This window comes from Corynebacterium sp. c8Ua_99 (genome assembly GCF_039907185.1).
GTDB classification, from domain to species: Bacteria; Actinomycetota; Actinomycetes; order Mycobacteriales; family Mycobacteriaceae; genus Corynebacterium; species Corynebacterium jeikeium_D.
The window spans coordinates 1-44,680 of record NZ_JASBOG010000019.1 but is presented as its reverse complement, the minus strand read 5'-3'; the positions used below and the strand labels follow the sequence as shown (position 1 = coordinate 44,680).

General features: G+C 58.2%; 57 protein-coding genes and 1 tRNA gene. 49 read left to right on the top strand and 9 right to left on the bottom strand.

The genetic code is table 11. The features are described from left to right. The 5 genes from QKE19_RS10195 to QKE19_RS10175 all read right to left on the bottom strand — a co-directional run. A partial coding sequence (locus QKE19_RS10195; RefSeq protein ID WP_347890955.1) for a site-specific integrase occupies positions 1 to 1,127 on the bottom strand: 1,127 nt, incomplete at its 3' end. 110 nt (positions 1,128 to 1,237) lie between these two features. Continuing rightward, positions 1,238 to 1,651 (bottom strand): hypothetical protein, encoded by a 414-nt coding sequence (locus QKE19_RS10190; protein ID WP_070546468.1) that lies wholly within the window; start codon positions 1,649 to 1,651, stop codon positions 1,238 to 1,240. A 207-nt stretch (positions 1,652 to 1,858) separates the two neighbouring features. Further along, complete coding sequence (locus tag QKE19_RS10185) at positions 1,859 to 2,944, bottom strand: type I restriction enzyme HsdR N-terminal domain-containing protein (RefSeq protein ID WP_347890954.1); 1,086 nt, start codon at positions 2,942 to 2,944, stop codon at positions 1,859 to 1,861. After that, positions 2,941 to 3,324 carry an ImmA/IrrE family metallo-endopeptidase gene (locus tag QKE19_RS10180; protein ID WP_347890953.1) on the bottom strand — a complete coding sequence of 128 codons (384 nt, stop codon included), beginning with the start codon at positions 3,322 to 3,324 and terminating at the stop codon, positions 2,941 to 2,943. Before QKE19_RS10180 ends, QKE19_RS10185 begins: the two co-directional genes overlap by 4 nt. Continuing rightward, positions 3,305 to 3,790 (bottom strand): hypothetical protein, encoded by a 486-nt coding sequence (locus QKE19_RS10175; RefSeq protein WP_347890952.1) that lies wholly within the window; start codon positions 3,788 to 3,790, stop codon positions 3,305 to 3,307. Before QKE19_RS10175 ends, QKE19_RS10180 begins: the two co-directional genes overlap by 20 nt. 435 nt (positions 3,791 to 4,225) lie before the next feature. On the opposite strand from QKE19_RS10175, the gene QKE19_RS10170 reads away from it, so the two are divergent. From QKE19_RS10170 to QKE19_RS10075, 20 genes are all read left to right on the top strand, one after another. Further along, positions 4,226 to 5,134 carry a ParB N-terminal domain-containing protein gene (locus tag QKE19_RS10170; protein WP_347890951.1) on the top strand — a complete coding sequence of 303 codons (909 nt, stop codon included), beginning with the start codon at positions 4,226 to 4,228 and terminating at the stop codon, positions 5,132 to 5,134. Next, positions 5,134 to 5,667 carry a hypothetical protein gene (locus tag QKE19_RS10165; protein WP_347890950.1) on the top strand — a complete coding sequence of 178 codons (534 nt, stop codon included), beginning with the start codon at positions 5,134 to 5,136 and terminating at the stop codon, positions 5,665 to 5,667. Before QKE19_RS10170 ends, QKE19_RS10165 begins: the two co-directional genes overlap by 1 nt. Before the next feature lie 250 nt (positions 5,668 to 5,917). Then, positions 5,918 to 5,998, top strand: a tRNA-OTHER gene (locus QKE19_RS10160). Between the two features lie 237 nt (positions 5,999 to 6,235). Continuing rightward, positions 6,236 to 6,427 carry a helix-turn-helix domain-containing protein gene (locus QKE19_RS10155; RefSeq protein WP_347890949.1) on the top strand — a complete coding sequence of 64 codons (192 nt, stop codon included), beginning with the start codon at positions 6,236 to 6,238 and terminating at the stop codon, positions 6,425 to 6,427. Continuing rightward, positions 6,424 to 6,642, top strand: coding sequence for a hypothetical protein (locus QKE19_RS10150; protein WP_347890948.1), 219 nt, complete (start codon positions 6,424 to 6,426; stop codon positions 6,640 to 6,642). The genes QKE19_RS10155 and QKE19_RS10150 overlap by 4 nt, the downstream gene beginning before the upstream one ends. Positions 6,643 to 7,096: 454 nt before the next feature. After that, on the top strand, positions 7,097 to 7,291 hold the full coding sequence (locus QKE19_RS10145; RefSeq protein WP_347890947.1) for a hypothetical protein: 195 nt from the start codon (positions 7,097 to 7,099) through the stop codon (positions 7,289 to 7,291). Then, entirely contained in the window at positions 7,288 to 7,521 is a 234-nt protein-coding gene (locus QKE19_RS10140) for a hypothetical protein (RefSeq protein ID WP_347890946.1), read from the top strand. Before QKE19_RS10145 ends, QKE19_RS10140 begins: the two co-directional genes overlap by 4 nt. Then, entirely contained in the window at positions 7,508 to 7,654 is a 147-nt protein-coding gene (locus QKE19_RS10135) for a hypothetical protein (RefSeq protein WP_347890945.1), read from the top strand. Before QKE19_RS10140 ends, QKE19_RS10135 begins: the two co-directional genes overlap by 14 nt. Positions 7,655 to 7,664: 10 nt before the next feature. Further along, entirely contained in the window at positions 7,665 to 7,877 is a 213-nt protein-coding gene (locus tag QKE19_RS10130; protein WP_347890944.1) for a hypothetical protein, read from the top strand. Then, positions 7,874 to 8,809, top strand: coding sequence for a YqaJ viral recombinase family protein (locus QKE19_RS10125; RefSeq protein ID WP_347890943.1), 936 nt, complete (start codon positions 7,874 to 7,876; stop codon positions 8,807 to 8,809). Before QKE19_RS10130 ends, QKE19_RS10125 begins: the two co-directional genes overlap by 4 nt. Beyond that, the gene (locus QKE19_RS10120; RefSeq protein WP_347890942.1) at positions 8,810 to 9,772 is read left to right on the top strand and encodes a hypothetical protein; all 963 of its coding nucleotides are present in this window, start codon (positions 8,810 to 8,812) and stop codon (positions 9,770 to 9,772) included. It begins immediately after the preceding gene. Continuing rightward, entirely contained in the window at positions 9,765 to 10,175 is a 411-nt protein-coding gene (locus tag QKE19_RS10115; RefSeq protein ID WP_347890941.1) for a single-stranded DNA-binding protein, read from the top strand. The genes QKE19_RS10120 and QKE19_RS10115 overlap by 8 nt, the downstream gene beginning before the upstream one ends. Positions 10,176 to 10,190: 15 nt before the next feature. Continuing rightward, complete coding sequence (locus QKE19_RS10110) at positions 10,191 to 10,481, top strand: helix-turn-helix domain-containing protein (protein ID WP_053411674.1); 291 nt, start codon at positions 10,191 to 10,193, stop codon at positions 10,479 to 10,481. 334 nt (positions 10,482 to 10,815) lie between these two features. Then, entirely contained in the window at positions 10,816 to 11,190 is a 375-nt protein-coding gene (locus QKE19_RS10105) for a hypothetical protein (protein ID WP_347890940.1), read from the top strand. A 212-nt stretch (positions 11,191 to 11,402) separates the two neighbouring features. After that, the gene (locus QKE19_RS10100) at positions 11,403 to 12,323 is read left to right on the top strand and encodes an N-6 DNA methylase (RefSeq protein ID WP_347890939.1); all 921 of its coding nucleotides are present in this window, start codon (positions 11,403 to 11,405) and stop codon (positions 12,321 to 12,323) included. Beyond that, positions 12,320 to 12,940 carry a hypothetical protein gene (locus tag QKE19_RS10095; RefSeq protein ID WP_347890937.1) on the top strand — a complete coding sequence of 207 codons (621 nt, stop codon included), beginning with the start codon at positions 12,320 to 12,322 and terminating at the stop codon, positions 12,938 to 12,940. Before QKE19_RS10100 ends, QKE19_RS10095 begins: the two co-directional genes overlap by 4 nt. 8 nt (positions 12,941 to 12,948) lie before the next feature. Next, positions 12,949 to 13,494 (top strand): hypothetical protein, encoded by a 546-nt coding sequence (locus QKE19_RS10090; RefSeq protein WP_347890935.1) that lies wholly within the window; start codon positions 12,949 to 12,951, stop codon positions 13,492 to 13,494. A gap of 10 nt (positions 13,495 to 13,504) precedes the next feature. Next, positions 13,505 to 13,936 (top strand): hypothetical protein, encoded by a 432-nt coding sequence (locus tag QKE19_RS10085; protein WP_347890934.1) that lies wholly within the window; start codon positions 13,505 to 13,507, stop codon positions 13,934 to 13,936. Then, a complete protein-coding gene (locus QKE19_RS10080) occupies positions 13,933 to 14,208 on the top strand; it encodes a hypothetical protein (protein ID WP_347890933.1) in 276 nt (91 codons plus the stop codon). The genes QKE19_RS10085 and QKE19_RS10080 overlap by 4 nt, the downstream gene beginning before the upstream one ends. 576 nt (positions 14,209 to 14,784) lie before the next feature. Then, positions 14,785 to 15,279, top strand: a complete 495-nt coding sequence (locus QKE19_RS10075; RefSeq protein WP_347890932.1) for a cell division protein ZapB — start codon at positions 14,785 to 14,787, stop codon at positions 15,277 to 15,279. Positions 15,280 to 15,435: 156 nt separating this feature from the next. On the opposite strand, the gene QKE19_RS10070 is transcribed toward QKE19_RS10075, so the two are convergent. Beyond that, positions 15,436 to 16,107 carry a hypothetical protein gene (locus tag QKE19_RS10070; protein ID WP_347890931.1) on the bottom strand — a complete coding sequence of 224 codons (672 nt, stop codon included), beginning with the start codon at positions 16,105 to 16,107 and terminating at the stop codon, positions 15,436 to 15,438. 315 nt (positions 16,108 to 16,422) lie between these two features. On the opposite strand from QKE19_RS10070, the gene QKE19_RS10065 reads away from it, so the two are divergent. After that, entirely contained in the window at positions 16,423 to 16,962 is a 540-nt protein-coding gene (locus QKE19_RS10065) for a hypothetical protein (protein ID WP_347890930.1), read from the top strand. Between the two features lie 215 nt (positions 16,963 to 17,177). Here QKE19_RS10065 and QKE19_RS10060 read toward each other — a convergent pair whose 3' ends face one another. After that, complete coding sequence (locus QKE19_RS10060) at positions 17,178 to 17,303, bottom strand: hypothetical protein (protein ID WP_347890928.1); 126 nt, start codon at positions 17,301 to 17,303, stop codon at positions 17,178 to 17,180. Here QKE19_RS10060 and QKE19_RS10055 point away from each other — a divergent pair. From QKE19_RS10055 to QKE19_RS09920, 28 genes are all read left to right on the top strand, one after another. Continuing rightward, positions 17,302 to 17,529, top strand: coding sequence for an HNH endonuclease signature motif containing protein (locus tag QKE19_RS10055; protein WP_347890927.1), 228 nt, complete (start codon positions 17,302 to 17,304; stop codon positions 17,527 to 17,529). The two genes, QKE19_RS10060 and QKE19_RS10055, sit on opposite strands and share 2 nt — an antisense overlap. 257 nt (positions 17,530 to 17,786) lie before the next feature. Further along, the gene (locus QKE19_RS10050; RefSeq protein ID WP_347890925.1) at positions 17,787 to 18,374 is read left to right on the top strand and encodes a hypothetical protein; all 588 of its coding nucleotides are present in this window, start codon (positions 17,787 to 17,789) and stop codon (positions 18,372 to 18,374) included. 12 nt (positions 18,375 to 18,386) lie between these two features. Next, positions 18,387 to 18,821, top strand: coding sequence for a hypothetical protein (locus QKE19_RS10045; protein ID WP_284837343.1), 435 nt, complete (start codon positions 18,387 to 18,389; stop codon positions 18,819 to 18,821). Between the two features lie 22 nt (positions 18,822 to 18,843). Beyond that, the gene (locus QKE19_RS10040; RefSeq protein WP_347890923.1) at positions 18,844 to 20,466 is read left to right on the top strand and encodes a terminase; all 1,623 of its coding nucleotides are present in this window, start codon (positions 18,844 to 18,846) and stop codon (positions 20,464 to 20,466) included. An 11-nt stretch (positions 20,467 to 20,477) separates the two neighbouring features. Next, the gene (locus tag QKE19_RS10035; protein WP_347890922.1) at positions 20,478 to 21,875 is read left to right on the top strand and encodes a phage portal protein; all 1,398 of its coding nucleotides are present in this window, start codon (positions 20,478 to 20,480) and stop codon (positions 21,873 to 21,875) included. 40 nt (positions 21,876 to 21,915) lie between these two features. Then, positions 21,916 to 23,133, top strand: coding sequence for a hypothetical protein (locus QKE19_RS10030; protein ID WP_347890920.1), 1,218 nt, complete (start codon positions 21,916 to 21,918; stop codon positions 23,131 to 23,133). Further along, the gene (locus QKE19_RS10025) at positions 23,126 to 23,494 is read left to right on the top strand and encodes a hypothetical protein (RefSeq protein WP_141739559.1); all 369 of its coding nucleotides are present in this window, start codon (positions 23,126 to 23,128) and stop codon (positions 23,492 to 23,494) included. The genes QKE19_RS10030 and QKE19_RS10025 overlap by 8 nt, the downstream gene beginning before the upstream one ends. Before the next feature lie 175 nt (positions 23,495 to 23,669). Further along, entirely contained in the window at positions 23,670 to 24,182 is a 513-nt protein-coding gene (locus tag QKE19_RS10020; protein ID WP_070767180.1) for a hypothetical protein, read from the top strand. Between the two features lie 43 nt (positions 24,183 to 24,225). Beyond that, positions 24,226 to 24,588, top strand: a complete 363-nt coding sequence (locus QKE19_RS10015) for a DUF2190 family protein (RefSeq protein WP_083317204.1) — start codon at positions 24,226 to 24,228, stop codon at positions 24,586 to 24,588. A gap of 12 nt (positions 24,589 to 24,600) precedes the next feature. Further along, entirely contained in the window at positions 24,601 to 25,512 is a 912-nt protein-coding gene (locus QKE19_RS10010; RefSeq protein ID WP_347890918.1) for a major capsid protein, read from the top strand. 3 nt (positions 25,513 to 25,515) lie between these two features. Further along, entirely contained in the window at positions 25,516 to 25,899 is a 384-nt protein-coding gene (locus QKE19_RS10005) for a Gp19/Gp15/Gp42 family protein (RefSeq protein ID WP_070437695.1), read from the top strand. Then, positions 25,893 to 26,237 (top strand): hypothetical protein, encoded by a 345-nt coding sequence (locus QKE19_RS10000; RefSeq protein WP_070437692.1) that lies wholly within the window; start codon positions 25,893 to 25,895, stop codon positions 26,235 to 26,237. Before QKE19_RS10005 ends, QKE19_RS10000 begins: the two co-directional genes overlap by 7 nt. Next, positions 26,238 to 26,474, top strand: a complete 237-nt coding sequence (locus QKE19_RS09995) for a hypothetical protein (protein WP_053412714.1) — start codon at positions 26,238 to 26,240, stop codon at positions 26,472 to 26,474. Then, positions 26,461 to 26,859, top strand: coding sequence for a DUF3168 domain-containing protein (locus QKE19_RS09990; RefSeq protein ID WP_070827818.1), 399 nt, complete (start codon positions 26,461 to 26,463; stop codon positions 26,857 to 26,859). The genes QKE19_RS09995 and QKE19_RS09990 overlap by 14 nt, the downstream gene beginning before the upstream one ends. 56 nt (positions 26,860 to 26,915) lie before the next feature. Next, positions 26,916 to 27,746: an Ig domain-containing protein gene (locus tag QKE19_RS09985; protein ID WP_070827820.1), complete on the top strand. Its 831-nt coding sequence runs from the start codon at positions 26,916 to 26,918 to the stop codon at positions 27,744 to 27,746. A gap of 138 nt (positions 27,747 to 27,884) precedes the next feature. Continuing rightward, positions 27,885 to 28,220 (top strand): hypothetical protein, encoded by a 336-nt coding sequence (locus QKE19_RS09980; RefSeq protein WP_053412711.1) that lies wholly within the window; start codon positions 27,885 to 27,887, stop codon positions 28,218 to 28,220. 113 nt (positions 28,221 to 28,333) lie between these two features. After that, positions 28,334 to 28,639 carry a hypothetical protein gene (locus QKE19_RS09975; protein ID WP_347890915.1) on the top strand — a complete coding sequence of 102 codons (306 nt, stop codon included), beginning with the start codon at positions 28,334 to 28,336 and terminating at the stop codon, positions 28,637 to 28,639. Positions 28,640 to 28,648: 9 nt separating this feature from the next. Continuing rightward, a complete protein-coding gene (locus tag QKE19_RS09970) occupies positions 28,649 to 34,861 on the top strand; it encodes a tape measure protein (protein WP_070827824.1) in 6,213 nt (2,070 codons plus the stop codon). Next, positions 34,861 to 35,976 (top strand): hypothetical protein, encoded by a 1,116-nt coding sequence (locus QKE19_RS09965; protein WP_347890914.1) that lies wholly within the window; start codon positions 34,861 to 34,863, stop codon positions 35,974 to 35,976. Before QKE19_RS09970 ends, QKE19_RS09965 begins: the two co-directional genes overlap by 1 nt. Continuing rightward, a complete protein-coding gene (locus QKE19_RS09960; RefSeq protein ID WP_347890913.1) occupies positions 35,967 to 37,640 on the top strand; it encodes a phage tail protein in 1,674 nt (557 codons plus the stop codon). The genes QKE19_RS09965 and QKE19_RS09960 overlap by 10 nt, the downstream gene beginning before the upstream one ends. Then, complete coding sequence (locus QKE19_RS09955; protein ID WP_053412706.1) at positions 37,641 to 38,015, top strand: DUF2744 domain-containing protein; 375 nt, start codon at positions 37,641 to 37,643, stop codon at positions 38,013 to 38,015. It abuts the gene before it with no gap. After that, positions 38,012 to 38,851, top strand: a complete 840-nt coding sequence (locus QKE19_RS09950; protein ID WP_347890911.1) for a hypothetical protein — start codon at positions 38,012 to 38,014, stop codon at positions 38,849 to 38,851. Before QKE19_RS09955 ends, QKE19_RS09950 begins: the two co-directional genes overlap by 4 nt. Further along, positions 38,848 to 40,356, top strand: coding sequence for a hypothetical protein (locus QKE19_RS09945; protein WP_347890910.1), 1,509 nt, complete (start codon positions 38,848 to 38,850; stop codon positions 40,354 to 40,356). Before QKE19_RS09950 ends, QKE19_RS09945 begins: the two co-directional genes overlap by 4 nt. Before the next feature lie 3 nt (positions 40,357 to 40,359). Beyond that, on the top strand, positions 40,360 to 40,725 hold the full coding sequence (locus QKE19_RS09940) for a hypothetical protein (protein WP_347890909.1): 366 nt from the start codon (positions 40,360 to 40,362) through the stop codon (positions 40,723 to 40,725). A gap of 47 nt (positions 40,726 to 40,772) precedes the next feature. Beyond that, positions 40,773 to 42,014, top strand: coding sequence for a peptidoglycan DD-metalloendopeptidase family protein (locus QKE19_RS09935; protein WP_154844014.1), 1,242 nt, complete (start codon positions 40,773 to 40,775; stop codon positions 42,012 to 42,014). 76 nt (positions 42,015 to 42,090) lie between these two features. Further along, positions 42,091 to 42,468: a hypothetical protein gene (locus tag QKE19_RS09930; protein WP_347890908.1), complete on the top strand. Its 378-nt coding sequence runs from the start codon at positions 42,091 to 42,093 to the stop codon at positions 42,466 to 42,468. Then, positions 42,452 to 42,853, top strand: coding sequence for a hypothetical protein (locus tag QKE19_RS09925; protein WP_347890907.1), 402 nt, complete (start codon positions 42,452 to 42,454; stop codon positions 42,851 to 42,853). Before QKE19_RS09930 ends, QKE19_RS09925 begins: the two co-directional genes overlap by 17 nt. A gap of 6 nt (positions 42,854 to 42,859) precedes the next feature. After that, entirely contained in the window at positions 42,860 to 43,213 is a 354-nt protein-coding gene (locus tag QKE19_RS09920) for a hypothetical protein (RefSeq protein WP_347890906.1), read from the top strand. A gap of 153 nt (positions 43,214 to 43,366) precedes the next feature. Here QKE19_RS09920 and QKE19_RS09915 read toward each other — a convergent pair whose 3' ends face one another. Then, on the bottom strand, positions 43,367 to 43,774 hold the full coding sequence (locus QKE19_RS09915; RefSeq protein WP_347890905.1) for a hypothetical protein: 408 nt from the start codon (positions 43,772 to 43,774) through the stop codon (positions 43,367 to 43,369). 58 nt (positions 43,775 to 43,832) lie between these two features. Beyond that, entirely contained in the window at positions 43,833 to 44,294 is a 462-nt protein-coding gene (locus tag QKE19_RS09910; RefSeq protein WP_347890904.1) for a hypothetical protein, read from the bottom strand. Between the last annotated feature and the right edge of the window lie 386 nt (positions 44,295 to 44,680).

The following is a 44,680-nucleotide window of genomic DNA, read 5'->3' as shown; positions in this document are numbered from 1 at the left end:
CCAGATTTTTTGCCCGTCCCGCATCCGTCCCGCACCACACCATCCACCAGCTCGCCAGCAGCAGCACGCACCAGCTCTACATCGTCCGGCCAAAAGTGCGTGTACACGCTCAGCGTCACATCCGCGCTCGCATGTCCCAGCATTGTCTGCACCGCCTTCACGTTCTGCCCAGACCGAATAAGCGCCGTGGCATACAGGTGGCGTAGCGCATGAAAGTTAAAACCGCACAGCACCTTCATCGAGTGACTGATGGACTGTGAGGTGACCATCAGCCCGGTTGGGGTACGGAACACCGGCTCATCATCACCATCAGGATGCGCTAGCAGGTGAGCGGCCATGCGGCGGGCAACAGTAGCGGAAAACGGTATCGTCCGCCTCGATGATTCCGTTTTCAACGGCGCGAAATGTGGTGCCATCACCCCGCCAGAACGCGGACGTGTCTGCTGCACCACGTGCAGCAGCTTGTTGCCCATGTCGATGTTGGCACGAGTCAGGCCACCAACCTCACCGGCACGCATACCTGTACCGAGCGCGAGGATCATCATCGTCGCCAGGGTTTCCCGGCCGGTCTTATCTGCCAGTTTGATAGCAGCGCGCACATCATCCACCGAGGGCAGGTCGGCCACGGTCACAACAACTTTCCGGGGTGGCTTTTTCACCTTTGATACGGGGTTATTGCGGATGAGTCCGTCTTCAACAGCCATTGTGAAGCACCCGGACAGCTGCGCAGCCCACGACGAAACAGTGTTCTGGGACAGTGCCTTGTTTTCCAGCCAGGGTCTGCCGTTGGTGAGGTGCCCCAGCCACGTTCTGACGTGCGCGGGGCGGATGGAGTCGATGGGCATGTCGGCCATGTCGCCGAGGTTGGCGTGAATGGTTTTTCGAACTTCTCTGGTGCCAGGGGATTGAGCGGTGGTCTTGTACGTTTTCCAGTATTCGGTCAGTGGTATTTGGCCGTCGGTGGGGTTTATCCAGTCGCCTGCGCGTAGTTCGCGTTCGCGGTCGTTGAGCCAGGCTTTGGCTTCGCGGTGGAGGTCGAACGTTTTTGAGTGCTCTTTGCCTGCGGGGTCACGGTAGCGTGCCACCCAACGTGTTTTCCCGTTGCGGACGCGTTTTTGAACAGCCATTGATATAATCCTTTTGTCGCTGGTTGGTTGAGCCACCCCCCGGTTCCCACGGCGGCACTTGCGGGGGCGCTCCCTAATGTGGTGTTGGGTCGAGCGCCCCCTCTTGTTTGTTAGTCAGTGTCGCTGGTAGACAGGCTTGTTACCGTCGCCGGTAACGTCGTCGCGTCAAAATCACAGCGGAACTTCTGTGGCCACGGAATTAGCCGACCTGTCACGACTTCGATTTCGAACTCCATGTACCCGGTTGTTTCGCCCTGCTCGATGTAAGCGCTGTGCCTGCCCTCCCAGCCAACCGCGCGGTTCATGGACTCGTTGTTCCGTTCCAAGAGCTCGGTGTAACAGGCTTGTTTCCCGGCTTCGAAAAGCTGCTCTCGGGTCGGTTCGTCGTTGGTTCCCGGAATCGCGAAGATGATGCCGATGAATGCGGCAATGGCGACTATGGCGGTTACTGGGATGACGAACCAAAGGCGCTTATAGAACGGCTTCTTGGTGGTCGGCTGTGTAGTGCGGTCTTCGAATGTCATGTTCTTTGTCTTTCGTACATGTCCCGCCAGACGGCGAGTAGGTGAGTGGTGGTACGGTGGGGCTGAATCCGGTGACAAGTCCTCCAGGGGAGGACTTCCTGCCCCGATAGGCGGGATAGCCGGTTTCGTCATGTCTATGGCATGCCGGGACGCTCCCTAATGTCGAGCGCCCCCTTATTTCTGTCACCTGCGCCATTGGCGCTACTACTAATCGCGGAGAGCTATACAGCGCTCACGGAGAAGCTGCGCATGCTCGTAAATCTCATCAACCGCATTGAGGTCAAATACTTGTTCAGTGCGCGACGCATCGAAGATGCCGATACGTGGAACACGCCGGTCGAAGTACAAACGGGCAATCGGATTCCGGTTGTTATCGCGGTACAAAATTGCACAATAGGATTTCGCGTCACGCATGGTTACATCAGAAACAGGGATTTCGCTGCAGCAAATTGCGCGGATAATTCCAAATGCCTGCAACTCTTCTTCCGTTGTCACGATTCCGGAATCATCAGTTTCCTCCGGTTCGATAGGGGAGGTAGTAGTGGCCGACGGTGCTGGCGTCGCACCTGGGGCTTCATCAAAATCCTGGGCCGAACGCAACCGACGATTCGCCTCATCTTTAAGGAATTGAGATTGAGCTGTGGAGACAAGTTTGGTGAAAATCTCAAGGTTTTGCGCTGTCATGCGGCGCGATGTCACTCGAGATGCGATGAGCCTAACCCAATCAGCATCTGGTTCCTTGAACTGTGATGCCAGAACCTTGCGAATCTCAGAAATGTATTTGAGTTGCTCCGCGCTTGCCGCAATCGTTTCAGAATCGAAGCGAGTCTTTGTGCACATCTCTAGGTGCGGAAAGACACGCGCATCGATGTTAGCGAGGTCGATTGTCATGAATGGCTTTTCGTCCATTCGATTCGCTGCGTCTAGCTGTGCATAGAATTCGTACACTTCACCGTTGGTAAGAATCGCAAACTCGGTATCTGTGACATTGAAGTATCGGATGAGCTGATTCGCGTGATCTAGTCGGAGCGGTTCTCCGATTTTCTTGCATTCGATGAGGAATCGGAAGTCATCACCTGATTTGATGGCGAAGTCTACTTTTTCTCCCTTTTTTACGCCGACATCGGCAGTGTATTCGGGGATTACTTCTCGTGGGTCTGTGACGTCGTAGCCGAGGACTGTGCTTATGAAGGGGATGATGAAGGCCGTTTTTGTGGCTTCTTCCGTTTCGATAATTGGCTTTAGTTCTCGAACCTTGGCGGCGAGAGTCTGGACTGCTTGGTCAATGCTCATGCTTGTTGCCTTTCGTAAATCTTTCGCCAGGTGGCGAGGATGTGTGTGGTGACATTTAGTTCTGCGGCTATCTGCTGTGGGTAGTGGCCGTAGACGGACTCGATATTGGCGTAGTCTGTTTCGGTTATAAGTAGTCGAGCAGCGAAATCATCTGCTCTGCGCTCTTGCCTGTCGCTCGCCGGGGCTGGGTGACCTAGCCACATGTGAGCGAGTTCGTGAGCCATGGTGCAGCGCGTGGAGGCATCATCCATGCCGTGACGCAGACTAATTCGGCGTTTGTGGGGCAGCCATGCGCCTTTGGGCCCGCCTTTGTGCCATGTGACATGTACGCCTGCGGCTTCGGCGATGGAGATGAGTTCGTTAGTCGATGGGGTCTTCACCTCGTTTGATTCGCTCCTCGTTTTCGTCTGGGCTGCTATCGGCGGAGATTGGTTCGGCTTCGTCCCATTCCGTGACGGTGTCGTCATGTGTATCAGGCCGGGCGGATTGGAAATCAACAACGTTCGAACGTGATTCGATTTCATCCAACGTTGCGGCCATTGTTGCCGGGTTTAATCTCCTAGCCAGTTCAAGGGAGAGTTGTCCGTTGGTTGCGGTGTCGACCATGAGTCGCCCGTTATCTAAGAAGCTGTAAACCTCATCTTCTGTTAGGTGCCCAAGGTCTACGAGTGCCTGGATTGGGTTTACCTGCGTTTTCCGACACAGAGTGATGATGTCGCTGGCATCAAGCCCGTCAAGCAGTTTCCTCGTTGCGGTGGCCCGGCTGATGCTGAGTGCTTCTGCCACATCGTTTGCGGTGATTCTTTGGCGATGTACTCGCTGTAACCAGTCTCTGAAGTCCGTCATGTCAATTATTTTATGCGTCAATTTTGAATCACGCAACCATAGTTAACCTGGGTGAATGTAAAAGTAGTGATTCGCAAGTGACTTACAGGATTGACATTCAACCCGCAGCGACTCATAATTAAGTCATCGGAACAGAAAAGAGGTTGAGAATGACTCAATTCCTAATCAGTCTCGATGAGGTGGAGCGTGTAAAGCGACTCAATGGAATCCGCTACACAAGTGAGCTTCCAGCGAAAACTGGAATCAGTCGATCTACATGGACTCGGGTTCTGGGAAGTCGAAAGCCGTCATCCGATGTACTCGACGCCCTAGCCGTGTTAGGTGCGCGACCTAATCGGATCCTCATTGCAGATGACCTAAGCGAATCAGCGGCATAAGAAAAGCCCCTCGCTGGAACGAGGGGCAAAAGAAAAACAAGTAACCAAAGGATAACACATGGTTGAGATTCATCCATACATTGCAGACCTCCCAATCTTCCAAGACAGGGTAGACGCAATGGCCGAGTCTATTGCGGAGATTGGGCTACTTCACCCGATCAGCCTTGATTCTGAAGGGCGTGTGATTGGTGGCCGTCATCGTCTTGCAGCGTGCGAGAAGGTGGGTGTTGAACCGCAGTTTGAGACACGTGAAGAGAACCCGCTGGTTTTCATGCTGCATGACAACGATGACCGTAAGCACCAGACCACGGGGCAGTTGACTGCCGAGCGTGCAATGACCCTGCATAGCGCTGGGCACCGCTCCAATGGCCGATGGGATTACGGCGAGGTTGCTGAATTTTACACCGGTGTAAAATTCGCCGGTTCAGAGAATGTTCGACTCAGTGAAGCGGGTGTTGTTCTCGACTTCCTTGGGCGTGACGTTCTCGCAGCTATCGCGGCAGGCACAGAGACGCTAAAAGAACAGCTGGCAATCGCTAAGGCCGAGAAGCGGCGCCGTGAAGCTGAGGAGCAGCGCCGTATCGAAGAAGCGCGCGATGAGCAGAAGCGCGAGGACTCTGCTGGCCGGTACTTCGATAACCACCAGGAAGCGAAAGCGTGGCTAGACGAAAAGCCACAGGGCGCGTTCCCCACCATGCGTGAGGCCTACGCGGCCTATATGGAGCATGACCGTGAAGCCCGACGTATTGAGGCTGAGAAGCGCCGGGCAGAAGCAGAAAAGCGCCGGGTAAAGCAGGAGCGCCTAGACCGGTTTGGGCGATTCATTGAAGCATTCGTCAATAACTTTTCTGTCGGCTTAGACATGCTGACCAACCCAGAGCGCGATGAGATCCTGGCGAATCTCCGTGATGACCTTCGCGCCGAGTATCTCCAAATCGAATCCACCTACTTGAAGGGACGCAACTAATGAACCTCCGGGAATACCTTGCAAGGGAACTGTCTAAGGCTCGCCCACCGCGCTACACCATGAATGAGCGTGGCTGGGTTGATGAGGTCGCTGATTCGACCGACTTGCGCGCTGTTGATTTCGATACAGAGCGAGCGCTCACCGACTATGTCCGCAACGTTGCCCGTGATGTTGAGGGTAAGGCAACGCAGGTCGGGAACAGGTTGATGCGTGATTTTCACAAGTTGCAGGCGCTGCCAATTGACTGGGCCTCGTATGTGAATGAGCCGATTTCATTGGAGAACGTTCAGGTTATCGACGGTAAGACCGTGAAGGTTAATGAGCGTGTGCGGTTGCGTGATGCGACGCCAAAGGATTTTGAGTTGTGGGCTCGCACGGAAGATGCGGCTCGTAAGCGTGATTTTGATGCGCGTGGCGAAGCTGTGCATGGCGCTTTGGATATTGCGTCGCGTATGCGTGCTGCTGGTGCGATCACTTTCATGGCGTGGGCTGAGACTGCGCCGGTGGAAGGGGAGTCCGAGGATGTGGCGTAGTCGCTGACGTGACTTAGAAAGCCCATATCCGTTTAGGCGGTCTGTGTTTGTTCGATGCGACACGTGGGCGCTGGAAATAGAACACTTGTTCGGTTTCCGTTTGTTATTTGAAGAATTTCATAGGTCGGTGCTGATACTGGCGCGTCGAGCATGGTGTGTAGATTGCGATGACCCGCGCAAGCCGGAGGGCAGGAACCCAGGTGATGTACCTGGAGGTAACGCGCGCCGACCATAAATAAACCTACTCAGAGGTCTTGAAGCCGGTTTGCCCCTTGGTTTGGCTCGACAACGGAAGCGAGGGGCGCGGGTTCGACTCCCGCCAAGACCACCAGGGCGCGTCAACGTCACCACCAAGCAACCCCCTCTTTTCCTTGCTTTCAAGGGGGATGGGTTGAGGACCGTCAGCCCCGCCTGCGTGGAGCGAAGCCGGAGGCAACCCTTCCCGCGTGAAGCCTTTCAGCACGCGAGCCCCAGCTGCGCGCCCTACCAATGCATAAGAAAAGGCCTGCTCGTGTTGCTGCACGGGCAGGCCTGTTAATTCCTACTGTCCCCAAGAAAGGAATCACTGATGACTATAGCACTCACGGTGAAGCAAGTCGCGGAGCGACTAGCCGCCACAGAAGCGAGCGTCTACGGCTATGCGGACCGTAAACGCGACCCGTTACCGCTGTACCGGCTAGGGGAAACCCGCGGGGGTTTGCGTATTGATGAGCCGGATTTGGAGGCGTGGATTCAGCGCCGGAAGGAGGAAACCCGATGAGCCGGAATGATGATTTGTTCGACCTGGTTGATGCGTGTGATTTGCGTGTGCCGGATAAACGCGCAATCACTGAGCGCCCGGATTTGCTCGAGCTCTACACCCGCAGGCCGCGTCGTATCGAACCCCGCCACATCAAATCGGACTGGGTAGCAGGAGCAGCGTTTGTCCTCGCATTCGGCACCATCATCTTCATGTCGCTGGTGATGTGCCTATGAAAACCATGACCCGGCAGAAAACCTGCATTATCCCCGGCTGCCACCGACTACCCGCAGCCAAAGGGAAATGCACCCACCACCTCGGGCTGATTACGAACGGACAAATAACGAGTCGTCACCTGCGAATGAAGGAGGAGACCATGGCGCCGCGCAAATTTGAGTTTTTTGATAGCCCTCCTCGGAGCGTGAACCGTAGACAGGAGCTCACAGCAGAGCTACGTGAGTTTGCTGAAGCACTGCAGGCTAACGCTGGCCGGTGGGCACAGTTGCCCCCGGATTTGATTAATCCACGTTGGGATTCATTGACTGGTGAGGAAAAGGCGTCAGAGGTGGCACGTCTTACCCGGGCAATTACTAAGGGTGCTGCGTGGCGGATGCCTGGCGGCCATTTCCGTGCTTCCCGAGTGAATGGGAGCGTGTGGGCCACGTGGGTTGAGTATGACGGGGTGAGGCCATGACGCTTCGTCGATTAGCCGATGCTGAGCGCGTGCAGATCCGTAGCGATTACCGGCAGCTCCGCCGCCAAAGACTGTCTTCCCACGGCACTGTGCGCCGCATTGCCGAAGCCCGCCAGGTACTACCCGAGGTCGTCACACGCATCTGTGGTGACCTTATCGACGCCGACCAACCACGGGGCGGTGACCGGTGAGCAAAGAAGCCTACATGGAGCACCTGGCGCACCGTGCGCTCTACGACGAGTACGCCCGCCCCGGTGTCGGCTGCCACCCCGCACTGAAACGGCTGCTGTATGAGCGCGGCTGGGCAGACCCCACAACAGGGCGACTGACCGACGCAGGGCGCCGCCACATGACTCATCTCATCAACCAGCACATCATCAGTGGTGCGCCAATCCCAGGAGATCCATATGAATCCTGCTGAATTCCCCGATGTCCGACCGCCGGCTGGAAGGCACTATCCCGAAGACGACGTGTCTGACATCGCGGTGTCTATCGGCTGCTCGACCGCGGTGGTCGCGTTCATTCTGATTGTCATTTTTATCTCCAATTTGTAAAGGAGCTGTCGTGCAGAGTTACAGGAATCGCAGTGGTGACGTCGTCATCGATGAGCATTTTCTCGATGAGGACGTGTTTGTGACTGCTACAAGCCAGAAGGTCACCTGCCCAGTGTCCGTCTATTTCGGCGACAACAGTCACGACATGACACCAGTAGAAGCTCGCTGGCTTGGAACCGCCCTGATTAAATCAGCGAACCTAGCCGAAAGGGGAGAGGAGTGACACAGCTTCAAATCCCCAACCGGCTGCACGTGGTGAAAGACTCGGCCCCACCCGGCACACCTGAGTGGGAAAGGCTTGTCACTGCGTCGAAGGTCGCCGGTATTGTCGGTGAATCCGCCTACGCGACGCCATATAGCGTGTGGAACACGATGCGGGGCATCAGGATTGAGCCTTCCGGTATGGAGGACCGGTTCTTGACTGGCCACGCGATGGAGCATGCCCTGGCCTACTGGTGGGCGCAGAAGAACCCAGACTGGCGACTATCAAGGGGAGAGGTGCAGGTCACCAACCCGCATCTACCGTTCCCTAACGCTGCCACGCTTGACCGCATCGCCACTCGTAAAGGCCACGTCCGTAGCCCAAAGCATTCCCGTTGCGTGCAGTTCAAAACTGTTAGTGACTGGGATGAGTATCAGAATCTCACGCCGGAGACGATTCCAGCAGACTGGCTGATTCAGGAAACGTGGGAAATGCTCACCAGCGGTCTGACGCAGATGTTTGCGCTGATTGTGGTGTGCGGGCCGTTCTACGAGTGGAAGCAGCTGGAAGTGCCGTGGCTACCCGAGTTCGCCGTCGAGCTCGTTGAGTCGACGGAGCACCACCTGGAACTTGAGGAACCACCAGCCCCGACTGCGCCGAATGATTACAAGATCGCGAAGCTTCGTCACCCGGATATCGACGATGACGCCGCACCGGTGACCATCGATGCGGATACTGCTGCCGAGTGGGATGTGCAGAAGACCGCGGCGAAAGCAGCTGGCGCCACGCAACGAGCCGCCAATAAGGCTGCTGAAGTGGCCGGAGCGAAACTCCTGGAAGCAATGGGTACAGCCGCGACCGCCATCAACCCGGACGGGTACGTCATCGCTAAGCGAGTCGCCACGAAGAAGGGCGTGCAGCTACGTCACGTGCCCCTGCCGGAGGAGAAATAAATGACACAGAAATCAACCACCACAACAACTACCCGCGCTGAAAACAGTGCGGGTTTTCCTATCCCAGAAGGAGAAACCATGAACCTACCAGCGACAACACGCAGCCAGGGTACTCAAATGCCGGCGCAGACGCTCATGCAAAAGGGTGTCGAGAAACTCCGCCAGCACGCTGAGCTCAAGCAAATGGCCTACGACTACGCCGAGTTCATCACCAAGACCGGAGCGTGCCCAGCGATCTACAAGAACAAGCCGATGGATGCCGCGGCAGCGATTATCCGCGGCACCGCCCTTGGTTTCGACCCAGACGGAGCACTCGAAGCGTTCTTCGTCATCCAAGGCAAGACTGGCATGTATGCCCGAGCGATGATTGCCGTCGCAGAAAACGTTGGCTGCCGAGTGTGGGAAGAAGAGGCCACCGACGACTCGGTCACATGGTGCGGTATCCGCCCAGGCGATGACAAGGTCGAGCGTGTCACGTGGACGATGGAACTCGCTGAACGCGCAGGGTACACGCGGAATGCGAAGTACAAGACGAATCCTCGGGAGATGCTGCGCGCGAAGTGCCAGGCCGAGCTTGCCCGTATCGTCGCCCCAGGCGCATTGATGGGATTGGTGTCGGAAGCGGAACCGGATGCGCATAAGCCGGTGCGTGCTGAGGCAACACGGGTTGATACCCAGCAGGGTGGCGCGTTGGGGGCGTTGGAGGCGGCACGACAGCGGGTCCACGCACGCCGCCAACCAGAACCGGAACCGGCGCAGGACGCGGACGTTATCACTGATGATGACCCGCAGCTGTTAGCCGCTGTTGTCGACGAGTATCTGAGCGAGATTCCGAAGGCCCAGTCGCAGGATGAGGTCACCAAGATCATGAATGCAGCCAAGGAAGACGGCCTGCCACAGGAGCAGTTCGACACGGTTCGCCAGGCAGCTAAGGCGCGTTGGGAGGAACTCAATAATGCGTAACCCGAACTTTGTAGTTATTGGCGGCAACCTGGGTGGTGACGCGAGGTACGCGGTCACGCAGTCCGGCAAGGAGGTTGTGTCCTTCTCGGTTGGGCATTCCAGGTCGCAGTTTAATGAGCAGTCCAATTCCTGGGAAGAGGTCAACACGACCTGGTGGAACGTCACCTACTGGGGTAGTGACAGGGAAGATCTACAGCGCCTGTCTGAGCAGTTGACACGGGGCCGTCGTGTGATTGTGACCGGGCGTGCTGAGCAACGCCCGTATACGACGAAGGACGGCCGCGATGGTGTGTCTCTGGACCTGCTCGCATCCACGGTGAGTTTGGTGCCGAAGATTGGGCGTGACACTGCGGCGTCGAATACTGCTGCGGGGTTTGATTCCTCTGCTCAGCCGCCGTGGTAGGAGTGACGCCACCGTATGAGTATTCCCGCCGTCAGGTGGGTGACTAAGGATGTTAGAGGGATTACCACCACGGAGCGGGCAGTGCTCTACATGCTCGCAGATATGGCCAGTGAGCGGGATGGCCTGCAGCAGGCGTGGCCGTCTGCGGCGACTATCTCAGAGTCGATTGGTATCAGCCACCGGACGGCGTACCGGGCTCTAAATTCGTTGGAGGAAAAAGGGTTTCTTGCCCGTGGGGATCAGAGTCTGGCCGGCAAGATTCGAAGCGACCGTAGGCCGATTGTGTGGTGTCTGAAAACACCATGACGGGGTGACACCGATGTCATGCCGTAGCGTTTTCACGACCTGACACTGGTGACCGAACGACCTGACACTGGTGACCGAACGACCTGACACCGGTGTCATACAAAGCAGTAATAGAAGCTAATAGTTAACCCCGCTCGCTCCGCTCCGCTCACTCCGTTCGCTGCGCTTCGCTCCCTGTAAGACTTCCCGAAGCGGTAAATATCCCGCGGCATGACACTGGTGACATACCGCCACACACCCACCCCGACACACAGCAGCGCCACCACTGGCACGCCCACACAACCCGTATCGACCGCGCTCTCGCAGCGCGGTTTTTTCATGCAAGGAGAAACCAATGAGACGAAACCGAGCCTCCGCCAAAAAAGCCGGAGCCAAGTTCGAGCGAGACATCGCAGACACACTCGCCAAACACATCGATGACCGCATCGACCGCAGAGTCAAAACCGGCGCGAAAGACAAGGGCGACATCGCAAACCTCCGCACCGCCTGGAACGACAAAATCACCGTCGAATGCAAAAACACCACCCGGCTAAACATCGGCGGATGGCTCAAAGAGGTTGAGCGAGAACGCATCAACGATGACGCATACATCGGCGTGGTCATGTTCAAGCGCCACGGGATTGCCGACCCTCTGGAGCAGTGCGTGATGATGACCGTCCGGAACTTCATCAAGTTGAACGACGGCAAGATCGATGGAGATGCACTGTGAGCCGATTTAAGCCGTCGAACATCGGCACGTGGGTGTGGGTGGCGCTCAGCCCGTCCCGGTCGCTCTACGAGCACGCTAGGGGCCAAAAATGAGCACACACAACACGAACAACCACGAACACGACACTGATTTCCCATGCGCCACCTGCAACCGATGGTCAACCCAATGCTGCGGCCCCTGGGAAACACCCCAAGAACACGACGAGTAAAACCATGAACACCCACACACTCAAAGGCCTACGCCAACAATTCAAAGCCGTAGGCAAATTCCACACACCACCCGAACTCGTCGCCACCATCGCCGCGCTCGCCAAACAGAACCTGCACGGCGAAGCGCGCAACGTCTACGACCCCACCTGCGGAGCCGGAGACTTACTAGCCGCCTGGGGCGACACACCCAAATACGGGCAAGACATCGACCAAGAAGCACTAGACGACGCAGAAGCCGCCCTCACCAACTTCACCGGCGTACACGGCGACACCCTCGCCAACCCCGCCTTCATGGACAAACGCTTCCACGTCATCGTCGCCAACCCACCATTCTCCATCAAATGGGAACCAACAGTTGACGAACGCTTCATGTTCGTCCCAACGATCCCCACCAAATCCAAAGCCGACTACGCCTTCATCCTCCACATCCTCCACCTACTCGACGACGACGGTGTCGCTGTGGTCATGGGGTTCCCCGGAATCCTCTACCGGGGAGGACGCGAAGGCAAGATACGCGCCTGGCTGGTGGAAGAGAACCTGATTAGCCACGTGGTGCGTATCCCAGGCGGCAAGTTTGAGGACACCAGTATCGAGACCTGCATCCTCGTTTTCAAGAAGTGTCGAACCTCCACCAGTGTGCAGTTCATCGATATGGAGCACGACCTGTCGGAGGTCGTAGACCGCAAACAAATCCAGGCGGAGGGTTACAACCTTTCCGTGCACACCTATGTCCAGCCTGCGGAGCCAGAAGAGGAACCAGTCGATGAAGTGGCGTTGCAGGAGCAGGCGCGTTCCCAGATGCTGCAGCACTTGCGTAGTGACCTTGAGGTTGACGCGATGATTTGCCGAATAGCTGGTTTCACTGATCACGGTGAGTATCTTGACCGGATTGTTCGGCTGGTGGAGGAGCGCCGCACGGCATGACAAAAACACCTCTACACCAGCTAGGAGAATTCAGCCGGGGCACACACTTCACCAAAAAAGACCTCACCGACAACGGCGGCCCCGCTATCCACTACGGGCAAATCACACACCTCGCACCCGTAGCCACGACAGCACCAGCACGTCTACCGGAACGCAAGTGGAGCACCATCCGAAAAGCCATGCCCGGCGACTTACTCATCGCGGGCACCGCAATGGATACCGACGGCGTTGGTGCCGCCGCAGCGTGGGAAGGCGATGGGCCGGTGGCTGTTGACGCGCACACCATCATTTTCCGCACTGACATGGATGCGGAACTGCTAGCGCAGATGTTGGCGACCAGTGATGTGGCGAGACAGAAGGAGCGGTTCATCACCGGGGCTATGGCGAAGCGCATCACTGTGGAGCACCTGGGCCGCATCGAAGTGCCTGTACCAGAACCAGGGGAAGGCGCGGAAGCGCTCGGGAAAATCACGCGGTTCCTTGCTCTCAAGGAGCAGGGGACGGAGAAGTTCCGTGCGTGTAGCACGGGGCGGATTAGGCAGCTGAGGTTTTACCGGAATGAGGTTTTGTATTTCCGGGAACGCGGCGGCATGACACAAGAACACGAACACGACTAGGAGACACCATGAAACTCGACAAAGTAGCCGGATCAAAAAACGACGAATTTTATACCCCGGCCTACGCAATCACCCCACTACTGCCACATCTAAAGCCCAACTCGCATGTGTGGTGTCCTTTTGATGAACCAGAATCTCTGTATGTGCAAATGCTCAAAGCCGCAGGGCACAAGGTCACCGCTACACATATCCGAACAGGACAGGACTTTTTCACAACAGAGCCGCCGGCAGGAGTTGACTGCATTGTCTCAAACCCGCCATATTCGCTAAAAACCGACGTTCTAGAGCGTCTTTTTACGCTCGGACACCCGTTCGCAATGCTGGTCGGGGTTGTCGGCCTGTTTGAATCCCAGCGGCGTTTTGAGATGTTCCGGGACAACAGCTTTCAAATGCTGTACTTCAATCGGCGCGTTGCATACCTACGCGACTACGGCGATGAGAAGCCTGCGCTGAACCCTCCTTTTTCCAGTGCATATGTGTGCCACAAAGTGCTGCCGAAGCCGGTGGTGTTTGAGGAAATTGACAAGTCAAACGTCCGCCCTTTGAGTGACTAGGAGTACACCAATGACACCAGAACAAGCGCGCCAACTACTCGAAGGCACCACACCCGGCCCGTGGAAGGTCGACAAGCAGTCGTATGGCGAAGTCGTGGTCGATTTTTGGGTAACCGACCGTGACGACAACAAAGTTGCGGAGGAGACCTGTCTAGATATTGAAGTTCATGAAGTTGGCCGCAATTTCAACCTCATTGCTGCCGCCCCGGATATGGCCAACATGATCGCCGGGATGTCGCCCGAGTACGCAGTGCAAGGCAAGGCCCCAAGCTCCGATGAATGGATCACACTTTCCCAATGGTCAGAAGAACTGCCGTCTTCAGAGCTCGAGTTAGGAATCACCCTTACTTATGAAGACACAGGCGAAACGTACCAAGTCGACACGCGCATCGTCATGCGCTACGTCACCACACCACAACCACTAGAAGGAGAAGAACAGTGACACCAGAAGAAGCTGCGGTCATCGTCGACCGCTGGGCCAATGAAGGCCAACCCACTACCTGGATTTCTGAAGTCGTCGACGCGGTAACCACCATCCTTGAAATGCGCACCGAGTACGCCATCGAGTACCAACCCAACCCAGATTCCCAGTGGCATCGGGTTTCGGAGTGGTCGGAAGAGTACCCGCTGGTAGAGGGCGAAGAGCTCAACCCTCGTGAGCGCATCGTGAAGCGCTACGCCACCTACCGACAGCCGTTAGGAGAAGAACAGTGACCATCGACATTCTGATTCAGCTACTGACTGACCCTGGTTTCGCTATCGGCTACCTGGGCGAAGCCGCAAACCACATCGTGAACGGAGTACCGCTGTGAGCGCCTGTTTCAATCCAGACGAATTGCCCGATGGGTCCACGGTCTTTTGGGGGCAGGAAGAAGAAGACGGCCACATCACTTGGCTGGGGACAGACCACCTCGCGGAGCACGTAGCCCGCAAGTCTGGGCGGGGAGTCTCTCGCTATCTCAGCCCCGTAGCCCCCGTATGGGAGCAGCAACGATGAAGACGCTATTTAACCCGCCCCGCCCTTGCGTATGGAAATTCGATTACGTCAGCTGGGGGGTCGCAACCTTCCACTACAGCGAAGAACTAGGCGAAACGATGTGTACCGTCGCCACGTTCCCAACCTGGCGCGAAGCCATCAGCTACGCAAACAGGAACAGTGACACCAGCCAAAAAGCATAGGAGCACACCAATGACACCTGAGCAATTCATAGAAAAAACACATCAGGCAATAGTCAAGGCGCTGTTCGCCATTATCGACGGAATCAACGAAGAGCGAAAGAAGGAGAACCAATGACCACCATCAACGATCTTGAGCTTCGCATTGGAAGCGCAGAAGACATCATTGTCGTCCTCAAGGACGAACTCGCCGAACTCAAGACCCACCTCCAAGAACTCAAGGAGCAGCAGGAGAAGGACAAGCAGCCAGAGCAGGAGTCGCTGCTTGGGCGCTGGGCAACACACCCCAAATACGGACGCGGAATCATCACCAGCGACAAGCCAGATACGTTCAAGGAAGTCCGGTTCACAATCCGAAACGACGAGTTCACAGACGGCGCGGATCAGCTTTTCGTCCGCTTTGATGACCTCACTCTCGACCCGGCGACCCTCACCACCGGGCAGGACTTCGAGGACGCGCCGGTGGGCACCATCGTCGAAGCCACCAAGGAACCGCACGACGTGTATGTAAAGGCCGGGCCCTTGTGGTACATCGCTGGCGGTAGCTTCAGCACCCTCTCCGAAGGAATGCCCGCCTGCCGCGTTATCCGATGGGGCAACGGCAAATGACCGTAACCGCAGCGCTCATCGCAGCCATCGTAATAGTCGCCTACATCGGCGCCGCCACTCTCGCACTGTGAATCGGCATCGAAGGAAAACACCCCATCACAGCCATCCTCATGGCCGTGGTGCTCGTAGCCCTGCTGATACTCGGCATAGACATCATCACTCCCCCTCAGCCTCACGAGCCAAGAAATCTTCAAGCCACGGTAGATTACGAGCCGTGACCTGATCAATGTCCTCCCTCAACAACTTCTTTTTGCTAGAAGCAGATTTTCGGAGAAACCATTCTATTGGAGTTTTAGGAAGCGCAATTCGGTCCTCGGTAGCCGTAATCAGATTTTGATGCGCCTCCGATAGCGGGGCGTAACACTCGTCAATACAGCGAGCAAGGGCTTCAGCAGAGCTGAGTCGAGGGGTGAGGATCTCTTGCTCGAACACTGCAGCGAGACGACCCAAGGTGTTTTGCATGGCAATCTTGACGTCTAAAGCACTCGAGTAGACCTTGTGGTCCGAAATGCCAAAGGATGCCTGGATAATTTCAGTCGCTGCGGATTCAATCGGCGCGTATATATTTTTGAAAGCCTGAGCGAATACCGCTGCCGCATCATTACGAGTCTCGCACCGGGACATTTCTAGCACAACCAACTGCTTAGCCTGAAGCATCTCAATTGTTACTCGCAGGATTGTGGCGACGCATTCGCGTTGTTTTTCCCTCTTCTCTGCGCGACCACGCCACGCATCCTTCATCCAAGCGATGATCTGAGTAAGAAGAGCTGCAGTAACACCTGTAAGCAAAAGCTGCACAATCTCAACACTGTTCGTCGAGTCCACCAAAGACGCCCCCTATCTATATTGACAATTGCATCAAACTCGTAAGTCTAACCTGACTAGAGGGGAGCGTAAGAAGCCCGCAACCTGGTTAATTCCAGGTGCGGGCTTCAGTCATACCTAAAACAAATAGTACGAACACACACCAACCCCCACGTCGCCCGTACCCCGGGATGGAGACATGGGGTTAATTTTTATGCCCACCAAACACACCCCCGCCCCTTGTCGAAGGACCCCATGCCATCACTAACCCCCGCACAAATAGAACAGCTAGGCCGTGCCCTCACCGCCATCGAAACAATGGCACCCACCCTCACCGACATGATGACCCCCTCACCACCAGCCTCCGGGGCCAACGCAGGGCGCCCTCCAAAGACCCGGCAATCCCGCCCACCGCTACCCATCCACCTGTTAGACATCGAGTACGCAGCAGAACTGTGTCTATGGGACTGGGCGCAGGCGCTGGCCTACGAAGTCCAGTGCCAGCCACCAGCCAGCCGGCGCCTTGAGTACGTGGCTCGCTGGCTCCACGATCGCGTACACGACATTGCTGAACGCGCATGGGCAGACACAATGCTCATCGAGGTGGAGCATCATCGCCGGGTGATAGGCGACAGGGTGAGTCCACCTGAGCCAGCACATCGGCGCGAGGTTCCGCAGCAAGGCTCAGCACGACAAGTCGCCGACGCACTCGCAGTACTCGGCGTGCGCGTCAGTCACACTTCACTGAGGAAGTGGGCGAAGCAAGGCGAGATACCAACAACACTCAGCAACGAAGGCGTGGAACTCTACGACATCGCAGACTGCATGCGCGCAGCCGCAGCACATCAAAGTGGCGACGACACACGGTCGACAGGGTAGAACGTCATGACCTGCGGTTTACAGTCCGTATGCTAAGCTACGCTTGACTGAAGCGCATGCTCTTAAACCATCTCAATTGAGATTGTGGTTTGAGAGCTTTTGCTTTACGTCAACACATTCACGATTGCCTAACACGAGTTCCGCTAACGGCAACAAACGGTCGCGGTGGAAAACCGCAGAGTCCCACCTGGACGACACCACCGCTCCAGTAACCCCTAGAGGTCAGCCGGTACCCCCAGCCGCCACTCGCCCCAGGAGGTACCAGACATGCCAGGGTGGAAGTCGAACTCCCAGGGCCCCAGATCCAGAGGCGTACCAAAAGCCTTAGCAGACCAAGTCATGGCGCGCGATCACTACGAATGCCAAGCACAACTACACGGCTGCACTATCATCGCCAACGAAGTGGACCATGTGGTGCCGGTCTTCGAAGGCGGCCAAGATGAGTTAGAAAACCTCCGGGCTATCTGCTCGTCATGCCACAGGAAAAAGACCGCCGGGGAAGCCACCCGCGCCCGGCAGCGACGCCGCCAGCCCATATGGGCCAAGCCCCACCCAGGCCTACTGTGAGGGGTGGGGGAGGCCCCTCGTTTCGAGGGTCTGGCCAGGGCGGAGGGCATTGCTTCTGAGTTTGTGTACGGGTTCCAGTGTTTCGGGTGAGGGGGCGTAATTGGCGGCTGTGGTCGCTTCTGGCTGGTTTTTGCTGGGGTGGTGCTGAAAGTTGGCATAGGCGAGTTTTTATCGCCGCTAGTGGCGTGACTATACTGTTACGTTCTATAGGTGCTGGCAGGTCGCATAAGTCGTAACGCAGATGGTAAAATGAAGGTATGAAAACCACCTGTGACCAGTGCGGATGCGACTTCGATGCCACCAACCGGCGCGGCATCACCCCACGCTTCTGTTCTAACGCTTGCCGGCAAAAGGCCTACCGCGCCCGCCAGCGCAACCACTACCCACAGGAAATGGCTAGCGCCCGTCGTTGGGCTGCAGCCGACGGGAAACGCCCCATGCAGGCCAACGGTAAGCCAGCGTCATCAACTAAGCCAGAAACATGGACGCAGTTCCGTGACGTCAAAAAGAAGCCGCACGGTTTCATGCTCGGTGGCGGGTTCGCATGCATCGACCTCGACGACTGTTTCATCAATGGGCAACTCCAACAATGGGCGCGCCGAATTGTTGACGCCGCGCCGGGTGCGTTCATTGAGCGCTCAGTCTCCGGCAAAGGACTCCACATCTTCGGATTCCTACCGGAAGGCAGGGGGCGCAACTACGGATGTGTCGAGGTCTATTCGAATGCCCGGTTCATTCGGACAACATCAGACGTTTGGACAACGGGCAATCTAGTAAATCTTTCCAATGCAGCTTTGACCGTCCAGGCGATGAGTGCCGCGGGGGAGCTGCCGAAGAAATCATAAGGAGGTGCGCCGATGCCAGGGCCAGTACCAAAGCGGTCGGATCAGCGTCGCCGCCGAAATAAACCTGATGGGCTTCCAACAGTGAAGGCAGCGGGGGCGGGCTCGGTGAAGCCGTTAGCGGAAGACCGTAACTGGCATATCAGCGCGAAGCGTTGGTATCGCAGCTTAAAGACCTCTGGGCAGTCGGTGTTTTTCGAACCATCAGACTGGGCAGCCGCACACATCTGCGCGACGATCCTGTCTGATGAAATGAAGCGGCCGGAACCGGTCAGGGCGAACATCATCGCGCAGGTTAACTCGATGATGGACTCACTGCTGACCACAGAAGGGGCGCGCCGACGGCTGCGGATTGAGCTGCAGCGCGCCGATACGGATAAGCAGCTTGACGACAATACGCAGGCAGCCATTTTGATGATGGATAGGTACAAGAAGAACTTGGCCGGTTAGGTGGAAAGGCGGTGACGGTCCGGTGGTCGCCGCCGCAGATAGACTTATCACGTTGCCGGAGGGTATTCCGGAACGCACCCTCGGATGGAACGCCCTCGCATGGGCAGCAAAATACCTACGCCACCCCAACGGCATCCGTGCTGGTAAGCGCTGGGAGTTCACGCGCGAGCAGGCGCGTTTTATCCTGTGGTTTTACGCGGTCGATGATGAAGGCCGGTTCGTGTACTATCACGCGGCCCGTCGGCTGGCTAAGGGCTCAGGTAAGTCGCCATTCGCTGCCGTGATGGCGCTGATTGAGTTGCTTGCTCCTGTCCGGCTGGACCATTTCGACGACAATGTCCTTGGTGGTTGTGTCGGCAAGCAGCAGCCCATGCCGCTTGTGCAGATCGCGGCGGTTTCCCAGGACCAGACCGAGAACACTATGCGTATGGTTCGAGCTATGGTCGCTAAGCGCGCCGCACCGCAGCTCAACCGTGACTATCAAATCGACGCGGGCAAAACACAAATCAATGTCGAACCCGCAGGAAAACTGGAAGTCATCACGTCTTCGGCGGCGTCGGCTGAAGGTGCGGAAGCGACGTTCATCATCGGCGATGAGCTCGAGCACTGGACGACCTCTAACGGCGGTAATGAGCTACACCGTACGCTGTTGGATAACCTCGCGAAGTCCGGTTCGCGCATGTTGGAGACACTCAACGCCTGGAAGCCAGGCACCGGCTCGGCAGGGGAGGAAACATTCGAAGCATGGACGCTGCAGGAAGACGGTCGCACTAAGTCTGACCGCAAAATCCTCTATGACGCTCGGCAAGCCCCACCCGATACTGACCTCTCTGATGAAGCCAGCCTGCGTGCCGGGCTGGCTTTTGTGTATGAGGATTGCCCGTGGGCTGATTTGGACGCGATTGTGGCGCGTATTTGGCACCCGAAGGCGCGGCCTGATGATTCGAAGCGGAAGTATTTGAACTGGCCGACCGCGTCGCTGGACTCGTGGTGTGATCCGCAGGACTGGGCGCAGATGTCCAGGCCTGACCGTGAACTCATTGATGGCGAGCCGGTTGTGCTGTTCTTTGACGGTTCCTTGTCGAATGACCACACCGCGTTGGTTGGTTGCTGCATGGACGATGGGCATGTTTTCACCGCTGGCGTGTGGGCACCGCCGCCGGACGGCGTCGTTGACGTTGAGGCGGTAGATGCGGGTGTGCAGCGGGCGTTTGACCGCTTCGAGGTGCTGGCGTTTTTCGCTGATGTCCGTGAGTGGGAGTCGTTCGTCAAGGTGGATTGGCCGGAGCGCTACGGCGATCAGCTGCGCCTGTGGGCAACACCTGGGGCGCGCAACCCGGAGCCGATTGCCTGGGATATGCGCAGTAAAGATTTTCCGTTCACGCAGGCGTGTGAGCTTGCGGCCGCCGAGATTGTGCAGCATGCGTTCACCCACGACGGCAACCCGCTTTTGAGTGAGCATGTGCGCAACGCTCAGCGGCATCTTGGCCGTTATGGCGAGACGGTGCGGAAGGAGTCTCGGGCATCGCAGAAGAAGATTGACGCGGCGGTCTGCATGATTGGCGCTCGCATGGTCTACCGCATGGTCAAATCTGATCCGTCGCTTAAGGCAGAGCCGGTCGATGACACGGCATTTTTCTACTAGGAGGGCACGTTATGAATGAGTCTCAGGCACGTGACGCAATCCGTGCTCTTTTGCAGGACCACTCGGTGCAACGACAGCATTTCGATGAGATTAACCGGGCGGTGCAGCCGTGGTCAGATGCGGAAGCCGCGCGTCGTATGGATGTGGCGCAGGGGAAGAACTATCACCGTCATCTGCAGATTGCGAAGATGTCTCAGACCCCGTTTTTGGGGCTTGTGCTGGACACCTACGGGCAGTCACTCAAAGTTGAGAACTATTTCTCGGAAGGGTCGGTGCAGGCCAGGTCGTGGCACCACTGGCAGACCAACCGAATGGATGCGCGCCAAACCGGGCTGCATCGTGCAGCGCTGCAGTATGGCACTGCGTATGCGTCGGTGCTGCCGTCAACGCTCAACGGGGCGCGTATCGGCGTGCATTCACCCCGCCGGCTGGTTGCCCGCTACGGGGAGGACATGACGTGGCCGGATACCGGGGCGGCAACGCAGACGGAATTCCCGATTATCGCGATGGTCATCGACAACGGCCACCTGTGCCTTTACGACGAAGAGCGTGTTTACTTTTTCGGAGTCGAAAATGCACCGGATGAGCCGTTGGCGTGGCGGCAGCGCTACTACCTGTCCCCGGAGAACCTGCCGTTTATCGAATATCGGGAGCACAACGTTGGTGTGACGCCCATTGTCCGGTATCAGGACCGCATGATGGCTGCCGGCGAAGAAACCAACGGCATTATCGAGCACCTGCTCGCGTTGTCGGCCCGCATTGACCGCACTAACTACGAGCAGGGAGTCGCGCAGTACTGGGCAGCATTTAAGCAGCGGTACGTCACCGGTTGGGCTCCGAAGTCGGAGTATGAGGCGATGCGGCAGGCCATCAGTGACACGTGGACGTTTGCGAACAAGGACGTGAAGGTCGGCCAGTTCGATGAGACGGACCTGACGCAGTACATCAAGGCACGTGAATCGAGTGTGCGTGACTTCGCGGCGGTCGCCCAGGTTCCCGCACAGTCGCTCGGAGCGAATGCGATTTCCAATATTTCTGCTGACGGCCTGGCGGCGTTGGAGACGTCTAAGGATCGTAAGGCTTCTGAGATTCAAACCTCGCTGGGTGAGTCGCATGAGCAGATGCTGCGCCTGTGTGCGCATATTGCTGGCGATGAAGAAGAAGCCGGTGACTTCGCCTCTGAGGTCAAGTGGGCGGAAACATCGGCTCGTTCGTTTGCTCAGACGGTTGATGGGCTCGGCAAACTCGCCACCATGCTTGGTGTACCACCAGACGAGCTGTGGTCGGATATCCCTGGTTGGACGCATGAGCGCGTCAAGCGGGCTAGGGAAGCACAAGCAGGCCGCGGAAGCGGATTATTCGACGTTGACCAGCCGGACGGTGGTCAGGAACCGCAAACCGAACCATAACGGCATCACAACAATCGACATGCGGGGGAGGTGAAGGTACATGCCAACGCAGGACGCGAAACTCCGTGATATCGAACGCCGACTAGACCGCGACGTTGCAGCGAAGATTGATGAGTTCGGTGTGCCCATGGATACTGACGCGGTTTATGACATCACCGTTGAGTTGCACCCCATCGTCGTGAAATACCGACAGGAGGCCTACCGCGCCTACGTCGAGCAAATGGGGCGCGACATGGCGCAGCTCGGTTTAGAAGTAGCCCCAGCACGAATCCAAGGCTACGGCCCCCACGCCACCTACGACGCACTGGCTAGAGCAGCAGGATTCGGCGAGAAACCATCAAACATCATCCTCGAGCTCGTTGACGATGAGACCAAGGAACTCATCAAGAAATCCGTACCAGCCTTTGCATTCCCTAATCATCCGCGAGTCATCGAGCAGATGAGCGCACGCCTGACCCGCACCCTCATGCGCCATACCCTCAACGCCGGGCGAAAAGCAGTCGCAGACACCGCACGGCTCGGAAGAGTCCGCAACGCAACAACCAAACGCCCAATCGGACGCCGAATCGGCTACGCCCGAGTACTCACAGGACAAGAATCCTGCGCCTTCTGCGCCATGCTCGCCTCACGCGGCCCCGTCTACTCCGAAGACACCGCCACGCGCCGGGCTGATGGGCGTCGGTATCACGATGGGTGTGACTGTCGTGCGGTTCTTGTTATTGAGGGGCAACCGTGGGAAGGGGAGCAGGAGTTTCATCGGTTGCAAGCAGCCTGGCGGGAGGCAACATGGGAGGACGGGCGGCCTGTCGATAATCAGTGGAATCGGTGGCAAAAGGCGGTGCACTCAGGGAAAGTCAAGTTGAGGGCAACCAGTGAAACGCAAAGACAGGGAAAGTTAATTCTTAACGGAGTTAAGCCTGCTGCTCATGAGACGAAAACATACAATTTTTTGGTATCTCAGGGCCATGTTGTTGAGCTAATTCCGCGAAGTAATACTAGTAAAACTGCAGACTGCATAATCGACGGCATCAAGGTAGAGATAAAAGCTCCACAAGGAAGTGGTAAAGAAACCATCTATCAATTGGTGAGAAACGGCAGTAAACAAAGTGCGACTCTAATTATTGACCTCCATCGGTCTAGCATTCCAGTCGACGAAGCAATTCTCCAGGTAGATAGAGCGATGGCACGGTATACTCGAGTTAAGCAGGTAACTATTATCACTCGTGATCGGAAGGTGGTGAAGAAAACTCGTGGCTGACAGTACTTCTTTTGAATCTGATGCAGGAATTAGAGACGTAATTAATCTCTTCAAGCAAGTCGGAGAGTGCACCGCTCTTTCTGTTGATGAAGATGATGACTTGACATTTCGGTTTGGAACTCCAGGCGGGGCCTACGTCACTGCTTTCTGGGATTTGAAGCCGGATATCGACGAGTATGAAACCGTGGTCGATGTGTATGAGCAGTCAGACAAAGGGGCAGCTTCACGACTTTTTAAATATGTGGCTACAGCTTTTGATGATAAAGCCGTATTACGAGCACCTGATTCGGCAGAAGTTATTGCGAGAGCCAGTGGTGGCCATATCGTATGGGAAAACAATACAAGTAATGGTCTGAATTAAACACTTATGTATTTGAAAATACCGCTAATACGGTGAACTTTAAGTACTGCTAAATAGCCATGGAGTAGCCACATTTGCGGGAGTGCGAGTCCCCGCCATGGCACTACCCCGCACCACAAGAAGTGGTGGCGGGGTTTTCTTATGCCCGAAAACAGATTTACCCAGGAGGTAACTCATGTCGGAGGAAAACACCGCCACCGTAACCAGCGCCGAGCAGGTGGCGCACACCGGAACCCAGGAGGAACCGGGCAATACTGATGCGCAGCCCGTGCCCGAGCACTTCCGAAAGGAACTCGAGGAAGCACGACGCGAAGCAGCACGCTACCGCACCGAGCGCAACGAACTGCGCGCGGATGCGGAGAGTTGGCGCACACAGCAGGAAGCGGAAAAGACGGAACTGCAAAAGGCAACCGAGCGCCTAGCCAGCCAGGAGGAAGCAGTCAAGGCCCTGGAGGTCGAGAACACTCGCCTGCGCCTAGCAGCCCGCTACGGCATCGCTGAGGAAAACCACGATCTTCTGGGCTCAGGTAGTCCGGAGGAAATCGAGGATCGCGCTAAGCGGCTCGCAGCGATGCAGAAGGAGCAGACCCGACCACCGTCAAATACCCCGGTGGAGCAACTCGGTGCCGCAGTCCGTTCGGAGCCGGAAACTCCACCAAACGCATTTCCTGCAGGATGGCCAGTCTAAACCCGACTGGCCATTTTTCATTTCAACCTGATTGGAGGACGCAATGGCTTCCACGCCGATGCATTTCACCCCAGCAACCAACATCACCGGTAAGGCCCAGGGCGACATTGCCCAGGGCACCTTCGTCATCATCGCCGCCGCCATGGAAGGGCGTAACCCTGTCGTCAAGGCAGCTACCGCCGACGCTGATGCGTTCGGTGTCGCAGCACACGACGCCAAGGACGGTGAGCACTTCACCATCTACCGCCTCGGTATCTACGAGCTGGTCGCCTCCGGCGCTATCGCCGCAGGAGACAAGATCTCCACAGCCGCTGGCGGCAAGGCGAAGAAGGCAACCGACGGCCCCGTCGCCGGCATCGCTGTAACCAAGGCCGCTAACGGCACCGTAACGGTCGCCCTGAACTAAGGAGGAAACACAATGGCACGTGACCCAATGTTCCCGCTTTCCGGCCCCAACGTTGAAAACGGGGCTATCACCATCGACATGATGCTCAACGAGCCAACCCGCATCGACAACTATGCGGCACATCTGGTTGAGCGAGACCTCCTGTCGAAGGTCATCTTCGGCAACGTCACCACCACCGGCGGCGCGCTGCTGTTCGACCAGCTGGTCAATAACACGCCGACCGCAACCGACGAGCCAGGCATTGTCGCCCCTGGTTCTGAGTTCCCGGTGCTGCACACCCCGGATGGTGAGCCGGTTATCTCTCGTGTCCAGAAGACCGGTGGCAAGTTCGGTGTCACCGATGAGGCACGTATCCGCAATGATGCGATGCTGCTGCAGCGCAAGATTTCCCAGGTCTCCAACACCATGGTGAAGGATCTAGACAAGCGCGGCATTTCGGCGCTGACAGAGGCAATCGACAAGATCGACGGCACCCTGAGCGTGACATCTGGCGGCTGGGATAAGGCCGCCGAGGTCGCAGCAAACGCGAAGACCGCGAAGACCGGCGAGGGCGAAGTCATCAGCAACCTGCTGGACGCGCAGCTTGCTATCGAGCAGACTGACCTCGGCTACAGTGCTGACACTCTGGTGCTCAACCCGGTTGACGCTAAGAACCTGAAGCTGCTTCTCGGTTTCGCCAACTACCAGGAGATGCTGGCCACCTTCGGCCTGACTCTGCACTCCACCAACGCCATGAAGAAGGGCGAGGGTCTGGTGCTGCAGTCTGGCATGGTCGGCGTCATGGGTGTCGAGTCCCCGATCTCGACCGAGACGTGGCGTGACGCCTCGACTCAGACGACCTGGTCCCAGACCTGGGCGACCGTCGCGTTCGGCGTCACCGACCCGCTGGCCATGGTGAAGCTCAACGGCCTGTCTGCGGGGTAGCGTATGTTTGCCACCTCTAGGGACGTTCGCCTGCGGTGGCAGACCGCCCCCGCCACGGTCACAGATGACGCCATCGAGGCTGTTCTAGACGACGCGGACGCATGGCTGCGGGCAAGCTACCCGCAAATCCCGGCTACCCCGGACGAGAATCTTCGGAAGGTTCTCGCGCTGGTGTCGGTGTCTATGGCGAAGCGAGCGCTGGCCGCAACTGACCGAGGCGGCATCACGCAGCAGCAAGCCACTGCGGGGTCGTTCTCGCAGTCCACCTCGTGGCGGAATCCGGACGGAGACTTGTTCCTTTCCGGCCAGGAACGGCAGATGCTGGAATCCGCGTTGCAGGATTTCAGCGCTGACCGGGCAGTGAGTATGGAGGCAACCGGATGGTAGCGGACGTATTTCCCTGCACGATTCCTGTGACGGTGCACCGCCACGAAGACGGGGCAACAGACCCGTATGGCAACCCTCTTCATCGCTACACCAAGGACAAGGTCATGGTGTTTGCGGTGCAAAAAGGCGGCACACCGGCAGTCACCGCGTCGCACCCTGAGGCCGCGGAGTTTGATGCGGTGGTCTACGCCCCCGTGGAAGCTGGCATCACCGACCGTGACCGCATCGAGGTCGATGGAATGGTCTACGAGCTGGCCGCCCCGCCGGGGAATTGGGAATCCAACCCGTGGTTTTCGCCGGGCCTGGTCGAGTGCCGCTGTAAGCGAATGGAGGGCTAGATGAAAATCAAGTACAACATTAAGGCATTTGAGGAGATTCGTCGCCTGCCCGCAGTGGCGGCAGAGGTTGACTCACGTGCCGCGCGTATCGCTGACGCCTGCGGCGACGGGTACGAATCCAGCCCCTATGAGGGCAAGTCTCGTCACCGCGCATCGGTCATCACGACTAACTACAAGGCTGCTCGCGATAACGCGAAGAACAACACGCTATTGAGGAACATCAATGCGGGAAGCTGACCCACAAGCCCAAAAAGCGTTTATCGACCTGCTGCACAGAATCTGCGGCGGTATTCGAGTGAGCACTCGGTACCCGCGGCAGCCGAAGTTCCCTCATGTCGTGGTCACGCGGGTTGGAGGGGCGACACCGAACCGTATCACCGATGCGGCAACGATGTCGGTCCAGGTCTATGCAGAAACGGAATACGAAGCCGAGCAGGTTGCCGGGCTGATTCGCCAGGCGCTCCGCAGTGAGTCGTGGAAGGGCATGCGCCTTTCCGGCCACAGGGTGCGGGGGTGGCGGGAATACGCTGCGCCACAGCGGTTCCTCGACCCCGACCGGGAAAACCTGGTGCGGTTTCAGTATTCCGGCCAGCTCCTCATATCGCTGCTGACTAACCAGTAACCAACTTAAGCCCTGCGCGTCGCGTGGGGCTTTTCTCATGCCCCAAGGAGGCAAAAATGGCAAACGTCAACAACATCACGTCAACCAACCCCGGCAAGAACGGTGTGCTGTTCCGCGCACCGCTGAACACCGCCCTGCCGGAAGACACCATGTCCGAGCTTGACCCGGCATTCGCTGATCTCGGCATCGTCGGCGAGGACGGCCTGACTCAGGCCATTACTCGTGATACCGAGGACAAGAAGTCTTACGGCGGCGATATTGTCTACACGCTTCAGACCGACTACGGCCAGGAGCTCACCGCCACGCTCTATGAGTCCGCCAACATTGACGTACTCAAGACCGTCTTCGGTGACGACAATGTCCAGGAGACAAGCGAGGGCTTCAAGGTTCTGCACAACAAGAAGAAGCTGCCGCGCTCCGTCTTTGTTGCTGAGCACCTGACCGACCAGGGCACCAAGCGCCAGGTCATCCCGATTGGCCAGGTTGTCAACCTGGGTGACATTCAGAACACTCACCAGGACATCGTGATGTACGAGGTCACCACCAAGTGCTTCCCAGATGCCGACGGCAACGTGATGTACGAGTACTACTCGATCAGCACCGCCGACGGTGAGGTAGCACAGTTCGGTATCACCACCGCTGTGATTGCCCCGGCAACCCAGGGCAAGGCGTACACCGCCACCCTGCAGGCATCCGGCGGTGACGGTAACTACAAGTTCACCGCAGTCGGCTCCCTGCCGGCAGGCCTGACTCTCGCTGAGAACGGCAAGCTCTCGGGAACCCCGACCGGCTCCGGTGAGGAGTCCTTCACTGTCCGTGTCGCCGACGGCGCTGGCGCCACCGCGCAGCGCACCCTCACCCTCAAGATCAACCCGACGGAGTCCTAACCGTCGTTCTCACCCCAGGCCACTGTGTGTCGTCAGCTTTTCATGAGGGGTTCAGCTGACGACGGCCTGGGGTGAACCCACCAAACCCCTCATGTAACCCCTCCAGATTTTTTCTAACTCTTATTAAGGAGACCCCTCATGGCTTTCGAATTCGTACCAGCATGGGACGCCCGTACTCAGTTCACGTGCGAAATCCCGACCAAGGACGGCAAGTCGAAAACCTTCTCTGTGCCGCGCATGGAGTTCATCGACGATGAGACCTACGCGACGTTCGCCAAGTGGTTTAAGGACAACCCAGACGACAAGCTCCTGGAAGACGGCCGCCGACCGGTCAGCGAAGCGTTCGACTTCTTCATCACCGAGCTGGGTATCGACGACGCACAGTGGTTCGTTGACAACCTCGTTTTCGGTGAAAAAGTCCAGCTGTGGAATGAGTGGAATCGACTCACTGATGTTCCGCTGGGGGAATCCTAGTCCTGGCCGGGCTTCTACACCGACCAGGGTTTAAAACCGCGCTGACCTACGATCTCATCGAGAAAGGGCGCTCCATTCACCAGCTCGGAAGCCCAGCATTGTCGTGGGCTGAGGTGAAAGCGTTCCTCGCATGGGCGCCGGAAGGAAGCGCGGTCAGGCGTCTTGATGACCCGCTAGCGGAGTACAAGGCGCCGCAAAACCAGCTGTTGATGAACACCATCGACACGCTGGCATGGGCGAACTGGCAACGAGCGCGGAGGAAGACTGCGCCGAAGCCACGCCCAGTTATCGACCAGCTGAAAGAAGCTGTCGAGCGGCAACGACGCGCCAAGAATGGCCCGAAGAATGCTGCCGAACTGCAAAATACCCGCGCTGAACTCGCACGCCGGAGGAAACTCCAGCGGCAAAACAAGCCCTAGGAGGACGCTATGGCCGTCGAAATCGCAGCTGCCTATATCTCCATTATCCCGGAGACCAGCAAAATCGCCCCGGGTATCAACAAGGCGATGGGTGGGGCGGAAAAGTCCGCGTCGAAGTCGGGCGAATCGATGGGCCAGAAGCTGTCTTCCGGCATGGGCAATGCCCTGAAGAAGTCGGCTGTTGGTGTCGGTGTGGCCGCTGGCGCTGCCATTGGTGCCGGGCTGACCAAAGGTATTGGCAGGTTGAACGGTATCGAGCAGGCGGAAGCCAAGCTCCGCGGCCTCGGCCATTCTGCGTCGTCTGTGGGGTCCATCATGGACAACGCGCTGGCGTCGGTGAAGGGCACCAGTTTTGGCCTGGAGGAAGCCGCCACCGCTGCCGCAGGCGCTGTCGCAGCTGGTATTAAGCCTGGCCAGGAACTCGAGCGCACCTTGAAGGTCGTTGGCGATACCGCCACCATCGCGGGCGCGTCGATGGGTGAGATGGGCCAGATTTTCAACTCTGTCGCAGCCCGCGGCAAGCTGCAGGGCGACGACATGATGCAGCTGCTTTCCCGCGGCGTTCCTGTCCTGCAACTCCTCGGGGAAGAACTTGGTAAGACCTCTGCAGAGATCAGCGACATGGTCACTAAGGGGCAGATTGATTTCGCGACGTTCCAGAACGCTATGGAACGTGGCATGGGCGGCGCTGCGCTTGAAGCGGGTAATACCGTCGAGGGCGCGTTCCGCAACATGGGCGCTGCGGCCGGCAGGCTCGGCGCCACTATCGCAGGACCATTTTTCAACCAGGCCGCCGGCGGTTTCAAGGGTGTCACCGACGCGCTTGATGCGATGAACGCGCGCGCTAAGCCGGTCATGGAAACGTTCGATGCCTATCTGACGTCGACAGTGGTGCCCGGGCTACAGAATCTCGCCAGTTCGGCGGTGGATGCGTTTCAAGCATTCATGCATTCTGCGACTGTTGCCCGCACGACTGAGGTGTTCCGTCAGTTGTGGGAGGCCGGTAAGGGGCTTGCTCCGTCGTTGGTGAGCATTGGTGCGTCTGCGGCACAAGCTGCCGGTGCGCTCGGCGTGGGTACCTGGAACCTGTTCTTGACTGCACTGCAGACCACTGCCGTCGCGGCAAAGGCGTTGACCCCGCCGCTAGAGGCGATTTCGTCGTTCATGGAGTCGCACCCAGCGGCCGTGACTGCAGCCGTGGCAGCCTGGGCAGGCTTTAAGACGTTGCCGGGTGTGGTCGGCAAGGTCACCGATGCGGTGACGAAGCAGAAGACCGCTATGGCTGAGTCCCGCTCGTCGATGCAGCAAGGCGTTAAGGATATCCAGGCCTACTACCGTGCTAGTGGGCAGGAAATCACCAAGTTTGAGGCGCAGCTGCAGTACCTGGGCACATCCTCGAATCAGGCTATCCAGAACATGGCACGCGGCTATGAGCGTGGCTCGGTGTCGCTGCTGAAGATGGCCAAGGCGCATAAGACCGCCGCTGTTGAAGCGCGCATCAACGCCATGTGGTCTAAGGACGCTTTCACCACTATCGACTACATGGCGCAATCCGTCGGCCATAAGGCCGCGGCTAGCCTGCAGCGGTTCGGATCTGTAGCCGGTGGCATCGCTGGCGCTGGCCTGCAGACCATGAAGGCCGGAGCCAAGGGCATCATCAACCTGTTTGGCGGACCATGGGGAGCAGCGTTGGCTGCCGGCACTGCAGTCGTAACGACGCTTATCGCAGAGACCCAGAAGTACAACCGCTTCCAAGACGAGGCTGCCCGCTCCGCCACGCTTGCATCCAGTGCGTTCCGCGATATGTTCAGCGCCATGGCTTCCGGCGGCGACGTTGTCGCTGCAATGGGCAGCAGCGTTCAGGATGTGCAGTCGCATCTGGAGCAGCTGGCCAGCAACGGCCCGGGCTGGATGTCCCGCGTCGGCATTGCCGTCAACGAGGCGGGGCACAACATCGGTAAGGCCATGGGAACTATTTCCCAGGAGACAAAGTTCGCTGATGAGCAGTGGCGTGATTCTTCGGATTCGGCTGGCCGCGCTGCGGAAGCTATTAAGCGGCTTGGCCTGTCTAATGAGGAGCTTGCCCAGCAGCTGACGGGTTCGTCTGCCCAGTTTGAGGCTTTCAAACGGAAGCTGATTGAGTCTGGTGAGGGTGGCGCTGAAGCTGCCGCGCAGATGCAGAAACTGCGTGATGAGTACAACCGCGCGCAGGGTTCACTCGATCGTGTGGGGCCGGCTGCTGCGAATGCTGCTGCGACGATTGAGGAACTTGCCGGTAAGACCGGTGACGCGGGCGAGCGGGCTAACAAGCTGCGTCGTGCGTTCATGGAACTTGCTGGCGTGGAACTGTCGGCCGCTGACGCATCGGCGGAACTGACGAAGGTCGTGGACCAGGTGTCCGGCAAGATGGAAACGTTTGCTGGCGCCACCATGAAGGCCAATGGCCTGCTGGACACGACGACAACAGCGGGCGCTGCAGCCCACAATGAGCTGCAAACTCTTGGTGACACCATGGCCGACAGCGTCGCGGCTGGCAATGACATCAAGGATGTGTGGGCGCAGTCCTCCGGTGTGCTGGATAGCCTGCAGCAATCGCTGGGCATGACTGACGCCGAATTCCAGAAGCTGCTCAAGGCCTACCAGATGACGCCGGAGCAGATTCAAACGATTGTGGATCTCAAGGCCGACCGGGCGAATATGGAGCTCGCGACGGTAGCTGCGAAGTTCAAGGAGCTGGACGGTAAGTCTCTCGAAACAAGATTGATTGTTAGTGACGAGGGTGCTCGCAAGAAGCTCGAAGACTTTGGCATGAAGGTCAAGGTCGTCGACGAGCAGACCGGCGAGGTCACCATCACCGCCAAAGATGAGCAGGCAGTTGCCCGCTACGACTGGTGGGTCAACCACGGAATGCCGGACATGGACGGTAAAACCGCCCAGATGGACGCATTTCTCAACACCGACCAGGTCAAGGTGTCCTCGGAAGAGGCACGGTCGATTCTCGACCAGCTGGACGTGTCGACCACGAACCCGACGGCGCACCTCATCATGGATGAGTTCCGCCGCGACGGTGAAATCGCCCGTGGCGACCTTGAGTGGCTGTCGACCATGTCAGCTAACCCCAAGGTTGACCTCGACACGATTCTGCTGGATGCCAAGACCGGCACGGTCAATACGACCATTGACAACCTGAATGGTAAGACTGCTCGGCCGAAGGCAGACCTCGACGCCAGTGCGCTGTTTGCAACCGATGATTTCGCTAAGGCGCAGCTTTACACGCTGGATTTGAAGCGTCCGATGCCGTGGGCCAGCATGAACATCGACGGCCTGAATGCGCAGCACATTGATGCGTTGAACAAGGTTGGCCTGCTCGATGGTCAGCGCCCGACTCCGGCAGCAAACCTCAACATTGCGGATTTGACTGCGGAGCAGCAGATCGCAATCGCCCAGATTTTCGACCTGGACTCGCAACGCCCCACGCCGCTGGCTGACCTGACTAAGGACCAGCTGGACGTGAAGGTTGAGGATGCGAAGCGCAGGCTGCAGGAAGTTCACGACAAGAAAACCGAGCCGAAGGTCAGCGCAGAGACGCGCGCGGCAATCGAGAAACTTGGTGGTGTCAAGGACCTCCTTGGGAAGCTGGTTAGTAAGACCATCTTCATTGACGTGTTCCGCCGCGACCACAAGTCCGGTAACAGTCATGGTGGGCGTTTCGCTCGAGGTGGGCGCTACCCACGCTTCGCGCACGGTGGCACCTACCGCGATGCACTGTCCACCAAGGACCGGCCACATGACGGTTACCGACTACCCACCGCCGGGCCAGGCACCAACGAAGTCGACGGGTTCCTGGCCTACGACTCATACGGCATGCCGGCAGCACGCCTCGACGCCGGTGAGTGGATCATCAACCGCCGCAGTTCCGCGAAATACGACAAGGAACTGCAGCAAATCAACAACGGGACGTTCCCGAAGTTGCCGGGCTACGCCGACGGCGGAGTTTTCGACGACATTATCCACGCCGAAACGCCACCAACCGCGCAGGAGTATCGTGCGTTGGTTGACGGCAAGATGGTTCGTGGCGTGCAGGCGGAGCGGCCACTCGACGGCGCGCCGTACGAGAATTTCCCGAATCGTCGTGGCGCGTGGGGTGACTGCTCCTACACGCAGGGAATTCTGGCGGCCTTCGGTCTTGGCATGGACCCGTGGCCGCGTAAGTTCTCCACCAGTACGCAGCTGGCGTGGCTGCAGCAGCACGGTGCGAATATTGGTATCGGGCCTGCGGGTAGTTTCCGTATGGGCTGGTACGACAATGGTGGCGGACAGTTCGGCCACACCTCCGGTACTCTGCCGGACGGCACCAATGTTGAGATGGGTGGTGGCCCGGGTGGCGGCAAGGTTGGCCCCGCAGCAGCAGGGTTCAATCATCCGCAGTACACGCACCACGCGTGGATTCCAGCTGGAAGCGGCACAACAGCCGCATCTAGCGCAGCGGAAGCGCCGGACGAAACGAACACAGGCGATGAACTGGCACCATCAGCTACAGCGTCATCGTTTGAGTCCGACCCTGACGTCGCACCACTGTCTCCTGCTGCATCTGCATCCGCAGACTCTCTGCAGGCCACCCCACCCGGTGGCGACTCACTGTCCGGCTACGCCGGCAGCGTCGTGGCGGCTTTCGTCTCCGGCCATATCGGTGACGCTCTGCAGATTGCTGGGTTCCCTGACCAGATACCTCCGATTTTCAAACTTGGAAGTGTGTGGTTCCAGGCAGTCAACGGTGGGGCTGAAAAGCTCCTCAACTACCGTAAAAACGACGACGCTGTTGTCGAAGCCGGGAAAACAACCGAAGCATTGCCGGAGGGCCAGCAGGCCGCGCCGGGCGCTGACGGTTCGGTAATCGATGAGGGCAGCCTCGAGGAGGCAGTCGATTCTGCGGTCGAATCCCCGGATGTGCAAGGGGAGGAGGCAGAACAGCCGGAAGAGAAACTTTCGGGTGTGGATGCGGTTAAGGCCGCAGTCAAGAAGTCCCTGAAGGCGTTTGGTTGGGATACCGGTGAGCAGTTCGACTCGATTGATTTCATTGTCGAGCATGAGTCGAATTGGGACCCGAATGCGGTGAACCCGTCATCGGGTGCGTTTGGTCTTTTCCAGCTGAACCCAGCGTCGGGCACTCTGCAGCAGTACCTGCCGGATAGGTCACCTGACCCGGAAAAGCAGGGTGAGGCGGGTGCTCGGTATATCCAGGACCGGTACGGCACACCTGTTGCTGCGGCCGAGTTTTGGCGTGCCAACAATTGGTATGACTCTGGTGGCCGCGCCACCGGTGTTGGCCACATGCTCAAGAACACCATCAAGCCCGAGCGCGTGCTTTCGCCGGAGCAGACGAAGGCGTTTGAGGACCTGGTGTACAACCAGATTCCTGCGATGCAGGACACCCAGCCGCAGGGGCAGCCGCCGCAGCCAGCGGAGCAGCCACAGGACGCGGCAACGGTGACTGGCCAGGAGCCGGAGAAGACACAACCTGAGCAGGCGACTGGCTCGCTAGAGAACATGGTCAACGAGGCGCTGCCGATGGTCATGGCCCAAAACAGTTGGGCTGACGCGGCGAAGCTCGTGACATCCTCAGCGGTCAGTTTCGCCGGGAACATGGCGACGTCTGCGGCCTCGGGGCTGACAGACTCCGTGTTCTCCGCGGGCATGTCAGCGCTCGGCATGGCGGGCACGCCGACCATCGGCGCGCTGGTGGGTTCTGCCACCGCACCAGTAACCGGGGCGCTTGGCCCAGCAGGTGGCGCGGCAGCCGGTATGGCCGCAGCACCGCTGGGAGCCATGCTGGGGCAAGTCATGCCTATGACCCCCGGTGACGTTGTCGGAACAGCTGGCGGGGCAATGACCGACCTGGCCGCGTGGTACTCCGGCGAAGTCGCATGGGGCGTGACGAACGCGTTCGAAGAGTACTCGAAGGACATTTTCGGAAGCGTGCTTCTGCCGTTCCAGGACATGAAGCAGATCGTGGAAAACCCGGTCGGATACATGGCGCAGCAAACCGGCCTGGAAGCGCCATTAGCTATCGCCCAAGAGCATCTGGGGCCAGCGATGTCTGCAGTTAGCCCTGATGGTGCCGCCGTGGTCAACAACTTCATTGCCAATGACACCGACGGCATTTTCGCGAAGTACCGCGTGGAGCAGGCCAAAGCATCGGCCGGAAAGATTGGAGTGCATTAATGGATGACATTCAGGAATTCGGCCTGACCGTTATGGGCTGTGACGGCAGTATGTGGCCTATCCATGGCCCGGAGTCATGGGGCAGGAATGTTCGCCTGATGGAGGGCGACATGGGCGAGTTTTACGAGCCGCCAATCAAGACGGTTCATAAAGCCAGGGTTGGGCAGCCAGGCAGCAGCTATGTGGGCTCGAAAACCATGGAGCGCCATGTCGTGTTGAATGTGGACTTTTTCGGCGAGGATTGGGCGCATGACAAGTCACGGTTCATGCGCGCGTTCGCCCCGGATAAGGACACGAAGCTTGCTGTCACAACCCCCATGTCCGGCAAGCGACTCCTGACAGTCCGCCTGGAAGAGGGCCCGAAGTATTTGGATAATCGTGACCCTTTTTCGCTGGCGGCTGCGTCGTACCAACTGGTCGTTATCGCCCACGACCCGTTTTACTACGAGCCGGTGCCATTTCGGCACAAGTTCGTATTCAACGGCTCGAACTGGGCGGGCGACGGCATCACCGTCAACAATCATGGCGATGTTGAGTCGTGGCCGCAGTGGGTGCTGACCTCCCCGGCGAAGTTTGGTCTTCCAGACCAGCCTATCGGTGAGGCTTTTGACACTGACCGCATGATTTTCATGCCCTTCCAGCCGGCCGGCCGCACCATGCTGGTTGACACTAACCCTGGTGTGGAGATGGTTGTGGCCAACGACGACACCCAGGCGTGGGCTGATTTGAATGGCCAGTTTTTCAAGCACCCAATCCCACCAGGAACCCCGGACACCAGGCTGCCGGTGTATGTTGACCCGTTCCCGCTGCTCGATATTCCGCTGCCGTACCAGTGGCGCATGTGGATTGCCCAAAAGCTCCGCGAGCTAGTGAAGGCAATCGGTCTGGATAAATTCTTGGCAATCACTCCGGAGGAAATCGGGAAGAAGATTTCCGAATGGATGAAGGGAACCATCCCTGACTGGGTGCCGATTCTCTCTGATGATCTCATTGCAGATTTCACCGGCGACATGATTGCCTACGGAATCCGCCAAACGTACGGTTCCTTCGCCAACATCGCCGGTGCGACTGCGGAAATCAGAATCCCAAGGAGGTGGCAATCCCCATGGCTGTGACCGTGCAAGGCGCATCGGATGAGCAGCTCGACGATATTTACGAGCAGGCTATCGCCGCGCGGGAAGAACGGCGTCGCCGCCGTGATGAGCCGCCGCTTATCCGGATTTGGGAAAACAAAACGGTCGGCATGGTGCTCCGCGGTGTGGTGGCCGCCGAGTACGCGGGCTTTTTCGAGATCGAGGTGAATGAGACAGCCCCGGCGCAGATCGTTCTGCCTTTTGACCATCATCTGGCGAAGTTCTGCTGGGAGCGCCGCAAGCGTGAAAAACAAAACGTGGTGCTAACCGTTGACGCCGCGGGGGAGCGGTGGGGCGGCCTGATGAGTAACTGCACCCTCACGCAAGACGAGGATCTAGCCCGAACCGTCACCGTCGACTTTGTTCACGACTATGAGATGTTTAAGCATCTTCCGTGCTGGGCGAATCCGCTTTCCCCGCCAGCGCTTCAGATTCCTAATGCGTGGTCGCTTTTTGCAAACGCAATCTGGGGGCTAAAGGTTACGCTTTTCGCCAATCTTCTTCGGCTCAACGGGTCGCTCTGGCAGCTCCCGGATGACCCTCTCGACCCGGAGTCCTGGGTGGCGACGCTGGACTACAAGCGCTGGCAGATGGTGGTCAAACCGTCACTGCTCACCACAGACACCAGCCCGCTGCGGTACATCCACTCGGAGTTCGAAAACTTCCACGACGTGGCTAAACCAATCTTGGAAGACTGCGGGCTGATGGTGACGTGCCGCCGGTGGCTGATAGGCGACCCGCAGCCGTGGCCAGGCGCTGGGCTGAAACGCAACGGCCAAATCGTCGTCGACATCGTGGACAAGTCCGGCTGGTACGGGCAAACCTCCACTTTCGGCAAGATTGGTTCCGGACTCGTCCGCACTGGCCTGGAAATCGCCGATAACCTCGTCGACGAAACCCGCATTATCCTGGATAAACCACGCCGAGCACCGCAATACAGCGTCTCCGGGTTTTTGGGCGTCGCCCCTGAGCAGCCCTGGGTTGTCTACCGCACTAACGGCAAGGCCAGCACCGTCAACAGCGTGTCCGCCAGCTACAAGCCTGCCTCTGTTGCGCAGGTCACGGTCGGTGGTAAATCTGCCCCGGGGGTCAATGAGCTCATTAGTGCGAACATCAAGCTGATTTTCAACATCATGGGCTCGTTCATTCTCCAACCAGCGCTCGGCTCTGTTGTTGAATCAATCATCCGCCCGTGGTTTGAAGACCGGCTCTTGGCGTGGATGAGTATCAAATCTCCGCTCCGGTCGAAGAAGCTCGGTTGGGCGCACTTTCCAGAAAACGTCGTCCATCACTCCGGGCAGGCCTACACGTTGTCGGCGCTGCTGGCGATGAGGAACGAGTTCCGCGATACCAACGAACAATGGGCTTTCGAAGTCAACATCGGCGACGGCGCGCCCTACCTTATCGGCGCGCCGGGCTTTGGTCATTGGACGATTGGTGACCGTATTGGCTGTGAGGAGCCGGGAGCAGATGACGGCTACGTGCAGGTGCTGCAGTGCCGCAAGCTTCGCCTTGAGTGGGATGCGGATACTCCGAAGGAGTGGACGGCAACGTTGGGTGTGCCACCGTTGCGTGACCCGGTCGAGTGGGCGGTTGACCAAATTAATATTGTGACGTCGAGTTTTAAGAAACATGGGTGGCTGTAAATGAGTTTGCCAACGCTGGAAACAACTTATGACAAGGATGACCCGACACAGTTCATGCTGTGGGCGTGGGTGAAGCTCACTACCGGTAAGGGGGATTTCGGGGTTCCGGAGGAAACGGCCGCTGAGCTTTCGCAGATTTTTTGGCGCCGCGGGTTCCGCCATCATCCGGAGCTGCAGATGGAGTTTTATAAGCCTCCGTTTGATGGGGCTGGGTGGTGGCAGGGCCAGGCCGGTCTGTGGTTGCCGGCTGATGAGCCTGGCGTGCCGCCGGAGGATGTGGTGTCGAGGCCTGCAGAAATTGACGTGATCATGGCGGCGCTGACACCTGAACAGAAAACAGCGCTCCGCAAGAAACTGCATGAGGAGGGACAATGACGACGCCAGAACCGAAAGACTATGGAGTGCCAGCCGGTGCGATGCGCCCGGGTGACCTGGGGAAGCTGCAGAACATTAACGGCGACTCCATTAATTGGGGGCAGTTGACTGGTATCACGGCAGCGGCAGAGGAAGCCCGCAACGGGTTCCTGCAGGGGTTGCGATCTATGGTGATGAAACCTTTGCTTGATATTTTCAGCGGCAAGAAACCAAAAGGGTGGGAGGACGTCTCGGCTGCTTTCCAGGATGGGCAGTTGAAGCTGACAAGCCGGGTAGATCTGCTTGATGGGCTGCGGGGTTATTGCTCTGCGTATCAGTCGCTCAACATCACGTCTCGGGGGTCGAGTGGTAGTGAGCGAGTGCGGCGGCTGCCGTTTGATAAGCAGATTGGTCCACATAAGGGCGCGCATATTGACCGAGTTCGGCAGGGCATTGTGTTGGATGAGCCAGGCGCATGGTTGGTATTCGTTCAAGCCAAGTGTGACCAGACTGGTTGGCTTCCGGGGCCTGGTGAAACGGACGGTTCTTCTGTCACGCTGCGCGTTTACACGCCGGATGGGCAGGAGTTTTCGAAGCACACCACCGCATCTGTATCAGGAAAATTCGAAGACTCACTAGTCATTATCCGGACGGTAGTAGTCCCTGAGCCCGGTTATTGGATTGATGTGAAGTGTTGGTCTTCGCGTTGGCGTTGGTGGCTCGGTGGTACGGAGTTCTCCGCGTTGACCGTCGTAAAGCAGGATTCACGTCTTGATAACTCTGGCGAAGTGACTGTTCCGAATGAGGATGCGGTGATTCCTGAACCTACTAATCCGGATACGGAGGTTGAGCCATGACGGTTTTAATTGGCGATGTGAAGGATGTGGGGCTCGCCCCTACGGAAGGCACGGTTACTGTTTTTTCGACGGTGACGCGTCGGGCTACGGATACGTCGGGGATTGTGACTCGTGAGCGTCGTGACTATGTGTTGTCCGCTGGCCGGTTTAGGACTGGTGAGCTTGATCCTGGTCGGACGACGGTTGAGCTTGTGGCACCCGGGGTTTTCGAAAACTGGACGTTTGATTTGCCGACGGATGGCACTGTGTCGCTGGCGGATATGATTGAGAATTCTGAGGAGTACAAGCCGTCTAGTGCGGTGGTGAATGCTGCGCAGGCGGCTGCTGCTCAGGCTGAACTCTCTGCTCAGCGTGCGTCGGGGTTTGAGTCTGGGGCTGAGCGTGCCAGAGATGAGGCCGTGGCTGCGCAGGCCTCGGTGCAGCGCGTTGTTGATGGTTCTCTGGCGCTGGTGCGTGGCGAGTTCACTGACCTCACCGACCGGGCGGAGTCGGCGGCTGACCGTGCAGAGCAGGCGCGTGACACTGCTGCATCTTCGGCTGAGGGGGCTGCTGGTTCTGCCACCTCCGCGAAGGAAGACGCTGACCGGGCGGAAGCTGCCGCTGGTAAGGCCGCGACTACCGCAGCTGACCAAGCACGCGCGGAGCTTGCAGGGTTCGCTCAGGCTGCGGCGCAGTCGGAGCAGAATGCGGCGGGTTCGGCGTCGGCGGCGCAGGGTTTCGCTGAGCGCGCGGGGGTGTCTCAGTCTGCGGTGGCTACGGTTGCTGGCAGGGTTGAGTCTGATCGTGTGCGTGCGGAGTCTGCTGCGCAGGGCGCGGAGGCGTCGCAGTCGGCTGCTGCTGGTTCGGCGGAGTCGGCGCGGAATGCTGCGGACGCTGCTGGTGGTGCGCGTTTGGGGGCTGAGGAGGCTCGTGATGTGGCGTTGCAGGCTGCGGAGTCTGCGCAGGTTGGCGCGCCGGAGGACGGCTGGCCGCGTGAAGCACTGTCGCAGCCGGTGCGTGATTCGTTGACGCGGGCTGATAACGCGCTCACGACGGTTCCGCGCGCTACTTCGCAGGTCGCGGGTGGCGTGCAGCTGGCCGGTGACCTGTCGGGTACGTGGGACGCACCGACGGTTCCGGGGTTGGCTGACAAGCTGGACAAACAGCCTGTGTCGGAGTCTGTGACCGCTGGTTCTCTGGTACAGCGAACCGGGGGCGGGCAGGTGAAGGCTGCTACCCCACAGGCTGCCGATGACGCGACCACGAAGGCGTATGTGGACGGGATTCTCCCGAAATACGAGTATGACTACAATCCGACTCCGTTGACGATGGCGCTGCGTACTGGCACTGGCACGATGCGTGTTGGTGACGCGGTGGGGGCGAAGGACGCGGTGACGAAGGCGCAGTTGGATGCGCTTGCGGCGCGTGTGGCGGCGTTGGAGTCCAGCGCGGTCACGTCCACCACCTACCGGGCTATCGCCCGTGGTACTGGTTCGCGTTCGGACACTATCTACATCCAGGAGTAGCCCATGCCGATTTTGAACAAGGCCAAGGGTGTGTACCGTGGCCGGGCGCTAGTGCAGTTTGTGCGTGTTGCTGGTCGGGTTATCTGGCAAGCCAGGAAAATCGTGGGCTGGAACAAAATCGCCGGGCCATTCACCGCTAGTAGCGTGAGTAATTCTAAGTCAAAAATTGAATTTGACGCGCTTTCTAAAGACGAATTCAATCCAATCGCCACGATGGAGGATATTTGGTTGCGGATTAACGGCAAGTACTACGAAGTGGAATCGATGGACGCCAGGAGCTCCGGGAATGAAATCTATCTCAAGGGGGAAACAAAGAATGTAATCAGTAGGGGAGATAGTTTCGAGATTTTCCAAGCCAAATACGGCTAGCCCCCACAGCGGGGCTTTTTTCATACCCAAACAAGGGAGGAAACAGCATGGCACGCTACCACCCACTAGCCGAAGGAACCGGCACCCTCAGCTCCGGCTATGGGCCACGCTGGGGCACCCACCACAACGGCCAAGACTACGCAGCGCCCCTAGGCACACCTATCTACGCAGTCGCAGACGGCACCATCATCGAAGGCCGCGACCGGGCACCCGGCAGTGTCACCGGATTCGGAAACTGGGTCTGGCAAGACTCACAAGCCACCTGCGGCAAGGACTTTATCTACGGGCACATGCGCCACGCAGACATCCTTGTCCGCAAAGGCGACCGAGTGAAAGCCGGGCAGCTCATCGCCCGCGTCGGCAACGAAGGCCAATCCACCGGCCCACACCTCCACTTCGAAGTGTGGGGAGCACCGGGGCGCATCGGCGGGAAACACGAAAACCCCACCAACTGGCTGGCAACCGCTGAATGGCTGAAACCAACAACCACCGCAAAAAAGGAGGAAACCATGTCAGACAACGCTGTAGACATCGACAAACATCACCTCATCAGCTTTGGTAGGTCAACACCCCTGCCGAAGAAGATCATCATCGTTCACACTACGGAGAACGCTCCGGGCACGTCCTCGCAGACAATCCTGGACTACCAGGTGCGCACGCGCACAGGTTCGTATCACCGACTCGTAGATGCGACTGGAAAAATTACGCTCGCCAATACGGATGATTGGCAAACGTGGTCAACGGGCAATAAGGGAAATGACATCGCGTTGCATGTGTCGTGTGTGGCGCAAGCGAAAATGACCCGCGAGCAATGGCTCGCCCAACCGAAAATGCTGGAAGGTGTCGCCAGGGTTATCGCGCATTGGTCGAAGAAGTACGGCATCCCGCTGGTGAAGCTCTCACGCCAGGAACTCGGCGCAGGCAAGCACGGTGTCGCCGGGCACCTCGAAGCACAGGTATGGGGCAACACCACACATTGGGATCCCGGCTACCACTTCCCATATGACGTGGTTCTGAAGCGGGCAAAGGAAATCAATGAGGGTAAATCAGCCCCGGCTGTGTCGGTTCCGCCTACACCGGCTCCGAAGGCTCCGATGACGTTGGATACCCCGTGTAAGTCACATGTTGCAGGCTCTAAGCATGTTGCGCCGTTGGCGGATTACATCATGTACATCGACCGTGGCGTGTATGAGGGGCGGCATCAGATTGACCAGGTTCTTGCTGCTACGGAACGCATCGAGAAGCAGAACGCGGAGATTCTGGCGCTGCTGAAAGAACAGAACAAGTAAGCACCCCACCGGGGTGCTTTTCTTTTGCCCGCGTCGACCGGCGTGGGCATTTTTCATACCCAAAAGGAGAAACATCATGGAAACCATCAAGAACGCAATCCCCGCTAGCGCACGCGGCACCGCATACGCAATGGTCGCGGCTATCGCCCCCGCACTTATCGCGTGGGGTGTCCTCGATGAAGTGAAGGCAGCAGCCGTGGTGGGTGTGCTCACGGCTGTGGTGACGCTGGTGTTCGCCGTCGTTCACTCCACGTCGAACCCGCGCACCGCTATCTACCTGCTACTCGCAGCACTCACCACCGCCATGACCGCCTGGGGCTACGGCACCGACCTCCAATGGGAATCCCTGCTCGCCATCGTCGCCCCCGCCCTCGGCGCAGGTGTCGCAGCCGCCAACACCCCAACCCACGATGATTACGTAGGGGAACACCGCGCCGATGAAAATAATCACTAACCCCCGCATACTCTCCGCATTCTGGGCAGCATGGGCATGGCTTGCAGCAGCAGCCTACTGGGGCACAACCCCATCACAGCTTGACCCAGTAGCACGCCTAGTCCCGGGGCAGCATATTTTCCTCGTCTGGGTTGCGACCGCCACCGTGCTGACGCTCGGCACCGTATGCAGGCACCGGACGATAGGGCGCTGGGCGCGCATCACAGGACTCATCATCACCACCTGGCTGCTGCTCGCCTGGGCAACCGCCTACATCTACGAAGGCATCACCGAACACAGTCGCATGTGGGTGTCCGGGAAAAACTATGCCTTCCTTGCCCTCGCAGCAATGGCCACCAGCCCCATCATGGGACGCAACACCCGGAGCCGACATGAAAAGGAGTAGCCCCACATGGACCCCACGATCATCGTTGGGCTACTCGCCCTCGCAGGCACCGCTGTCACCGCGTACGGTGCCTACGCTGGTAAAAAAGGCGACAAGCAAGGCGCATTCACCGATGACCTGATGCAGCGCGTCACCGACCTCGAAAAAAGCATGAAAGAACTCCGCACCGAGTTCGACGCCGAACGAGGACTCCGCATCCGCTGGGAAAACCACGCCTGGGACCTCAACCGCGCACTGAAACGAAGCCTCGACGCGCTCTACGAAATCGCCACCTGGATAGGAGCCGGAGCGAAACCACCACCACCAGACGTGCGCCAAACAATCGAGGAGATTGAGGAAGCGATTAAGAGCATTGACTAGAGGTTTGCCCCTGCTGGCCACACGGCCGGTGGGGGCACCTTTTTCATGCCCGGAAACAAGAAAATCCCCGCACAAGGCGGGGACAACGCAGCCCCTCACAAGAAAACCGGAACATCCCCAATGACCTAGGGGAAACGGGCTACAGCACGAACACTACCTATTCTTCTTTATTACATACACCTGATTCCTGGACACCCCACCATCGCGGGCAATATCCACCACAGGCAACCCAGCCCGCAACAGCGCCCGGATAAGCTCATCGCGCTGCTCAGCCAGGCGTGACCGCTCATCGTCCAGGTCGGTGATGCGCCGGGCAACATCCCGAAGCTCATCAGCAGCAGCGCCCGGGTCGATGACATCGTCCTCCCCCTCAACCCAGTAGATCGTGTCGAGGACAAAACAAGAGTTCATATCGGCGTTGCGGAGCACCTGCCCCCACTGGGCGGCGTTCGGGTCGAGGTAGCGGGAAGCATAAGCCCCGTCGCCGTACTCGCGGTCGATGATCTCAGCGAGGGTGGGGCCGGTGTACTCGTGCCCTGCGATGCAGGCGGTGATGGTCATGGTGGTTTCCTTTCGTGGTGTGCGCGTTGGTGCCATGCGTGCCCCGGCATAGAGGGGGCTAGGCGAGGAGGTACTGTTCCCAGGTCATGCCGTCGATGCTGACCGGGGCCTTGGTTTCGCAGCCGTCGATGTGGCCGTCCTCGTCGACACCAGCATTCTTGATGGCTTCTGCCCAGCGTGCGAGGTGGTCGCGGTCGATGTACTCGTCCGGGTTTTCGCCCCGGATGTGGCCGTTTTCGTAGGGCAGTGCGCCGGTGATGCTGCGCTCGGTGCCAAGCAGGTCTTGGAGCATCCAGTCGATGCCTTCTGAGCGGTGGATGTCGGTGTGGTGGGCGTTGATGAGGCGTGCCCAGTTCTTGCCGAAGCGTTCGGTGTTGGTTTCGCGGCTTGCGGTGAAGACTCGGCGGGAGTGGCCGTTGGCCTTGCAGATGCGCTGCATGGTGATGTGGATGCGGCGGGTGGAGAGGACTCGGCCTGCGTTGGTGAGGATTGCTTCGGTGTTGATTGTGTTGGTGGTCATTGTTTTGTTCCTTTCCCTTGCTTACATCTCCATTCTATGTCATGTGTATGTGTATGTAAAGCCGTATTACACATAATGTGGCGAACATCACAATATAGGATGTTAGGGAGTGCTCTCTACCTAGCCCCGTCCCGCATCCGTCCCGCAAAAAACGCCCGAGCCGTCAGATTCCACATAGCCACCAGACCCCACATAGCCCACCTACCAGCACAAACACAACCACCACCACAAACAACCAAATCACCCAGATCTACGAGGGCACTAACCAGATTTGCCGCATGGTCGCAGGTCGCCAGATTCTCGCAGACGCACAGAAGCGCTAATCACCAGCGTAAACGCTAAGCCCTCGCTACCAAGGCGGGGGCTTTTTCATGCCACCGCATCAC

What these genes read in the sequence shown, in the direction of transcription:
- QKE19_RS10075 (WP_347890932.1), top strand. Translation starts at nt 14,785, where the DNA reads ATGACCACCATCAACGATCTTGAGCTTCGCATTGGAAGCGCAGAAGAC.
- QKE19_RS10065 (WP_347890930.1), top strand. Translation starts at nt 16,423, where the DNA reads ATGATGACCCCCTCACCACCAGCCTCCGGGGCCAACGCAGGGCGCCCT.
- QKE19_RS09925 (WP_347890907.1), top strand. Translation starts at nt 42,452, where the DNA reads ATGAAAATAATCACTAACCCCCGCATACTCTCCGCATTCTGGGCAGCA.
- QKE19_RS09945 (WP_347890910.1), top strand. Translation starts at nt 38,848, where the DNA reads ATGACGGTTTTAATTGGCGATGTGAAGGATGTGGGGCTCGCCCCTACG.
- QKE19_RS10095 (WP_347890937.1), top strand. Translation starts at nt 12,320, where the DNA reads ATGACAAAAACACCTCTACACCAGCTAGGAGAATTCAGCCGGGGCACA.
- QKE19_RS09920 (WP_347890906.1), top strand. Translation starts at nt 42,860, where the DNA reads ATGGACCCCACGATCATCGTTGGGCTACTCGCCCTCGCAGGCACCGCT.
- QKE19_RS10045 (WP_284837343.1), top strand. Translation starts at nt 18,387, where the DNA reads ATGCCAGGGCCAGTACCAAAGCGGTCGGATCAGCGTCGCCGCCGAAAT.
- QKE19_RS10055 (WP_347890927.1), top strand. Translation starts at nt 17,302, where the DNA reads ATGGCGCGCGATCACTACGAATGCCAAGCACAACTACACGGCTGCACT.
- QKE19_RS10015 (WP_083317204.1), top strand. Translation starts at nt 24,226, where the DNA reads ATGGCTTCCACGCCGATGCATTTCACCCCAGCAACCAACATCACCGGT.
- QKE19_RS09950 (WP_347890911.1), top strand. Translation starts at nt 38,012, where the DNA reads ATGACGACGCCAGAACCGAAAGACTATGGAGTGCCAGCCGGTGCGATG.
- QKE19_RS09955 (WP_053412706.1), top strand. Translation starts at nt 37,641, where the DNA reads ATGAGTTTGCCAACGCTGGAAACAACTTATGACAAGGATGACCCGACA.
- QKE19_RS09985 (WP_070827820.1), top strand. Translation starts at nt 26,916, where the DNA reads ATGGCAAACGTCAACAACATCACGTCAACCAACCCCGGCAAGAACGGT.
- QKE19_RS10170 (WP_347890951.1), top strand. Translation starts at nt 4,226, where the DNA reads ATGGTTGAGATTCATCCATACATTGCAGACCTCCCAATCTTCCAAGAC.
- QKE19_RS09915 (WP_347890905.1), bottom strand. Translation starts at nt 43,774, where the DNA reads ATGACCATCACCGCCTGCATCGCAGGGCACGAGTACACCGGCCCCACC.
- QKE19_RS10145 (WP_347890947.1), top strand. Translation starts at nt 7,097, where the DNA reads ATGACGCTTCGTCGATTAGCCGATGCTGAGCGCGTGCAGATCCGTAGC.
- QKE19_RS09995 (WP_053412714.1), top strand. Translation starts at nt 26,238, where the DNA reads ATGAAAATCAAGTACAACATTAAGGCATTTGAGGAGATTCGTCGCCTG.
- QKE19_RS10010 (WP_347890918.1), top strand. Translation starts at nt 24,601, where the DNA reads ATGGCACGTGACCCAATGTTCCCGCTTTCCGGCCCCAACGTTGAAAAC.
- QKE19_RS09980 (WP_053412711.1), top strand. Translation starts at nt 27,885, where the DNA reads ATGGCTTTCGAATTCGTACCAGCATGGGACGCCCGTACTCAGTTCACG.
- QKE19_RS10120 (WP_347890942.1), top strand. Translation starts at nt 8,810, where the DNA reads ATGACACAGAAATCAACCACCACAACAACTACCCGCGCTGAAAACAGT.
- QKE19_RS10085 (WP_347890934.1), top strand. Translation starts at nt 13,505, where the DNA reads ATGACACCAGAACAAGCGCGCCAACTACTCGAAGGCACCACACCCGGC.
- QKE19_RS10150 (WP_347890948.1), top strand. Translation starts at nt 6,424, where the DNA reads ATGAGCCGGAATGATGATTTGTTCGACCTGGTTGATGCGTGTGATTTG.
- QKE19_RS09960 (WP_347890913.1), top strand. Translation starts at nt 35,967, where the DNA reads ATGGCTGTGACCGTGCAAGGCGCATCGGATGAGCAGCTCGACGATATT.
- QKE19_RS10175 (WP_347890952.1), bottom strand. Translation starts at nt 3,790, where the DNA reads ATGACGGACTTCAGAGACTGGTTACAGCGAGTACATCGCCAAAGAATC.
- QKE19_RS10165 (WP_347890950.1), top strand. Translation starts at nt 5,134, where the DNA reads ATGAACCTCCGGGAATACCTTGCAAGGGAACTGTCTAAGGCTCGCCCA.
- QKE19_RS10155 (WP_347890949.1), top strand. Translation starts at nt 6,236, where the DNA reads ATGACTATAGCACTCACGGTGAAGCAAGTCGCGGAGCGACTAGCCGCC.
- QKE19_RS09910 (WP_347890904.1), bottom strand. Translation starts at nt 44,294, where the DNA reads ATGACCACCAACACAATCAACACCGAAGCAATCCTCACCAACGCAGGC.
- QKE19_RS09990 (WP_070827818.1), top strand. Translation starts at nt 26,461, where the DNA reads ATGCGGGAAGCTGACCCACAAGCCCAAAAAGCGTTTATCGACCTGCTG.
- QKE19_RS09940 (WP_347890909.1), top strand. Translation starts at nt 40,360, where the DNA reads ATGCCGATTTTGAACAAGGCCAAGGGTGTGTACCGTGGCCGGGCGCTA.
- QKE19_RS10000 (WP_070437692.1), top strand. Translation starts at nt 25,893, where the DNA reads ATGGTAGCGGACGTATTTCCCTGCACGATTCCTGTGACGGTGCACCGC.
- QKE19_RS10030 (WP_347890920.1), top strand. Translation starts at nt 21,916, where the DNA reads ATGCCAACGCAGGACGCGAAACTCCGTGATATCGAACGCCGACTAGAC.
- QKE19_RS10110 (WP_053411674.1), top strand. Translation starts at nt 10,191, where the DNA reads ATGAGTATTCCCGCCGTCAGGTGGGTGACTAAGGATGTTAGAGGGATT.
- QKE19_RS10135 (WP_347890945.1), top strand. Translation starts at nt 7,508, where the DNA reads ATGAATCCTGCTGAATTCCCCGATGTCCGACCGCCGGCTGGAAGGCAC.
- QKE19_RS10090 (WP_347890935.1), top strand. Translation starts at nt 12,949, where the DNA reads ATGAAACTCGACAAAGTAGCCGGATCAAAAAACGACGAATTTTATACC.
- QKE19_RS10060 (WP_347890928.1), bottom strand. Translation starts at nt 17,303, where the DNA reads ATGACTTGGTCTGCTAAGGCTTTTGGTACGCCTCTGGATCTGGGGCCC.
- QKE19_RS10185 (WP_347890954.1), bottom strand. Translation starts at nt 2,944, where the DNA reads ATGAGCATTGACCAAGCAGTCCAGACTCTCGCCGCCAAGGTTCGAGAA.
- QKE19_RS10005 (WP_070437695.1), top strand. Translation starts at nt 25,516, where the DNA reads ATGTTTGCCACCTCTAGGGACGTTCGCCTGCGGTGGCAGACCGCCCCC.
- QKE19_RS10115 (WP_347890941.1), top strand. Translation starts at nt 9,765, where the DNA reads ATGCGTAACCCGAACTTTGTAGTTATTGGCGGCAACCTGGGTGGTGAC.
- QKE19_RS10105 (WP_347890940.1), top strand. Translation starts at nt 10,816, where the DNA reads ATGAGACGAAACCGAGCCTCCGCCAAAAAAGCCGGAGCCAAGTTCGAG.
- QKE19_RS10020 (WP_070767180.1), top strand. Translation starts at nt 23,670, where the DNA reads ATGTCGGAGGAAAACACCGCCACCGTAACCAGCGCCGAGCAGGTGGCG.
- QKE19_RS10190 (WP_070546468.1), bottom strand. Translation starts at nt 1,651, where the DNA reads ATGACATTCGAAGACCGCACTACACAGCCGACCACCAAGAAGCCGTTC.
- QKE19_RS09970 (WP_070827824.1), top strand. Translation starts at nt 28,649, where the DNA reads ATGGCCGTCGAAATCGCAGCTGCCTATATCTCCATTATCCCGGAGACC.
- QKE19_RS09930 (WP_347890908.1), top strand. Translation starts at nt 42,091, where the DNA reads ATGGAAACCATCAAGAACGCAATCCCCGCTAGCGCACGCGGCACCGCA.
- QKE19_RS10100 (WP_347890939.1), top strand. Translation starts at nt 11,403, where the DNA reads ATGAACACCCACACACTCAAAGGCCTACGCCAACAATTCAAAGCCGTA.
- QKE19_RS10050 (WP_347890925.1), top strand. Translation starts at nt 17,787, where the DNA reads ATGAAAACCACCTGTGACCAGTGCGGATGCGACTTCGATGCCACCAAC.
- QKE19_RS09965 (WP_347890914.1), top strand. Translation starts at nt 34,861, where the DNA reads ATGGATGACATTCAGGAATTCGGCCTGACCGTTATGGGCTGTGACGGC.
- QKE19_RS09935 (WP_154844014.1), top strand. Translation starts at nt 40,773, where the DNA reads ATGGCACGCTACCACCCACTAGCCGAAGGAACCGGCACCCTCAGCTCC.
- QKE19_RS10035 (WP_347890922.1), top strand. Translation starts at nt 20,478, where the DNA reads ATGAATGAGTCTCAGGCACGTGACGCAATCCGTGCTCTTTTGCAGGAC.